General features: G+C 53.9%; 53 protein-coding genes, 1 tRNA gene and 1 other RNA gene. 36 read left to right on the plus strand and 19 right to left on the minus strand.

Going from position 1 to position 54998, the window contains the following annotated elements; all coding sequences use genetic code 11:
• The 3 genes from VNL73_01095 to VNL73_01105 form a co-directional block, all read left to right on the plus strand.
• Positions 1-836, plus strand: an 836-nt coding sequence (locus tag VNL73_01095) for a dihydrolipoamide acetyltransferase family protein (GenBank protein ID HXF48006.1), incomplete at its 5' end; no start/stop codon positions are given.
• A gap of 70 nt (positions 837-906) precedes the next feature.
• Positions 907-1608, plus strand: coding sequence for a lipoyl(octanoyl) transferase LipB (lipB, locus tag VNL73_01100; protein ID HXF48007.1), 702 nt, complete (start codon positions 907-909; stop codon positions 1606-1608).
• A gap of 86 nt (positions 1609-1694) precedes the next feature.
• Positions 1695-1771 (plus strand) — tRNA-Met (locus VNL73_01105).
• Positions 1772-1810: 39 nt separating this feature from the next.
• On the opposite strand, the gene VNL73_01110 is transcribed toward VNL73_01105, so the two are convergent.
• On the minus strand, positions 1811-2509 hold the full coding sequence (locus VNL73_01110) for a Crp/Fnr family transcriptional regulator (GenBank protein HXF48008.1): 699 nt from the start codon (positions 2507-2509) through the stop codon (positions 1811-1813).
• A 114-nt stretch (positions 2510-2623) separates the two neighbouring features.
• Between VNL73_01110 and VNL73_01115 the strand changes: the two genes are divergently transcribed.
• From VNL73_01115 to VNL73_01130, 4 genes are all read left to right on the plus strand, one after another.
• A complete protein-coding gene (locus tag VNL73_01115; protein HXF48009.1) occupies positions 2624-3619 on the plus strand; it encodes an alpha/beta fold hydrolase in 996 nt (331 codons plus the stop codon).
• A gap of 74 nt (positions 3620-3693) precedes the next feature.
• Positions 3694-5895 (plus strand): prolyl oligopeptidase family serine peptidase, encoded by a 2202-nt coding sequence (locus tag VNL73_01120; protein ID HXF48010.1) that lies wholly within the window; start codon positions 3694-3696, stop codon positions 5893-5895.
• A gap of 94 nt (positions 5896-5989) precedes the next feature.
• Entirely contained in the window at positions 5990-6715 is a 726-nt protein-coding gene (locus tag VNL73_01125; GenBank protein ID HXF48011.1) for an urease accessory protein UreH, read from the plus strand.
• 48 nt (positions 6716-6763) lie between these two features.
• Positions 6764-8266: a hypothetical protein gene (locus tag VNL73_01130; protein HXF48012.1), complete on the plus strand. Its 1503-nt coding sequence runs from the start codon at positions 6764-6766 to the stop codon at positions 8264-8266.
• 68 nt (positions 8267-8334) lie between these two features.
• Here the strand turns inward: VNL73_01130 and VNL73_01135 are convergent, their stop codons facing one another.
• The 6 genes from VNL73_01135 to VNL73_01160 form a co-directional block, all read right to left on the minus strand.
• Entirely contained in the window at positions 8335-8679 is a 345-nt protein-coding gene (locus tag VNL73_01135; GenBank protein HXF48013.1) for a DUF86 domain-containing protein, read from the minus strand.
• Positions 8676-9020, minus strand: a complete 345-nt coding sequence (locus tag VNL73_01140; protein ID HXF48014.1) for a nucleotidyltransferase family protein — start codon at positions 9018-9020, stop codon at positions 8676-8678. The genes VNL73_01135 and VNL73_01140 overlap by 4 nt, the downstream gene beginning before the upstream one ends.
• 5 nt (positions 9021-9025) lie before the next feature.
• Positions 9026-10942, minus strand: coding sequence for a DNA topoisomerase (ATP-hydrolyzing) subunit B (gyrB, locus tag VNL73_01145; GenBank protein ID HXF48015.1), 1917 nt, complete (start codon positions 10940-10942; stop codon positions 9026-9028).
• A gap of 29 nt (positions 10943-10971) precedes the next feature.
• Positions 10972-11256, minus strand: coding sequence for a DUF721 domain-containing protein (locus VNL73_01150; GenBank protein ID HXF48016.1), 285 nt, complete (start codon positions 11254-11256; stop codon positions 10972-10974).
• 248 nt (positions 11257-11504) lie between these two features.
• The gene (locus VNL73_01155) at positions 11505-12095 is read right to left on the minus strand and encodes a DUF5683 domain-containing protein (protein ID HXF48017.1); all 591 of its coding nucleotides are present in this window, start codon (positions 12093-12095) and stop codon (positions 11505-11507) included.
• Entirely contained in the window at positions 12092-12976 is an 885-nt protein-coding gene (locus VNL73_01160; GenBank protein HXF48018.1) for a diacylglycerol kinase family protein, read from the minus strand. The genes VNL73_01155 and VNL73_01160 overlap by 4 nt, the downstream gene beginning before the upstream one ends.
• Before the next feature lie 245 nt (positions 12977-13221).
• Between VNL73_01160 and VNL73_01165 the strand changes: the two genes are divergently transcribed.
• From VNL73_01165 to VNL73_01295, 27 genes are all read left to right on the plus strand, one after another.
• Positions 13222-14757 (plus strand): sialidase family protein, encoded by a 1536-nt coding sequence (locus VNL73_01165; GenBank protein HXF48019.1) that lies wholly within the window; start codon positions 13222-13224, stop codon positions 14755-14757.
• 141 nt (positions 14758-14898) lie between these two features.
• A complete protein-coding gene (locus VNL73_01170; GenBank protein ID HXF48020.1) occupies positions 14899-17880 on the plus strand; it encodes a S8 family serine peptidase in 2982 nt (993 codons plus the stop codon).
• Positions 17881-17969: 89 nt separating this feature from the next.
• Positions 17970-18497 (plus strand): hypothetical protein, encoded by a 528-nt coding sequence (locus VNL73_01175; protein ID HXF48021.1) that lies wholly within the window; start codon positions 17970-17972, stop codon positions 18495-18497.
• An 87-nt stretch (positions 18498-18584) separates the two neighbouring features.
• Positions 18585-18684, plus strand: an RNA gene (ffs, locus tag VNL73_01180) — signal recognition particle sRNA small type.
• Between the two features lie 81 nt (positions 18685-18765).
• Positions 18766-20526, plus strand: a complete 1761-nt coding sequence (gene dnaX, locus VNL73_01185; GenBank protein HXF48022.1) for a DNA polymerase III subunit gamma/tau — start codon at positions 18766-18768, stop codon at positions 20524-20526.
• 17 nt (positions 20527-20543) lie between these two features.
• Complete coding sequence (locus tag VNL73_01190) at positions 20544-20867, plus strand: YbaB/EbfC family nucleoid-associated protein (protein ID HXF48023.1); 324 nt, start codon at positions 20544-20546, stop codon at positions 20865-20867.
• A 207-nt stretch (positions 20868-21074) separates the two neighbouring features.
• Complete coding sequence (locus VNL73_01195; protein ID HXF48024.1) at positions 21075-25022, plus strand: clostripain-related cysteine peptidase; 3948 nt, start codon at positions 21075-21077, stop codon at positions 25020-25022.
• Positions 25023-25478: 456 nt separating this feature from the next.
• On the plus strand, positions 25479-26342 hold the full coding sequence (locus VNL73_01200) for a FlgD immunoglobulin-like domain containing protein (protein HXF48025.1): 864 nt from the start codon (positions 25479-25481) through the stop codon (positions 26340-26342).
• Between the two features lie 99 nt (positions 26343-26441).
• Positions 26442-26876, plus strand: a complete 435-nt coding sequence (locus VNL73_01205; protein ID HXF48026.1) for a PaaI family thioesterase — start codon at positions 26442-26444, stop codon at positions 26874-26876.
• 162 nt (positions 26877-27038) lie between these two features.
• Positions 27039-27587, plus strand: coding sequence for a hypothetical protein (locus VNL73_01210; GenBank protein ID HXF48027.1), 549 nt, complete (start codon positions 27039-27041; stop codon positions 27585-27587).
• Between the two features lie 47 nt (positions 27588-27634).
• Positions 27635-30031 (plus strand): S8 family serine peptidase, encoded by a 2397-nt coding sequence (locus VNL73_01215; GenBank protein HXF48028.1) that lies wholly within the window; start codon positions 27635-27637, stop codon positions 30029-30031.
• 76 nt (positions 30032-30107) lie between these two features.
• On the plus strand, positions 30108-30614 hold the full coding sequence (locus tag VNL73_01220; GenBank protein ID HXF48029.1) for a DUF177 domain-containing protein: 507 nt from the start codon (positions 30108-30110) through the stop codon (positions 30612-30614).
• Between the two features lie 50 nt (positions 30615-30664).
• Positions 30665-30847: a 50S ribosomal protein L32 gene (gene rpmF, locus VNL73_01225; GenBank protein ID HXF48030.1), complete on the plus strand. Its 183-nt coding sequence runs from the start codon at positions 30665-30667 to the stop codon at positions 30845-30847.
• A gap of 3 nt (positions 30848-30850) precedes the next feature.
• Positions 30851-31879 carry a phosphate acyltransferase PlsX gene (gene plsX / locus VNL73_01230; GenBank protein ID HXF48031.1) on the plus strand — a complete coding sequence of 343 codons (1029 nt, stop codon included), beginning with the start codon at positions 30851-30853 and terminating at the stop codon, positions 31877-31879.
• The gene (locus VNL73_01235; protein ID HXF48032.1) at positions 31861-32862 is read left to right on the plus strand and encodes a beta-ketoacyl-ACP synthase III; all 1002 of its coding nucleotides are present in this window, start codon (positions 31861-31863) and stop codon (positions 32860-32862) included. Before plsX ends, VNL73_01235 begins: the two co-directional genes overlap by 19 nt.
• A complete protein-coding gene (gene fabD / locus VNL73_01240; protein HXF48033.1) occupies positions 32859-33782 on the plus strand; it encodes an ACP S-malonyltransferase in 924 nt (307 codons plus the stop codon). Before VNL73_01235 ends, fabD begins: the two co-directional genes overlap by 4 nt.
• Before the next feature lie 5 nt (positions 33783-33787).
• The gene (gene fabG, locus VNL73_01245) at positions 33788-34567 is read left to right on the plus strand and encodes a 3-oxoacyl-[acyl-carrier-protein] reductase (GenBank protein ID HXF48034.1); all 780 of its coding nucleotides are present in this window, start codon (positions 33788-33790) and stop codon (positions 34565-34567) included.
• Positions 34568-34611: 44 nt separating this feature from the next.
• Positions 34612-34866: an acyl carrier protein gene (gene acpP / locus VNL73_01250; GenBank protein HXF48035.1), complete on the plus strand. Its 255-nt coding sequence runs from the start codon at positions 34612-34614 to the stop codon at positions 34864-34866.
• On the plus strand, positions 34863-36104 hold the full coding sequence (gene fabF, locus VNL73_01255) for a beta-ketoacyl-ACP synthase II (protein ID HXF48036.1): 1242 nt from the start codon (positions 34863-34865) through the stop codon (positions 36102-36104). The genes acpP and fabF overlap by 4 nt, the downstream gene beginning before the upstream one ends.
• Before the next feature lies 1 nt (position 36105).
• Positions 36106-36894, plus strand: coding sequence for a ribonuclease III (gene rnc / locus VNL73_01260; protein HXF48037.1), 789 nt, complete (start codon positions 36106-36108; stop codon positions 36892-36894).
• An 8-nt stretch (positions 36895-36902) separates the two neighbouring features.
• The gene (locus VNL73_01265) at positions 36903-37688 is read left to right on the plus strand and encodes an electron transfer flavoprotein subunit beta/FixA family protein (protein HXF48038.1); all 786 of its coding nucleotides are present in this window, start codon (positions 36903-36905) and stop codon (positions 37686-37688) included.
• Between the two features lie 110 nt (positions 37689-37798).
• The gene (locus VNL73_01270) at positions 37799-38569 is read left to right on the plus strand and encodes a PASTA domain-containing protein (protein HXF48039.1); all 771 of its coding nucleotides are present in this window, start codon (positions 37799-37801) and stop codon (positions 38567-38569) included.
• 2 nt (positions 38570-38571) lie between these two features.
• On the plus strand, positions 38572-39231 hold the full coding sequence (gene rpe / locus VNL73_01275) for a ribulose-phosphate 3-epimerase (GenBank protein ID HXF48040.1): 660 nt from the start codon (positions 38572-38574) through the stop codon (positions 39229-39231).
• Between the two features lie 93 nt (positions 39232-39324).
• Positions 39325-41670: a VCBS repeat-containing protein gene (locus tag VNL73_01280; protein HXF48041.1), complete on the plus strand. Its 2346-nt coding sequence runs from the start codon at positions 39325-39327 to the stop codon at positions 41668-41670.
• A 154-nt stretch (positions 41671-41824) separates the two neighbouring features.
• Positions 41825-42745 (plus strand): IS1595 family transposase, encoded by a 921-nt coding sequence (locus VNL73_01285; protein ID HXF48042.1) that lies wholly within the window; start codon positions 41825-41827, stop codon positions 42743-42745.
• Positions 42742-43704: a site-specific DNA-methyltransferase gene (locus tag VNL73_01290; GenBank protein ID HXF48043.1), complete on the plus strand. Its 963-nt coding sequence runs from the start codon at positions 42742-42744 to the stop codon at positions 43702-43704. The genes VNL73_01285 and VNL73_01290 overlap by 4 nt, the downstream gene beginning before the upstream one ends.
• A complete protein-coding gene (locus VNL73_01295) occupies positions 43697-43990 on the plus strand; it encodes a hypothetical protein (GenBank protein ID HXF48044.1) in 294 nt (97 codons plus the stop codon). The genes VNL73_01290 and VNL73_01295 overlap by 8 nt, the downstream gene beginning before the upstream one ends.
• 255 nt (positions 43991-44245) lie before the next feature.
• Here VNL73_01295 and VNL73_01300 read toward each other — a convergent pair whose 3' ends face one another.
• The 6 genes from VNL73_01300 to VNL73_01325 form a co-directional block, all read right to left on the minus strand.
• A complete protein-coding gene (locus VNL73_01300) occupies positions 44246-45442 on the minus strand; it encodes a TIGR00300 family protein (GenBank protein ID HXF48045.1) in 1197 nt (398 codons plus the stop codon).
• A gap of 6 nt (positions 45443-45448) precedes the next feature.
• Positions 45449-46744 carry a TolC family protein gene (locus VNL73_01305; protein ID HXF48046.1) on the minus strand — a complete coding sequence of 432 codons (1296 nt, stop codon included), beginning with the start codon at positions 46742-46744 and terminating at the stop codon, positions 45449-45451.
• A 66-nt stretch (positions 46745-46810) separates the two neighbouring features.
• Positions 46811-47443, minus strand: coding sequence for an OmpA family protein (locus VNL73_01310; protein ID HXF48047.1), 633 nt, complete (start codon positions 47441-47443; stop codon positions 46811-46813).
• 72 nt (positions 47444-47515) lie between these two features.
• Positions 47516-48070 (minus strand): NfeD family protein, encoded by a 555-nt coding sequence (locus VNL73_01315; protein HXF48048.1) that lies wholly within the window; start codon positions 48068-48070, stop codon positions 47516-47518.
• An 85-nt stretch (positions 48071-48155) separates the two neighbouring features.
• Entirely contained in the window at positions 48156-49265 is a 1110-nt protein-coding gene (gene ispG / locus VNL73_01320; GenBank protein ID HXF48049.1) for a flavodoxin-dependent (E)-4-hydroxy-3-methylbut-2-enyl-diphosphate synthase, read from the minus strand.
• Positions 49266-49314: 49 nt separating this feature from the next.
• Positions 49315-49827 (minus strand): DUF4396 domain-containing protein, encoded by a 513-nt coding sequence (locus tag VNL73_01325; protein ID HXF48050.1) that lies wholly within the window; start codon positions 49825-49827, stop codon positions 49315-49317.
• A 115-nt stretch (positions 49828-49942) separates the two neighbouring features.
• Here VNL73_01325 and VNL73_01330 point away from each other — a divergent pair, with 115 nt between their 5' ends.
• Positions 49943-50257 carry a hypothetical protein gene (locus VNL73_01330; protein ID HXF48051.1) on the plus strand — a complete coding sequence of 105 codons (315 nt, stop codon included), beginning with the start codon at positions 49943-49945 and terminating at the stop codon, positions 50255-50257.
• On the opposite strand, the gene VNL73_01335 is transcribed toward VNL73_01330, so the two are convergent.
• From VNL73_01335 to ffh, 6 genes are read right to left on the minus strand one after another with little or no spacing between them, the layout of a single operon-like run.
• Positions 50235-50594 carry a YraN family protein gene (locus VNL73_01335; protein ID HXF48052.1) on the minus strand — a complete coding sequence of 120 codons (360 nt, stop codon included), beginning with the start codon at positions 50592-50594 and terminating at the stop codon, positions 50235-50237. The two genes, VNL73_01330 and VNL73_01335, sit on opposite strands and share 23 nt — an antisense overlap.
• Positions 50591-51214 carry a ribonuclease HII gene (locus VNL73_01340; GenBank protein HXF48053.1) on the minus strand — a complete coding sequence of 208 codons (624 nt, stop codon included), beginning with the start codon at positions 51212-51214 and terminating at the stop codon, positions 50591-50593. Before VNL73_01340 ends, VNL73_01335 begins: the two co-directional genes overlap by 4 nt.
• 1 nt (position 51215) lies before the next feature.
• Positions 51216-51605: a 50S ribosomal protein L19 gene (gene rplS, locus VNL73_01345; GenBank protein ID HXF48054.1), complete on the minus strand. Its 390-nt coding sequence runs from the start codon at positions 51603-51605 to the stop codon at positions 51216-51218.
• Between the two features lie 9 nt (positions 51606-51614).
• A complete protein-coding gene (trmD, locus tag VNL73_01350) occupies positions 51615-52328 on the minus strand; it encodes a tRNA (guanosine(37)-N1)-methyltransferase TrmD (protein HXF48055.1) in 714 nt (237 codons plus the stop codon).
• Positions 52329-52353: 25 nt separating this feature from the next.
• Positions 52354-52737: a 30S ribosomal protein S16 gene (gene rpsP / locus VNL73_01355; GenBank protein ID HXF48056.1), complete on the minus strand. Its 384-nt coding sequence runs from the start codon at positions 52735-52737 to the stop codon at positions 52354-52356.
• Between the two features lie 33 nt (positions 52738-52770).
• The gene (ffh, locus tag VNL73_01360; GenBank protein HXF48057.1) at positions 52771-54096 is read right to left on the minus strand and encodes a signal recognition particle protein; all 1326 of its coding nucleotides are present in this window, start codon (positions 54094-54096) and stop codon (positions 52771-52773) included.
• Between the two features lie 267 nt (positions 54097-54363).
• Between ffh and VNL73_01365 the strand changes: the two genes are divergently transcribed.
• Positions 54364-54975 carry a thioredoxin family protein gene (locus VNL73_01365; GenBank protein HXF48058.1) on the plus strand — a complete coding sequence of 204 codons (612 nt, stop codon included), beginning with the start codon at positions 54364-54366 and terminating at the stop codon, positions 54973-54975.
• The last annotated feature ends 23 nt before the right edge of the window (positions 54976-54998 follow it).

Genomic DNA, 54998 nt, shown 5'->3' on the forward strand with positions numbered 1-54998 from the left:
AAGACGTCGAGGCCTTCCTCGCCTCCGGCAAGAACGCGCCGGCCATGGCGCCATCGACTCCCGGCAAGGCACCTGCCGCACCTTCCGGTCCCAGGCAGCCGATACCTTCCGCCCCGAGCGCCCATCCTTCCGGCCCCAGGGAGGAGGTTGTGCCGTATGCCGGCGTGCGCAAGGTTATCGGCGACCATATGGTAAAGTCCAAACAGACCGCGATGCACTACACCACCTTTGATGATTGCGATTTTACCTCGCTGGTGGAACTGCGCACCCGCCTCAAGGGACAAATTCAGGAGAAATACGGGGTCAATTTGACCTATTTGCCCTTCATCATCAAAGCGGCCTGCTTCGCCTTGAAGGATTTTCCGGTCATCAACGCCTCCCTTACGGGGGACAAAATCGTTTACAAGAAATACTACAACATCGGCGTCGCCGTGGGGCGGGATTCCGGCTTGATCGTGCCGGTCATCAAGGATGCCGATACCAAAAACGTTTTGCAACTGGCCGCCGAAATTGCCGAGCTTTCCAAAAAGGCCCACGCCGACAAGCTGACCTTGGGCGACATTCAAGGGGGCACTTTTTCGGTCACCAACGCCGGCATGTTCGGGGCTGTCGCCTCCACGCCGATAATCAATCATCCGGAGGTGGCCATTTTGGGGGTGCATATGATTCAAAAACGGCCGGTTGTGCGCAACGACCAGATTGTCATCCGGGACATGATGACCTTTTCACTCTCGCTCGATCACCGGCTGGTGGACGGCCACATCGGCGTCCGGTTTCTGCGCCGTCTCATCACCTACCTCGAAAGCCCCTGGGAATGGATGATGACGAATGTTTGAGGGGTCCGATTTAGTTTGACTTTGGGAGGGGCTGAACCTATTCGGCCCCTGCATTTTTCAATGCAGTTTTATGCCTAACGAATTAACCGTCATCGACTGGGGTCGTTTGGCCTACGGGGCCGCCCTCGCCCGGCAGGAAGAGGCGGTGCGGCTGCGCGCCGAAGGGAAAATCAGCGACCGTTTGTTTTTGGTTGAACATCCGCCGGTCATCACCTTCGGCCGCGGGGGGAAATCCGAACACCTTTTGGCCTCCGAGGAGGAACTGGCCCACCGGGGGGTCGAACTGTTCAACATCACACGCGGCGGGGACGTCACTTTTCACGGCCCGGGGCAGCTGGTGGCCTACTTGCTTGCCGATTTGACCGGGCGCGGGCGGGATTTGCACAAGTTTCTGCGCGAGCTTGAAGAGTCGGTCATCCATTTTCTGTCTAAATATCATTTGAAGGGTGAGCGGATTGCAGGGAAAACCGGCGTTTGGGTCGAAGGCCGGAAAATCTGCGCCCTGGGGGTGGCGGTGCGCAGCTGGGTCACCTTCCACGGGCTGGCCTTGAACGTTTCGACAACGCTTGATTATTTCTCCCTCATCGTTCCCTGCGGGCTTTCCGACCCGGTCACCAACATGGAGCTGGAGTTGAAGAAAAAGGTTGATTTTGAGAAAGCAAAGGAACATTTGGCTGCATCCATTGCGGCTGTTTTTGGGTACGAGACGGTTCAGAAAAAAGAGACGACCAATACCTCCCCGCTTTCCCGCCCGTTGATACCGGCAAAGTAGCCCGCTTTTTTCTTGACTTCATTTTGGTTATCTTTAAACTTGTTCGGTCGTTTGCAAAAAAATGTTTTTTGTGCGGCACGAAGTTTGGCGGAGTAGCTCAGTTGGTTAGAGCAGCGGAATCATAATCCGCGTGTCGGGGGTTCGAATCCCTCCTCCGCTACCAATACCGAAATTGGAGGCCGGAGATGAGAGATTGGTCAAACTACTCCGCCAATTTCTTCAGACGGGGCAAATCGGAAATCAGGATATGTTTGGATTCGGTGGAAAGAATTTTTTCCTTTTGAAAACGGGAAAGGGTCCGGATGGTGGTTTCCACCGTGGTGCCGACGGCGTCGGCGATGTCCCGGCGGGTCAGCGGAATGTTGATGCGGACCCCTTTCGGGTTCGGACTGCCGTGGTGCTCGGCCAGCTTTAAAAGTACGGAGGCGATGCGGGTTTCCACCTTGGAGGTCACCAGACTGGTTATCGTGTCGTGGGCCGATTTTAAGCGGTTCCCCAGGTATTCAATCACCGATCTGGCCACCTCCGGCGTGGAGTAAACGATTTTCTCCAGCTCCGCCCGGCGCAGGCCCAAAGCGGCGGTCGCCGTTTCCGCCACGGCGGAGGCCAGATGGGCGGGGGAGTAAATGACCGATGTGCCGCAAACCTGTCCCGGCGCCACCAGCTCGATGGCCGTTTCCTTCCCACGGGAGGAGGATTTGACCAGTTTCACCTTCCCCTCCGTGATTACATACAGCCACTCCGAGGGATCCCCTTCCCAGAACAAGTATTCCCCGCGGGCGATTTTCCGTTCCACCAAAAGCCCGGCGATTTTTTTTGCGTCCGGATCGGACAGGGCGGCAAAAAAGGGGATTTTGCGCACGAGGGCGACTTTATCCAGAACCGCGGCGGCCGCTTTCATAGACCGTTTAGATACCGAAAAAGGGTTCGGTTTGTCAATGGTTTGCCGCATATCCGGCCGATAAAGATAATGGCTGGAAAGACCGGCGGGCGAAGCTAATTTTGGGCGGAATCGGTGAGCGAAGAGAAAAGAAAAAAACATTGGTTGAAGCGGCCCTTTGGCCTCCTTCTCCGAATCGCCCTAATCTACTTCCTTTTGGGGTTGGTGCTGGCCGTCCCTTTTTCCAACCTTCTTTTCCATCCGCCCGCCCATCGAAAAATGATTGACTCCCTTACCCAGCCCGGCGCGGAGAAGATTCCTTCACTTTGGAAAGAGAGATACGGCGTCAACGTTGACGTTCTTTCCGTCACCTCCACGGCCGGGCCGAAGCCGGTTCAACTTTCCGCCTGGTGGGTCTGTCGGGATTCGACACGCAACAAGCCGACAGTCGCATTTCTGGCGGGCAATGCGGGTTTAAACCCGGCCGCCTTCGAGGATGAAATCCGGCTTTGCTGCGAAATGGGTTTCAACTGTCTGCTTATGGACTGGCGGGGCTACGGCGCTTCCGCCGGGGCACTTTTAACCTACGGCTGGTACGACCGCGGTGACTTTGACGCCGTCCTTGACACCTTGGTTGGCCGCTACGGCATCGACACGTTGCAAATCGGCATCTGGGGATACTCGATGGGGGCTTCCAACGTGGTGGCCATTGCCGCCGAACGGCCGGAAATAAAAGCCCTTTTGCTCTACGCCCCTTGGTCCGACCCCTTGCCGATGGCCGTGCATTATGTCTGGCGAAGCTATTCCGTCCCCAAGTTTCTGCTCTATTTTCCCGTCTGGACGGCCATCAAAATCGGCACCTGGCGCAATAAGGGAGGCGTTTTGGACCCGGCGGAAGAGGCCAAAAAAGTCCGCTGTCCCGTGATGGTCGTCCACGGCGACATCGATGACATCGTCCCGCCGGAGCTGACCCGCCGGCTTTTTAATTCCCTCTCCGGGCCGAAGGAACTGGTGGTCATCCCCGGCGCCCAGCACAACGATTTGTTCCAAGTCATCGGGCAGGAACGGTATTTGGGGCAAATGAAGAATTTCTTTCTGCCGCTGCTTGCAAACAAAAACCAGCCGCATTGACATAGACCCCAATGAAACCTAACTTTCGGGCTGATTTAGCCAGATTATCTGGCTGAAAAAAACCGGAGGTTGTCATGATTTCGCGGCATTTTAATTCCGGGAGCAAAGTTGTTCTTTTGGCTACCGGTTTATCTCTTTGTTCGATTCCCCTGTTGCATCCAGCCGAAGCGCCGGCCCCGCCTGCGACTCCCAAAAAGCCGGTGACGGACGAGTATCAAGACGTGAAGGTCACCGACGATTACCGCTGGCTGGAGGATTACAAAGATCCGGAAGTCCGTAAATGGAGCGAAGCGCAGAATGCGCGCACCCGGGCCTTTTTGGACCAGTTGCCCGGGCGGGAACAGATTCAAAAACGGCTGAAAGAGCTCTACGGCTCCCGTTCTTCCAGTTACTTTGGTTTGCAATATCGTGGGGGAACGCTTTTTGCCCTGAAATTTCAGCCCCCCAAAGAGCAGCCCTTTCTGGTCACTTTGAAATCAGCCGATGATCTGGGTTCCGAGCAGGTGGTGATTGATCCGAGCGTTCTGAATGCCAAAGGGACCACGTCGATTGATTTTTACTCCCCGTCCCTCGACGGGAAGCTTGTCGCCGTTTGCCTTTCCGAGGGAGGAAGCGAGGACGGCACCGTCCACATCTACGATGTAGCCGCGGGCAAGGAGCTCTCGGATGTAATTCCACGCGTCAATTATCCCACCGCCGGCGGGAGCGTTGCCTGGAAGGCGGACGGCAGTGGTTTTTACTACACCCGCTATCCGCAAGGAAGCGAGCGCCCAAAGGAAGACATAAATTTCTATCAACAGATATGGTACCACAAACTCGGTACCCCGGCTGGTGAGGACGTTTACGCCATCGGGAAAGAGTTCCCGCGCATTGCGGAAATCGAAATGGAAACCACAGACGACGGGCGTTTTCTTTTGGCCACGGTCTCCAATGGGGATGGCGGGGAGTATGCCCATTATCTTTTGGATCCCTCCGGCAAATGGACGCAGATAACCCGGTTCGAGGACCGGATTACCAAAGCGGAACTGGGACCGGATGGAGCACTGTATCTGCTTTCGCTTAAAAATTCCCTTCGCGGCAAAATTTTACGCCTGCCGCTGGAAAATCCGGTTCTGGAAAAGGCCGCCGTTTTTGTGCCGGAAGATGCCGAACTGGTCATCCAGAGTTTCGTTCCCACCGCCAGCCGGCTTTACCTTGTGGATCAAGTGGGCGGCCCTTCGCAAATGCGGGTTTTCGACCTAAAGGGAAAGCTTTTGCCTTCCGTGGAGTTGCCGCCGGTCTCTTCCGTCGGGCAGGTTGTGCGGGTGGAAGGGGATGAAGTTTTGTTTTCCAGTTCCAGCTATCTTACCCCGAACGCCTGGTATCGCTATGACCCCGCGGCGGGAACGACCGAGCGTACGGCCCTTTTTGAGACCTCCCCGGCCGATTTCTCCGACTGCGAGGTGGTGCGGGAGTTTGCCACCTCCAAGGACGGCACCAAAGTCCCGGTAAACATCATCCGTCTCAAGGGAACCAAGCTGAACGGCAAAAATCCCACCCTTTTGACCGGCTACGGCGGGTACGGCATCAGCCAGCGGCCGAACTTCAGCGATTCCCGGCGGGTCTGGTTGGAGCAGGGGGGAATCTGGGCGGTAGCCAACATACGCGGGGGAGGCGAATATGGCGAGGCGTGGCACCTGGCCGGCAATTTGACCAAGAAGCAGAACGTTTTCGATGATTTTGCCGCCTGCGCCCAGCATCTAATCAAGGCGGGCTACACCAATCCTTCCAAGCTGGTCATCGAAGGGGGGTCAAACGGCGGGCTTTTGATGGGGGCGGCGCTGACCCAGCACCCCGATTTATTTGCCGCCGTGGTGACCCACGTGGGGATTTACGATATGCTGCGGGTGGAACTGGACCCCAATGGGGCCTTCAATGTCACCGAGTTCGGCACGGTCAAAGACCCGGAGCAGTTTAAGGCACTTTATGCCTACTCCCCCTACCATCACGTAAAAGACAAAACGGCCTATCCGGCGGTTTTCATTTTGACCGGGGAGAACGACGGCCGGGTGAATCCTTTGCATTCCCGCAAAATGGCGGCCCGGTTGCAGGCGGCCAGCGGCTCAAAAAAGCCGGTTTTGCTCTGGACTTCCCGTTCCGGCCACGGTATCGGCAGTTCGTTATCGGAAAGGATTTCCCGCAGCGCGGACGTTTATACTTTTATGTTCGACCAGTTGGGCGTGCCGTATCTGGACAAGAAAACCCATCTCCAATCGACCGAAGTTGAAATAAAGTGAGCCGCTAAACCTGCGGCAGGCACCAAGGGCGGCCTTGGGCCGCCCTTTTGTTTTTCAGTGTTTATTTTTTTTTTGAATCAGTATCTTCCGCCCAATGTTTGACGGCGGAGCCATTTCCATCCTCGGCCTCGGATTCTTTTTGGGTTTAAAACATGCCCTCGATGCCGACCATCTGGTGGCCGTTTCCACCATCATCTCCGAACGGAAGGGTTTCTGGAATTCATCCCTTGTCGGCGCAATGTGGGGATTGGGGCACACCGCCTCGCTTCTTGCCGTCGGGCTTTTGGTCATCGCCTTCAATTTCCAAATACCACCCAAAATTGCTTTGGGAGTGGAATTCGCCGTCGCCATAATGCTCGTGGCTTTGGGCGGCAACGTTCTCTGGAAGATTTTCCGCGGTGCGACTTTTCATATCCATACCCACAGCCACGAAGGGCATCTGCATATCCATCCTCATTTTCATAAACCGGTGGAGCATCGGTCGGGCGAGCATACTGCTCACCACCATCCCGTCCCTATCGGCAAAACGCCCTTTTTCGTTGGAGCACTTCACGGCTTGGCAGGCAGCGCCGCTTTGATGCTTTTGGTTCTGGCCACCATCTCCTCCCGGCCGCTGGCCTTGGCCTATATAGGCATTTTCGGCATCGGCTCGGTCGGTGGAATGTTTTTAATGAGCGCCCTAATCGGCCTGCCCTTTTCTTTCACCTCAAAATATGAGCGGGCCAACAAAATCATCCGCACCACCGCCGGGGCGGTCAGCGTTTGCTTTGGCCTCTTTCTTGGCTATCAGATTTGGTTTGTGGAGGGGTTGTTTTTGTGATTCAAGAATTAATACTATCCGTTTTTTGAGAAAAAGTTTGTAAAAAGTATGACCTGGGAACAAATAGACCTAGATGAGGAGTCGTTAAATTCTTTTTTTAATGATTCTTTCTTGGGAATCAGTGATGTTTGGAGTAAAATACAATATCGAATACTCGCAGTACCTGACCCACTCACAAAACAGTTGACAGACAGTAAAGTATTGATTCCACTTGGTGTAGCTCTTTATCTACTTCCAGAAAATGAAAAAACTGTATTACCTTTGCCTAAGCCGCTGATTATTGAACCTTTTGAATTCTTAGATGGCCATATACCTTTCACCAAAGAAGCTTTTATGCAGCTTATTCACCAATTTGTGCAACCCCCTAATAATGAATTTCACCTCGATTCAGATTTTGTTCTTTGGGGAGAGCCATCTAATATTATTTACTATCAACATTTTTATGAACCAAACGAAAAGGGACCCTATCCTTTAGCTTTTCCGATTACGATCAAAAGGACGATTAAACGAACAGAGATCGACCTCTTCCGAATTTATTTTGATTCAGTTGAGAGTAGGATTAAGCGACAAATCGGGGACCGTTTGGAAAATATCGTTAGAAAATGGCTAGGGCCAACTACAAATTTTTACCAACCCAATGACCCACAAAATGAAGGAATTTTCTTAACAATTCACGCTCCTAGTTGGATAAAATTTTCGGATTTACTACTGTATGCAGATAATCTTGAGTTTTCGATTTTAGCACCTCCAAATTTAAGGCCAAAAAAAGTTAAGGTTGTCATTGATTCAAATGGGGGTGAACAATTGTTGGAACAAAGCGTTAAAGAAATTGAATTTCCAATAAAATCAAAATGGAAACTTCCAACGACCCCCAAAAAAATTGAGATTCGATTACTTTGCAATGATTTTATTTTAGAAAAAAGACAGATCCATAATAAAGGAGTATTGAATTCCCGCTTTAAGCTTTTGGAAAGAATGAGGAATTTGGATATTGATAAACAAATACTGAATATTCAGAAAAAAGTAAAGGAAAGAGAAAAAGTTAATTTGGGATCGCCAAATCATCTCGAACAATTGGTATTAGACCTGTTTACCACTTTGGGTTTCACCTGCTTTTTTACGGGAACACAAAATGACATGGCCGACTTAGTTGCTTTTAGAGAAAACGAAAAAGGAATAGCTGAATGTTACGTGATTGAATGTTCTGAAATACCCAAAGGAAGTAAAGAGCTCACCGCTTTTTTTGCGAGGACAAAAAGCTTGGGTCGAGAAATAGGGTGTGAGGTGCAGCCTATTTTCATTACAAGCGTGAAAAGGGAAGATATTAAAAACCAAAAAGATTTTGCCAAAATTGCGCTTCTAACAAGTGAAGATATTGTTGAACTGAATAACATGTCTAAGCGAAATGAACCTTTATCTAATACGATTAGATATATCGACCTTCAAATTGTACCACCCAGAGAGTACAGGATTGATCCAATTCTTGCTCAACACCCAGACATAGTGATATCAGTTTATTTAGAATATGAACGGCTTGTTGAGGATTCCTAAATATCCAAATTCCTCACGTACTTGGCGTTTTCTTCGATGAACTTGCGGCGGGGTTCCGCCGGGTTGTCTTATTTCCCGGTCTGCTTGAGAAGATTGTCGATTTGGCTCTGTAGGATTTTCAATTCCTTTTGTAGCAGATTCCACAGCAGGTTAAGGTCAACCGAAAAATACTTGTGAATCAAAACGTCCCTCATTCCGGCTATTTTCTTCCACGGAATTTCGGGATGGCGCGATTTGAATTCGTCCGGGATACTTTTCGCCGCCTCGCCAATAATCTCCAGCCGCCGGACTACGGCATCCTGCACTTGCGGCGATTGGTTGAACTCGTCCTGTGTCAGTTTGCCCGTGTATTGCTCAATTGCGCCAATGCTTTCGGCGATGTGCGTAAGGAAGATGCGCGGGTCTTTGGTCACAAGGAAACGGCTTCTTTAAGAACCCGCTCTTTGAGCAGGGGATGGAGCGAGCGGTACGTCACCACGTCCACTTTTCTTCGCAAGGCCTTGGCGAGTTCCTGCTCCAACCCCGCCAAATCCAGCAAGGTGCTTCCATCAGGAAACTCGACCAAGAAATCGATGTCGCTCGACCGCCTAACTTCGCCGCGAACGACGGAGCCGAACAGGGCTTTCCGGACTATACCGTAGCGCTCAAGAATAGGCGCGGCGGTTTTGCGGATTTGCTCCACGGTGACGCCCCCATTCCCCAATTTTTTTTGCCTGTGCCGCTTCGGCCTTGACGTCGATTTTCGCTTTACCATCCGCTTCAAATATCCAAATTCCTCACATACTTGGCGTTTTCTTCGATGAACTTGCGGCGGGGTTCCACCTGGTCGCCCATCAAAGTCGAAAAGATATGGTCGGCGGCGGCGGCGTCCTCCAAGGTCACCTGCAAAAGCGTCCGGGTCTCCGGGTCCATCGTGGTCTTCCAAAGCTGTTCGGGGTTCATCTCGCCAAGCCCCTTGTAGCGCTGGATGCCGATGCCGCTCTTTCCCATCCGCTCCAGCGTCCGGTCCCGCTCCTCGTCGGAATAAACGTAAATCTCCTGATTCCCCTTTTTCAGCCGGAAAAGGGGCGGTTGGGCAATAAAAACCTTTCCCATCTCAATCAGGGCCTTCATATAGCGGAAAAGGAAGGTCAAAATCAGCGTGCGGATGTGGGAGCCGTCCACGTCGGCATCGGTCATGATGATAATCTTGCCGTAGCGGGCCTTGGAGGCGTCGAATTCATCCGCCCCGATGCCGGTGCCCAAGGCGGTGATGAGCGTGCGGATTTCCTCGTTGGACAAAATTTTGTCCAGCCGGGCCTTTTCCACGTTCAAAATTTTCCCCCGCAAGGGTAAAATCGCCTGAAAGCGCCGGTCCCGTCCCTGCTTGGCGCTTCCTCCGGCGGAATCCCCTTCAACGATGAAAATCTCGGTTTGCTCCGGGTCGGTCAGGGAACAGTCCGCCAGCTTTCCCGGCAGGCCGGAATTTTCCAAAGCGGACTTGCGGCGGGTCAACTCCCGCGCTTTTCTGGCCGCCTCCCGGCTGCGGGCGGCGGCAATCGATTTCTCCACAATCTTCCGGGCGACGGAAGGGTTCTCTTCAAAATAGCCGCCGAGTTCCTCGCCCAAAATCGTCTCGACGATTCCTTTGACTTCCGAATTCCCCAGCTTGGTCTTGGTCTGCCCCTCGAACTGCGGGTCGGGAACCTTGACCGAAATCACGGCGGTCAGCCCTTCCCGCACATCCTCCCCCTGCAACGTCACCTCGCCGTTTTTCAAAAGCCCGTTTTTGGCGGCGTAGTTGTTAATCGTTCTCGTCAAGGCGGTCTTGAACCCGACCAGGTGCGAGCCCCCCTCCACCGTGTTGATGTTGTTCACGTAGGAAAAGATGTTTTCTACATAGGTGTCGTTGTACTGCAAGGCGATTTCAACGTCCACCCCCTCTTTGTCCTTGTGGATGTAAATCGGCTTGGGATGCAGCGCCTCGCGGTTTTCGTTCAGGTATTCGACGAACGAGGCGACGCCCCCTTTATACTTGAAGGTCTGGCTTTTTTTGGTTTTTTCCTCGGAAATTTCAATTTCAAGTCCGCGGTTCAAAAAGGCCAGCTCCCGCATCCGGGCGGCCAGAACGTCGAAGGCAAAATCGGTTTTGGGGAAAATCTCCGGATCCGGCTTGAAAGTCACCTTGGTGCCCGGTTTTTGGCGTTTGCCAATGACCTTTACCGGCGCAACCGGGTCCCCCTGTTTGTATTTCTGGTAATGCACTTGCCCGTCCCGCGCCACTTCCACTTCGCACCATTCCGCCAAAGCGTTCACCACCGAAACGCCGACGCCGTGCAGCCCGCCGGAGACCTTGTAGCTTTGATGGTCGAATTTTCCCCCGGCATGCAGGGTGGTCATCACCACTTCCAAGGCCGGCTTTTTCTGGGTTGGATGGATGTCCACCGGAATGCCCCGGCCGTTGTCCTCCACGGTTACGCTGCCGTCGGCGTTCAGCGCAACGGAAATATGATCGCAAAACCCGGCCAGGGCCTCGTCCACCGAATTGTCCACCACTTCGTAAACCAGATGGTGCAGCCCGCGCGGCCCGGTGTCGCCGATGTACATCGCCGGGCGCTTGCGCACCGCCTCCAGTCCCTTTAAAACGACGATGGTGGCGGCGTCGTAATGATGTCCGGTTGTGGTTTTATCGGTCATTTCAATTTCCGCATCCTGTGTCGGGGGGGTCATAAGAGAAACACCTGTTTTACCACCTCCGCTCCCAGTTCCTTGTTTATCTTTTCGGCAATCAAATGGCGGGTGAACATCAGCTCCTCCTTCCAGGTGGGGGAATGGACTTGCACGAAAAGCTTTCCTCCGCGCAAGTCCACCGCTTCCGATATCGCTGCAATCTTTGCACCCACAACGTTTTTATAAATCAGGACGGCCCGACTTTCCTTAATCCTTTTTTCCAGCCCCAGCTTTTGAATCTGTTCCTGCACCAGAGAACCGAGAAGAGCCGGCTCGTGCAATTTTTTCTTGTTGGGAGGTGGAGCGGCGGGCGTTTTAACACCCTTCCTGAACGTTAATTTTTGCCTCCTCTGTATATTCCGCACGCGTTTTTAAGTTAATAAATATCAATGAGTTTGGCAAGGAAAATGACTTAAAAACCAATTCCCAACAATTAATTTAACCCCTTGTGTTTTAACGGCTTGCAGGAAAGAGGGAGCGGGCCGGTCGGATTTTAAAAATTCTCACCGAAAAACGGGCAAATTTGTGTTCAAAAATCCACTTTTATTTTGACCAAAAGTGTTTGTTTTTCCGCATCCGGCTCCAAGAAAATATTGCCAAGTTGCGGCACCCCTACGCCCGTGTCCTGCGACAAATGGGCGTCCACGTAGGCATCCAATATCGAAACCACCGTGGCCGCGGCGTAAAGCCATAAAAGCATGTTTCGATTATTGGTATGGAGACGGTAATCTTCAAGCCGTTGGAAGGACGACAAGCTCGTGTCGTTTTTGGCGTCAGAGGCCCGCTTCCACTCCGCGATCGCCGACCCCAGCAAAACACCCTGCCCGCCGGCCACGATTATCGCCTTGAAATATTTTTTGTTGTACACCTGACCCCAGCCCGGAATCGCCAGCGAACGCAGAAGCGCGCCGGTGGGGGAGCGAAGATTGGATTTTTTCCCCGGCATTAAAGTGTCAGCTATCAGCGCGCGAGTGGGCGTGTCTGTTCCCTTGACGATGACGGTGTCGGTTTTCACCGGAGAATGCAGCGAATCGGTCAGAACGGTGTCCGGCTTGATCATCTGGGCGGAAGAGCCGGCGGCCAATCCGGAAAAAAGCAATAACAGAAACAGCCGGCTCATTGCCGCACCAAAAAGGGAAGTTTTTGCGGGGCGATGCAAATCGTTATCGGAAAGTTCATCTGCACCGGATCCCCGTCGATATGCAGAGGCGTTCCGGCGGGGGCCTTGATGGCGATGTTTTTGGCGCGGTAAATCTTGGTGAATTCCAGCCGGGTGTGTTTTCCCTTGAACAATTTGGGAAAATTCCAGAGTATCTGCTTTCTACTCACCCCTTCGACCAGGCAGAGGTCCAAAATCCCGTCATCCGGAACCGCATCCGGCGTCAGGAAAAACCCACCCCCTACGCGGGGCCCGTTTCCGACTGAAAGGGAAGTGGCCTTGACCGTGCGGGAGAGGGATTCGAATTTCAACTCGAGGTCAAAAGGGGTAAGCTGCTTGGATTCCGAAAGCAAAGCCCGCACATAGCGCAGTTTCCCCGGCCAGTTTTTGAACTTGTCGCTGGCGGCGGCCACCTGGGCGTCGAATCCCACGCCAAAGGAGTTGAAAAAGTACCGTCCGTCCGCCAGCCCCACATCCAGTTTGATTTCCCGCGCCCGGATGTATTCGGCGGCGAAGCTTTTCGGGTTGGTTGGAAATTTCGACAGATGACAGATGTCGTTCCCGGCGCCGGCGGGGTAGAGGTTCACCGGGATGTTTTTCCCCAAAAAATAGGGCGCGATTCTCGCAAATGTTCCGTCTCCCCCGACAATGAGAACCCGGCTCCAGCGCAGCTCGGCGCTTCTCCACCAGCGGTTCAAATCCTCCAAATTGGGGCACAGGTAGTTCCCCACTTCGAAATTTTCGGACAGGGCCTGGGTCAAAGCCGAAATCAGCTCCTTGGCCTTGCCGCTGCCGGCCTCCGGGTTGCCCCACAAAAGCAGTTTCGGTTTCAAAGCCGCCATAGCCGACTATAATATCCAAAAAAGCCAATGTCGCCAAGTTTTTTGTTGGCTTTGTCCCCTGCGGTCAAGGGGTATGGATAATGCCTTGCCCGTCAAATGGTTAACATATAAGTAAAAAATCCCTTGACAAGTTAAGGTCCGGTTGTTTTATTGCTAACAATACGAGTGGGGTGACTCACTCCACTAAGCTACTGTCTACTTAGCGAAGCAAGCCGCTCCCCCGAAGGAAGAGGACTTTTTGTTTTATGATTGGACTGTTGCAGCGTTTTTCCGAACCCCCGGTGCTTCGTTGTGAAGAGAAAAAAGCCAAAAATTCGGTTGACAATCCCCTGTTGTGCCTCATCTTACAGGCAGGACAAAACAGGGAGGTTGTTATGAATACATTGTCGATCTCTGCCGGGCTCTTCCTCTTCGCTTTTACATCCTTAGCTTTTTCTCAACCCGCCAATATCTATTATTTCTCCGGCGATGTGGACTTGGGGGTGGATTTTACCCTGTTTCAAAGTTCTGGCCAGCATTATATCGGGGCAAAGGGGGACACGGTTTACGTGGTAACTTCCAATGGCTGGACGTGGTGTTCAAAATCCACGGATGGGGGCCGAACCTTTGGCTGGCCACCGGTGCGGGTGAATTCCACTGCGGAGGCCTACAACCCCTCAATGCGGGTGGACACGGCGGGGGTTGTCTATGTGGCCTATCAGGATGAGTATGCGGACATCCGCTTTACCAAGTCGACCGACGGGGGGGTGAGTTTTACTCCGGGCATTAAAGTGAACGATGACACCATTCCCGAAACTGGCCAAGAAATGCCAGTTATTAATATAAACAATAAGGGACAGATATTTGTCGCATGGCAGGACCAGCGGAATATTCCTCGACCTGGGAGGACAGTTTTTACTGCAACAAGCTTTGATGGAGGACTAAGCTTCACGCCCAACGTTCAAGTGAGCGAGCCTGGTACAACCGCCGGCGGACCGGATATTGCCGCTGACGATAGCGGTAAAGTCTACGCCATCTATGTAGGAACTACCAGCGGGCAGCGAGGAATAGTCTTTGCTCGAAGTAACGATTCAGGGCAAAGTTATAGCCATTATACGCTAGCAAATGACCCGCCATGGTCAGGCGGTTCTCCCAGTTTGGCCATATTTCCTCCCCACATAGGCGTTGTTTGGCCGGCGAGTCGTGTGGTGGGTGACAGTCTCGAAATTACGATTCGTTTTTCTACGAGTGGCGATTACGGTCAAACTTTCTTCCCCAGCGTGCGGGTGGATGACGATACCACCGCTGATTTTAAGTTGTCGGTACTGCAAGCATCCCTCTTTATTCATAGGGATACTTTTTTTGTCAGTTGGACTGAAGAGCGTTTGGGCCGATTTCGTGACGTACTTTTTAGCTACAGCGCCGATACCGGGCGAACTTTCGCTCCCAGCAAGCAGGCCAATTCGGACACACTAACCGTTGCTGGTTCCCCGTCGCTGGCTTTAAACGAGGGAGGTAAGGCCTTTGTGGTGTGGCTTGACCCTCGGCGCGACCCCTTGTTCGGAGAGAATTGGCACCCTTTTGTGTCTGTCGGGTACCCGTTCCATTTGAAAGGGGACTTAAACTTGGACTGGCTGCTTTCGGCTACGGACGTTGTTACCCTAATAAACGCCGTTTTTCTGAACTTACCCTTTCCGGCTCCCTTTGAGAATGCGGACGCTAATTGCGACGGAATACTACGGCCCGCCGATGTGGTCTTGGAATTGCTGGCAGTATTTTTGTATGAACCTTTCCCTTGTTAAGAATGCCTGATTATGAGTCACTTTCCAAAGTGGCATCCGTTCAATTGTAGACCTCCTCCAATACGAGGCAGTCGTTCAGCTTTTTTGAAACCAGAAGTTACTTTGTTACGATTTTTGACCCAATTGCAAATGGGAGGATTTATGAAAGTGATAGGAATTATATTCGGAGCGCTGGTCCTGGCAATTGGCCTCTTTGCTCCGGGAAAGAGTCTGGAGCAAATTCCCGGTCGCCTCTATGTAATTTTCAAACCGGATAGGGCCACTCCCTATCGGCAGCCCAGCGGTTTCATTTCCAGCGGGATTTCCCGCATCGACTCAATCAACTTGGCCAATGGAATGCGGTCGTTCACGAGCATGGCGTCGGGCTGCGCACCTTGTTCTTCGCTTGTTCGAAACGACTACCTCGTGGTTTTTCCGGACACCGCCAACATTTCGGCCATAGCCAGCGCGTACTTGGCGGATACGAACGTCCGCTGGGCCAGCCCACGGTATTACACCGATTTTTCTTTTACTCCCAACGATTCGTTTTTCGCCAAGCCCTCTCCCTCCGCAACTTTTTCCAGCTACCAGTGGCCGCTGGATTCCACGCACTTGCAAATGGAAAAGGCCTGGGACATTACCAAAGGGGATACAAGCGTGGTTATCGCGATCTTGGACAGTTGGCATGCTTGGCGGCACCCGGATTTGGAGACGACCGCTTGGATAAACTCCGGCGAAGACAGGAACGGAAATGGCCGTTTCGACGCCGTTGCCTATCCAACCGGCGACTTGGACAACGTGGACAATGACACCGACGGCTATATTGACAACGTGCTTGGTTATCACTTTGATTATTACAGCGATGAGACGGGGGAGTGGATTGCGGGCAATCCCAATCCGGAACCGATGTTGAATTCCATCTGGGATACTATTAATTTTTGGGGTGGTAGCCCCCCTCCAAATTATTTCCTTTTTAACCATGGTTCCCGGACTTGGGGTAATGTCGCCGCAAAAGCCAACAACAATCGGGGAGTGGCCGGGTCCGCCTTCAACTGCCGCGCCATGCCAGTCGGATTCGACCGTGAGGTTTGGCCGGTCGTATCTCCTCTTTGTTTCACACTTCAGATGAAGCTTAAGCACGGAGTACCCCACGTCGTGAATATGAGTTTCGCCACGGACGCCACACCAACGGACAGCGTCATTCTGGACTCTCTTTATCGACTGGGAGTCGTCTTGGTAGCGGCCGCAGGTAATGGCTTACCAGTCACAGATACCGCAAAGTATCCAGCCCGTCATCCTAAAGTGCTCTCCGTAGCAGCCACAGACAGCAACGACTACCGGGCAGATTTCTCGAACGTCAATTCCACCGTTGACCTCTCAGCTCCCGGATTCAATTATATGGTCTTCCACGGCTTTGATGCGGATAGCAACAAATCGGTGGGGTATCGATACGCCTCTGTAGATAGTATCAGCTCGTATACTCCGTATGTTATGTCGGGTACCTCCTTTTCTTCACCGCAAACTGCGGGAGTGGCTGTCTTGTTGCGCTCACTTTTCCCCTCTTGGGGACCAGACCAGATTATAGCCAAGTTGAGAAGCTCAACGGACACGATCCGATGTTGTCGGGCGGGCTCAAACCCACAACAGGAATCTACATTCATTACTTCTGGAAAACTTGGTACCGGGCGGCTGAATGCCTTTAAAGCGGTGACGTTTTACGACACCATCCCCAAAGCTCAAACGGATACAACTCTCTCTGGAACAATCTATGTTTCCGGTGACCTTCTAATTCCGGCAGGAAAGACGGTAACGTTGAATCCGGGGACGGTTTTGAAATTCTACCCGGGTGATATTTTTAACAAAGGTTCGGCTGCCAAACGGGGAGAAATAATCGTGAAGGGGACGTTGGTGGCGATCGGGAATCAAAACGATTCAATAAAATTCATCTCCTACCGTGCTACCCCGCAGGATACGGACTGGTACGCGGTGCGGGTTGACTCCGGCGGTTCTTTCAATGCGGTATACTGCCAGTTCAAGAACGCATATGCGGGAATCGATTATAAAAATTCGGCCTCCGATTCGGTAAAGTACTGTCTGTTCGAGAAAAACTATATGTACGGGATTATAAGTAAAAATCCCAAGCTGAAAATTCTCAACAGCAGCTTTATTGACCAGCGCAACTATGCCGTCTATTTGGATCAAGCCGATGACACAGTGAGCGGCTGTTATTTCAAGAATAATCAGTACGGCATCAATGCCTACAAATCCTACGGCAAGGTTTCCAACAACACCATCATCGCCAAGGATTACACCGGCACGTTCGGTTTTCGGGCCGAAGGGTACCAAGCCGGGGAGACCCGGATATTGGACTTTACCAACAATCTGGACAGCGGGCAATTCTTCGATGCGGCAGTAGTGGCCAACAATCGGGTGAAAGTGCAGTGCTCCCGCATACGCATCGTCCGGCAGGCGATTTTCCCGGTGCCCGACCCGCCGCCTTCAAATATTGGTATTCTCAATGAAGCTGAACACCCCGTTACCGTGCGAACCACCGTGATGCGGGTGGGGGGCTACACCAGCAATGCCGCCCCCAACGTGCAGGTGGACGGGGGAACGCCCATCGATTTGGGACAAACCGGCGCAGATGCCGGAAACAACTCCATAGTGCCGGGAACGGGAGGAAAAGCCGTTTTGAATAACACCGGCAATATGGTCTTGGCGCAAAATAACTGGTGGGGAACGGCCAGTCCCCCTCCTTCATATTTCTCCGGATCGGTCACTCATTCCCCCGACCTCGGTTCGGAACCGACCCCTTGTTCCCCCGTTCCACGGATTACGCCCGGCGGTGAAACCGGGAATTTGCCCTTGGCCTTTTCGCTGGGGCAAAATTATCCCAACCCATTCAATCCCACCACGACCATAAGTTTCTCGCTACCCTTGGCCGAAAAGGTAGTTCTGACGATTTACAACATCTTGGGACAAAAAGTCAGAACGCTCGCGGATGGTGAAAAACCGGCAGGCACGCATCGACTGATTTGGGACGGCAAGGATGGGAGCGGAAGGGTTGTTTCGAGTGGGCTTTACCTTTACAAGCTTGAGACGGTTAGTTTCAGAGAAGTAAAACGGATGATATTCCTGAAGTGATGGTTCGAAAACTCAAATTCGGTCTTGCCCTGCTCCCCTCTCCATTCTATGGAGAGGGGCCGGGGGTGAGGTGAAAATAGGAGGAAAAAATGAAAAAATTATATCTGGCATTCGCGATAGCCCTGATGTTTTCAGGTTCGGTCTGGGCGGACAGTATAAAATTGACCACCACCACCTCGGCCTCGGCCGATAAAGTGGGGGATGTGACAAGACCGGGGCTGCTTTTCAAATTTGAACTTCCTGCTGAATTGGAAAACGCCCGGATTGACTTGGCCTATCTGCGATTCAAAGTCGAAGCGGATACGGCCGGGCAGGCCATCGGCTTGCTCGTCCGGCCAATGCTGGAATCCTGGACTTCCGGCTCGAAGCTATTTGCCCTTTCCGATTCCACCGCTTCCCCCTACCATGTCAATTATGGCCGGCTTTCGCTCAAGAACGGCTCGGGAAAAATAGAAATGACCCAGACGGTGAAGGCATGGCAAACCGGCGAACTAAGCAATCTTGGGCTCTTGGTTTACCCGGATGAGGCAAAGGAGGGCTCTTTCCAGTTGCAAAATCTGCCCGGTGGTGGCGTGGCGGAATTGGAAATCTTCTACACGGCTCCGGCGAAAGAGTAACGGAGAAACTCCGAAGAAAAGCCCCCGACAAAAATCGGGGGCTTTTTGTTTGTTGCTAAGTTTCTGCTTTCGGGCTATCTTCCTTTCGGCCAGGTCCGGCGCACAGAAGGAGTGTCAAACCCCGCCAGGGCCGGAAGGCAGCAACGGTAGATAACGACTTTTGGTGCCGCCGGGCCACCTGGCCTTTCTTAAAACAGGGATTAGGGATCAGGGATTAGTGATTAGTAAAGACGCAAAGAGCGCTTATCTCATTTTCGGAAGACGGTAAATGTCCTATTTGGTTTTAGCGCGGAAGTACCGGCCGGCGACCTTTGACGAGGTCGCGGCGCAGGATTTGGTCGTCTCCACCCTTAAATCTGCCATTGAAAAGGGGAAGGTCTCCCACGCCTATTTGTTCACCGGCCCGCGCGGCTCGGGAAAAACCACCGTCGCCCGCATCCTTGCCAAAGCGTTGAATTGCGAAAAAGGGCCGACTGCCAAACCCTGCAACGTTTGCCCCCGCTGCAAGGATATCACCGCCGGGGTCAGTTTGGATGTGATTGAAATCGACGGGGCCTCGCACAATTCGGTCGATGACGTCCGGGAACTGAACGAAAACGTCCGCTACGCCACGGCCGGCGGGCATCGCATCTACATCATCGATGAAGTGCACATGCTTTCCGGGGCGGCCTTCAACGCCCTTTTGAAAACGCTCGAAGAGCCGCCATCCCACGCCGCTTTCGTTCTGGCCACCACCGAGGTCTCAAAAATTCCCGCTACCATCCTTTCCCGCTGCCAGCGCTTCGATTTTCGCCGCATTCCGCCGCCGGCTTTGTCAACCACCCTGCAAAACATCTGCAACAAGGAGGGAATCGAAATCGAGCCGGAGGCCCTGGCCATCCTCGTGCGCAAGGCGGACGGGTCACTCCGGGATGGACTTTCACTTCTGGATCAAGTTTGGACGCTCTCCGGCGGAAAAATCTCCAAGGATTCGGTGGAACAGGCCCTCGGACTAATCGGGCTGGAGATATTTTTTGATTTGACGGATGCCTTTGCCCAAAAAGACGCCGCCAAAACACTCTCTGTTTTCGACCGTGTGGTTGAAAAGGGGGCGGATATCGAGGATTTTTTGGACCAACTGCTTTACCACTTACGCAATCTGTTGATTGCCCGGTTAAAGTCACATTCCGAGGAACTCTTGGGGCTTTCAGAAACGGAAAGACAGGAATACTCAAAGCGGGCCGGGCAGTTGTCGGAAGGGGATCTCCTGAGGATGATGAAGGTAGTTTCCGATTTGAAACTGAATTTGAGCCGGCTGGCCGACCCGAAAATTCTGGTTGAGGCCGAGCTGGTCAAGCTCGCCTGGCTTGATTCCACCGTCGATTTGAAAGAGGTTTTGGAAAATCTGGAAAGCGGGGGGAGCGGTTCGGCTTCGTTAAGCCACGGCTCAAAGGCCGGTTCTTCAACCGGCATTTCCGGCTCGTATTCCGCCGCCGGCGTTGCACCTACGGGGACACCCGTGCGCACCTCCAATTTTGCCTCCAGTCCATCGAACGCCCAAAGGCCGCAGAATCTTGGAGATCTCCCGCCCGCTGCAGTGGCTTCCGTTCCCCCAACGGTTTCGATTGCTTCCGGCAAGGAAGTAGATGGCGCCGTCTGGAAACAAGTTTTGGACCGGTTGCGCAAAGAAAACCAGAACCCGGTCGCCGTCTCGCTGCTGGAACAGTGTCAGCCTTACTTTGTAAAGGAGAACGAATTAGTATTGCCCTTCGGCCGCTCGTATGAAGGAATGGCCAAGCTGAAATTCGGCGGGCGGGGCAACGGACGGACAATTTTAGACGAAGTATTGGCGGAGATTTTCGGCCGCAAAGTAGCTCTGAAACTCGAATTCGTCGCCAACGGCCCTACTGCTCCTCCAATTGCCCCGGTTCCGGCCTCAACCCGCATTTCCGTTGATGACTTTCTTGAAAAATATCCGGATTGGAAGGAAATCCGGGAGAAATTACAATTGGAAGCCATCGAGCGAAAACCCAACCCCCCTTCAAGCTGATTCACCCGGGAGAATAAATGAAAGGTTTTGGGGACATTTTCAAGCAGGCCCAGCAGTTTCAGGAAAAACTGGCCAAAATTCAAGCCGAACTGGAGCAGGCCCGGGTGGAAGGCAGCTCCGGCGGGGGAATGGTTCGCGTCATCGCCAACGGCAAGCAGGAAATCATCGAGCTTAAAATCGAAAAAGAGGTGGTCAACCCCGAAGAGGTCGAGATGCTCCAGGACTTGATTCTGGCGGCCTTGGCTCAAGCCCGCGAGAAGGCCTCCACGCTTCAGCAGGAAAAGATGGCGGCCCTGACCGGCGGGCTCAAAATCCCCGGCCTGTCGGGGCTTGGAATGTAGCCGGCCGATTTGATCGGCAACCCAAGTATTTGCCCTGCTTAAACTTGCGTTTTCCCTTTGTATCCGTAAAATTTTCCTTGACACGCCCCCCGTCAAAATGCTATTTTTTGTTTGCGTTTAAGTCGCCGACACAGCTTTTGGGCAGGTTTATTGGAGGCTTGAGAAAGCTTTTTAACTCTTAACACATAACTTTTTTGGGGAGGCTTTATGAAGCGGTTTTCGCTTTGGTTTGCCGTTGCGTTCGTTCTGTTTTCCTTTCAAGGGGGATTTTCCAGACCAACTAAGTCGCAGCTCGATTCCCTAAATCAGATCTTGGCACCATCCATTCCGGTAAAGGACACTATAAACTACGACTCTGTGGACGTTTCACCTTATCATGGAGAGCCAGGTTATGATGCAACTAATTATTTGGTAGCCCAACGATTCGTTCCTGCACGCTCTTTTACTCTTAAGTCAATCTATTTTCAAGTGGATAATTCACTGGTCAACACTGATTCCTCCTGTTACATTCGGGTTTTTCCCAACGCGGGAGGTTATCCTGATACTCTTTCTCTCATTACCCAAGATACGGTACCCGCCCCTCTTCCAAGTGTACTCTGGGCACATCGTTTTTCAGACAGCACCAAACAATTTGCTGCAGGCGATACGTTCTGGATTGTGCTTGGTCCGGTTCCCGGAGGACCCCACCCAGATAGTGCAGATATTGGCGATGGTTGGTGGATGGTTCACTCGACGAACAACCCTCAATCACACAGTTACATTTTGAACCCTACGGATACGCTTTGGGTGGGTCCGATGAGCATTAATTGGGTCTTGCGGGCAGGCGGGGAGTATAGGACTGTCAACGTGGTTGTTAACGAAGTAATGTTCAATGCTGATACCTTATCCAGTGATTCCTCACGAAACCATGAGTGGGTAGAACTTTACAATAAAGGGAGTGTGCAAACCACCGCCGGGTGGAGATTGATGAGGGACACATCGGACAATGATCCGCTTGTATTGGAAACCGTTACATTTCCAACAAATACTTATCTTGTTGTACATATCACTCGTGACACAAGCTTCGTTGACGCCGATTTTGGCGACGGACGAGGCGATATTTATATTAAAAGAAGTTCAAAATTTTTTAACAATCGAAAAGGGCTGTGCCTTCTTTCAGCACCTCCAGATGCGCCTACTGCAGACCAAGTAGGCTGGAATTTTAAGAACTTAAGCTTGGATGAAGATAGCGCTAATCAGGATAATCCGAGTGAACTTATCCGGATTCAGCCGCAAGATGGGCTCGGCCCCCTTTTGACGGCCACGGCGGGTATTTCCCTGGGGCGGGATAAGGTCGGTTGTGACAGCGCTTCCTGTCAAACGGGTAAACTCGTTCATTTCGTCGGCGGGCCCGATGCAGCCGGTCCCACGATGGGAAGAAGCAATGATCTGCCTATGACCTTCAATACTTCAAGCATACTGCCTTCTCCTTCAGGCCTCGCCGACTGGACCTTGATGCTTTATATGGCCGCCGATTATGGGGACGTATTGACATCTCCCGATAAGTGGTATTACGACTTGTTGAACCAAATCGAGCGGGTAATGCCGGTGGGTGCGGATAGCGCAAATGCCAATGTGGACAGCGTGAACGTAGTAGTGCTCATTGATTCTCGCCGTACCCGTTTGACGGGAGAGACAGTATCACAACCGAACAGTCAAACGTTTGAGGGTGCCCTGCGGTGGGATACATCGGGAGTTGTTCGCAATCTCGTGCTTAGTCCGACCAGTGTGAACACAGGCTTAGACACAACCTTATCAGGTTTTATATCTCGGGCAAAGACCAATTATCCAGCCGCTCGCTATGCGTTGGCGTTGAAGGGAGACGGAGCGGGTTGGCAGGGAATCTGTGGCGATGCCACGAGCGGTGACCGGTTGGAAATGGGAGAATTAAAATCGGGTTTGCAGACGGGATTAGGTGCTACGAAATTGGATCTCCTGATATTTGACGCGCCCTTGATGAGTCAACTTGAAGTTGCCGCGCAGATAAAGGATTTTGCCAAAGTTATGGTCGCTTCGCCGGAAATGACTGGACCGGCCGATTTTAATTACGCACGGCTCGTAAAATCTCTCAAGGGCGGTCCGGATCTGCCCGCCTTGGTCGATACGCTCGATGAACGTACCTTGGATTCACTTTTAAGGGAACGTGTTGCGGAAGATCCGCATGCGGTTTGGGCGGCTGTCAAATTGGATGGCTTGGATACATTATTGGCATTGGTGGACACCTTGGCCGTCAACTTGAAAAAGGGGGTGGAAGACCGTTGCGCTTTTGGTGTATCAAGTGATAATTATCAGCTAAAAATTCGTTCGGCTCTGCGGGGATTTACGACTGAACATTACGGCACACAAGCCCAAGGAATGGCGGATTTTGTTGATTTGAGACGCTTGACGCTTATCGTAGATCAGATAACGGATGTACCCTGTCAAACGGGTCATGATAGCTGTGCTGCTAGAATTGCAAGCCGTTTGGTCAAAAAAGGCCCGGTGATTGTTGGGTTAGAGGGTGGTGGGTTAAGCCTTTCCATTCCCGGCAGACATCGCAACAATCCTGCCGGGCTTTCAATCTATTTTCCTTCAGCAAGGCAGCGGGAAATACCGCTCACGGGAACGGGGAAGCTTTTTAGAGCTTATGCTAACCGAAGCGATCATCCTTTCGACAGCACTGGACTCGAATCGGAAGGAGGAGTTTCTCAAAGCAGGCGGGTTTATGCTCCAGATTTGACAGCGTGCTATCCTCACGCAGGCGTAGGGTGTTCGACAAGTGATTCCAACATGGCTCGAAATTATCCTTATCCTCCAGTTGCCGATTTTAATTTTGTTGATAGTACCCACTGGGATGAATTTTTATTCCGCTATTACAAGCCTGTCGCTGACGTGGAAAGCACTTTTTATATCAAAAACATAAATCAACCCTTCTTTTTGAAGGGAACGGGAACTTCCGATCCGGACTCGGATTCACTCACATACTTTTGGGACCTTGATACCCTTCGAGATTCCAATTGGCCCTGCGACAGTATTTACCTGGAAGACGTGGACAAGAACTGCTATGACGACAGCACCGATGACGGGGATATACGGGGCGGCCAAAATATTAATTTTGTTGGTTTTTCAATCGCCGGCGACCACATCCTTTGGCTCAACGTGTGGGATGATTACCACTTGTACTCGGCCAATTCCCGCTTCCAAACCGACAGGATAAAGGACAGCGTGACCGTGCAGATTGAGTTTGAAGGCGTAAAACTAGCCTATGAGGACGATAACTTGGACGAAACCTATCGCAACATAATAAACGCGCTCAATCCGGCGCCTTCCATTGACAACGTGGACTTGAGACAAGTGGGTGCGCGGACGGGAATGGCTCCTAACCGGCTTACCGAGGATTATCAGGGTGAGCCGCACGTGCTATGGACAACCGGAGCAATATCCAGCAATACCTTCCCAACCGCCTGTCAGACGGCCTTGAACAACGCTATGGCCAATGACAGTCAGGGTGTCTGGATATGCGGGCCACTTGTGGGGTTGGATAACACGGCCAAAACGTACTTTGGAACGACATGGGGTTTTGCCATAGATACAACCCGTGACACGACGAGCTACGTAGTGCCGTATCCCGGCTTGGAACATTTCCTGAGTGACTTAGATACTTTGCTGCTGGTTCCTGGCTCCAGCTTGGAACGGCTGAATCCTTTGACCTGCCCCTCATTTCCACTTTTAATTAACAGTAGTGGCGATATAGTAGCAGCCGCTCGAGTTTTGGGAGGTCAGCGGGGCATCATATTCTCCACTTTTGGTTTGGAACACGTAGCGAATTTTAACAGAGGAAAAGAACTTCTGACCCAGGTTCTAAGCTGGATGTCTCTTCCGCAAACATCCGATAGCTGTTCGATATGCCCAGCTGCAAAAGGAGATTTGAATGGAGATGGTAACTGGTCTCCAGCCGATGTTACCTTGATGCTCAACTGCGTCTTTCTTGCAAATGGAGCGGGCACAGTGGGAGGAGATTGCAACCTTTGTTATTCTGACGTTAACTGTAGCGGAGGGCTGTCTCCTATTGACGTAACACTTGAACTTTTTAAGGTTTATAGTGGCCTGACTGATCCGCCTTGGTGTGGGCCGTAAGGACTGCCATTGGATCGCGCAGTTTGAGGGCGGGTATAACCCGCCCTCTTTTTTTGTCCAAAGCAAGCACTTCTCCTTGCAAAGAAACTAAAAAACCGGCTTTTAAACGCCGATACCTCTGAATAGAGGGTGTGAAGGAGTGGTTGCGGTGCGGCACCAGGCCGGTTTTGGAGCTTTTTTCCGGCTGGCTTCCAAGGGGTTAGCCGGGGGAGGGGTGGGGCAAAAAAAAGACTTGACAAATCGACTTTTGGGTGCGTATTTATATGTGGAAAAACGGAGTTCCCCACACTGAGCCGTAAGGAACACCGACTACCAACTGGAGGTATTTTAGGGCGGGGGGAGGATGAACAAAAAAGTTGTTAGGAAGCGCCCGGACCAACCTTTTGCGAAAAAGGGGATGGGTCATAAAATGTCAGGTTTAGTAAAATGTATAACCCAAACGATGGGAGGTTTAGAATGAAGCGCACACTGACGCTTGCCGTCTTGGTGGCCTTCTTAGTGCCGGCCCTTGCTTTGGCGGCCCGCGATCCGGGGAATGTCGATAAAATTTATTTCGGCACCCACGAATACGATGCGGCCACGGGCAAGTTGGTCGTGCCCATCATGATTAAAAATGATGAGCCGATTACGGCCATCGACATTCCCTTGAAATTCGGGAATGCCGGTGATGGTATCGTATTAGACCAAGTGCAGTTCATAGAAGACAGCCGGATTGGCGGGTTTGATTTTCAGTTCAAGAAAATCGACAACCAGGCCAAAACGGTCTTAATCGGGCTCGTTTCCTCCGCCTATGATCTAAAAGCCGATATGGCGCCGGGAGACGAAAAGATCGCCTATCTGCACTTCACGGTAACCGACGCCAACCTGAATAAGGTGGTGTTGGATGAGGATAAGTCCCGCGCCCCCCAGCACACGATGCTTCTAATTGAGAATCGGGTGGTGGATGAGGGTCAGGGCCGCGAGGTCATCGACTTCGTGCCGTATTTCGACAAGAAGAGCGGAATCATTGCTCTTAACGCGGCCGGCGCAAGCCAGCTGCCCAAGGAATACGCCCTTCGGGGGAACTACCCGAACCCGTTCAACGCCAAAACCATCATCTCCTTCGCCCTTCCGCAGGAATCCAAGGTCACCCTGGACATTTACAACATCCTGGGCCAGAAGGTGAAGACCCTGGTGGATGGCGCCATGCCGGCCGGGTATCACAACCTCGAATGGAACGGCACGGACCACAACGGTCTGGGAGTTTCTTCCGGCGTTTATCTCTACAAGCTGAAAGCCGACAACTTCACCCGGGTCAACAGAATGACCTTCTTGAAGTAGCCGGGCCAGCCTTGGAAAAAAGCCCCCGTACGGGGGCTTTTTTTTTGCCCAAAAAACCCGCCGTTTGACTTTTCCGCCGGATTTCGGGATTTTGGACCCGTGAAGGAAATCGTCAAATACGCCGGCTGTTTTGTCTGCGGAGACGAAAACCCTATCGGCTTGGGGGTGAAATTTTACGAAAAAGAGGGGGGCGCGGCGGCCGAATTTGTTCCCCGCGAGGTTTTGGAAGGGTACAAGGGGCTTTTGCACGGCGGGATTCTTTGCTCCTTGATGGACGAGGTGATGATCAAGGCGGTTTTGGTCAAAAACGTCTACTGCGTTACGGCGGAACTGTCGGTACGCTACAAAAAACCGGTCGAAATTGCCGATAAACTTTCCCTTTTCGGTTACATCGAAAAGGAGAACGGCCGGGTCTATATCACCAAGGGCTGGGCCAAAAACCAGAGAGGGGAAACGGTGGCGGAGGCGGAGGGGAAATTCTTTGTCCCCAGGCCTTCCGAAATCGACAAGCTGAAAGAAAGCCTGGCCATATAACTTTTTTTCCGGCAGGATGCTGCTGAATTCCACTGCCTAAAATTTATTTTAGAAAGCAACATTTAGTAATTTCTTTCTATAAACCTCATTCCCCGTTACGGCATTTTGTTGTCCCACAATGAATTATGAGCGGTTGAATGTGATATCCAAAAGGCATGAGGATTGCTGGGTAAGTCCGAGGTGAAATTGTATTTTTACGGCTCCAACCGACTGGAGCGGCGGGAAGAAAGCGGGGTTGGAATCATCGCTTTTGCCGTGCCGGATTTTGGGTTTCTTTTTCGTTCCGCTCACCGCGGAAGTGCCTTGGAATGCGAGCTTTATGCCCTTTTGACTTTGTGCCAGTTCGTAGAGGCCAATTCGGAACTGCTCAAGGGACAGAAATTGGAGTTTCTGGGGGATTCCGCCGCCGCGATCTATCAGGCCAGCCAGCCGGAGGGGTCGTTTCATTCCGTTGACCATTCCCTTCGGTCCGCCTCCGTCAGTCCGGCTCACGCCTCCGGCAACCCCTCCGCCCGGCTTTTTGAGCGGCTGCGGGCTTTCCGAAAAAAACTTGGTTTTTCACTTCTCTGGGTGCCGGTTTCCGAGAACCGGGCGGCAACGGAAGCCGTCTCTCATCCCACCATCAAAAACTCTCCCCTCGTTGGAAAACTGAACACTTCTTTTTTAGAATCTTTCAAAAGGAATCCCGGCCCGGGTCCTTCCACCTTTTGATTGATTTTTTCTCGGCGCGGTGGTATAATGCCATTGTCATGCGGGGTTTGACCGGATTTCTTGCCTTTTTTCTGGCCCTTGGGAGTATATCCTCTTTTGCCGCGCCGCGTCCCAAGTTTCTACCGGCCGCTCAATTGGCTCAATCCGGCCGCGACAGCATAAAAGCGTGGGTTTTTTTCCGGGATAAAGGCTCCTTCGGTTTTGAGGCCGTTGCCCAGCGGGCCGCTTTGCGCATCGCCCGCAAGGGAAATTCGGCCATTTCCACGGAAGCGGAAAGGCCGGTTTCCGCCGACTATGTCCGACGGCTCGAAGATCTTGGGGCCCGGGTCTGGCAGACCAGCCGCTGGCTGAACGCCGTTTCGGTTTGGATTTCACCCCAAAAACTACAAGCCATTGAACGGTTGCCTTTTGTGGCCGGTTTGCGGCCGGTAGCCAAGTTTAAGCGAAAGCCGCTTCCGGAGCCGCTGGAATCTGCGGTCGAACTTCCCCCCCAACAAGTAACGGAAACCGCCTACGCCGATTCCTACGGCCCGGCAATTACACAGTTGGACTCCCTCAACATCCCGCTCGTGCACACTCTGGGTCGCCGGGGAGATAGTGTTTTAGTGGCAATGCTGGATGACGGCTATAGGAAAAATCATTCCACCTTCAGTACTCTTTACGCGAATGGTCAAGTTTTGGCTGAATATGACTTTATTCAAAAGGATTTCGATACGGCTCCGGATGCCGGAGAACTCGCGATTGGTCAGGGGTTTCACGGAACGTCCACTTGGTCGGTCGTGGGGGGAACGGCCCCCGGTAGCTTTCTGGGAGGGGCTTACAAGGCCCATTTCATATTGGCAAAAACGGAGTATATACCTGCCGAAAACCAGTGGGAGGAAGATAACTGGGTGGCGGCCTTGGAATGGGCCGACAGCATCGGCGCTGATGTGGTTTCCAGTTCTTTGGCTTACCTCGACTTTGACGATAGTTGTATGTGTGATTATTCCTTTGCTGACTTGGATGGAATGTCTACCATCGTTTCGACCGCCGCTTCCATGGCCGCCGACATGGGAATTTTGGTCTGCAACGCCGCCGGCAACAACGGCCCTCCCGACAGTTCGATTTGGGCCCCGGCGGATGCCTTCGACGTTCTGGCCTGCGGTTCGGTGGACAGTTTTGGCGTATTAAGTTCCTTTTCTTCCCAAGGACCGATTGCCGACAGTCGGATTAAACCGGAACTGGTAGCACAGGGGTCACGGACGTACTTGGCGGACCCAGCAAATCTGGCGGGCTACAGGCGCTCCAACGGGACCTCCTTTTCCACCCCTTTAATTGCATCCGCCACCGCCGTTTTGATGTCCGTGCACCCGGACTGGGCGCCGCGGCAGATTCGGGAGGCGTTGATGCTTACTGCCAACAATGCCGCTTCCCCCAACATGCAGAAAGGATGGGGGGTGCCGGACGTCTACAAAGCGGCCCTCTTCCGTCCGGACAGCACGGTCACGCTGGAAATCGTTAATGAGGGAACCATTGCCAATGTTCCCATCGGAGTCTCATCCCATCCCGTGAAGGTGGTGGTGCACAATCCCCGCGGTTTCCCGGTAAATTCGCCGCAATTGTTCTTTAAGGAAATTTCCGCGTCGGGTTTTTCTTCCGTGGCTTTGACGCCGGCCGCCGGCGACACCCTTTCGGCTTCCATACCTATTGCTTCCTCCGATTTGGAAATCGTTTATTATGCATCCGCCAACGGCGGCGTGGTGAAAGACCCGGTGTTTGCCCCCATCTGGCTCCGTCATTTGATTCTTCGTCCCTGGTTCAAAGATCATGCGGATTCGGGGAGTTATGACTGGCGGGCCTCGGGCACGAATCAAAGCTGGGGGCCTTCCGGGCGCCAGGCCAATTCCGGTTATTTTTCTTTTGCCGACTCCCCGCGGGGAAATTACCGCAACAGCGTGGACGAGCGCTGGGAAATGAACCGGGGGATACGTTTGGATACCACCACCAACTACTTTCTGCGCTATTTAGAGCGGTATGCCTTGGTGCCGGGGGATTCCATCATGGTGCAAATCTCCACGGATGGCGGGGTCAACTGGTCCACGCTGGCCGGAACGGTAAAAACCACCGGCACGCTTTCAACCTGGACGGAACGAATCGTCACCTTGGGAGCGTACTACCAATCCCCCGATTTCCGGGTGCGTTTCCGGTTGAAAAGCGACCTTTCCGGCACTGCGGACGGCTGGTTCGTAGACGACGTTTCCCTGTTGCTCCGGGGGGACTTGAACGGGGACGGGGTTTTGACCCCGGCGGACATCGTGCTTGAACTTCTCTTCCTGTTTTCCGGTTCGCTCCCGCCGATGCCCCTGGCGGCCGCCGATTTGAACGGTGATTTGGCCTACCTGCCGTCCGATGCGGTTTGTCTTTTGAGCACGGTGTTCAGCTCTACTCCCTGTTCGACTCCCTGATTTTGGTTTAACTCGGTATTCCTTTTCCCTATTATTGCTTGACATTTTCAGGCCGCCAGAATAGCTTACTGTTCCTATGAAAATCGAGCTTTTTCCCGGACGCAAGGAAATATCCGAGCAGGATTGGAAGTTCGAATTCGGCGAACTGGATTTGAAAAATTTTTTAGTCGGGTTCTACGAGTCGGGCCGTCTGCGCCTCACCGCGCAGGCATCCGGCAGGGATTACCAGATGTCCGGCGAACTGTTTGCCCCGGCGGTGCTGGAGTGCAGCCGCTGCCTGGAGCCCTTCCGGCTGCCCCTGCTTTTGCCTTTGGGCTGGTTTGTGCGCCGGGTGGAGGCGTTAACCCCCGAGGATGAGCTGCCGGACGGGGAGTTTGAAATCCTGCCGGAAACCCAGGAGTTGGATTTTACCGGCCGCGTTCGGGAAACCATCATTTTCAACCTCCCGGCCAAGCCCCTCTGCCGTTCCGACTGCCGGGGGCTTTGTCCGGTATGCGGGCAGAATTTGAACAACCGGGAATGCGACTGCCGGCGCGAGGCGGCCGATCCCCGTTGGGACGGTTTGCGCCGGCTTATGCAGTAAGCCCGGCGGGCCGGTTTACTTGTTAAACGTATAAGAAAAGCGAGGTATTTGTGCCGTTACCGAAACGAAGACATTCCAAAACCCGCGGCAAAAAACGCCGCACCCACTGGAAACTTTCCGCGCCGGCCTTGGTGGAATGCCGCCAGTGCCATCAAAAGCACCGGGCCCACCACGTCTGCCCCCACTGCGGGTACTACGCCGGAAAGCCGGTTACCGAGCCCGAGGAAGTTTAAGGTTTGAACGAAACGAAAGCTCCGATCCGGGTGGCCGTCGATGCCATGGGATCGGATTTCGGCCCCCGGCCCGTGGTGGCCGGCGCCTTGGAGCTTTTGGCCGAAGATGCCGGGAAGGAGTACCGGCTTCTTTTGGTCGGGGACCCAAAAAAAATCGAGGCCGAACTGGCCCGGCACCGGGCGCACAACGGGGAGCTGGAAATTGTCGCCGCTTCCGAGAAAGTGGAAATGGGGGAACCCCCCAGCGAGGCGGTCAAGAAGAAGGATTCCTCGATTGCCGTCGCCGCCCGTCTGGTCAAAGAAGGCCGGGCGGATGCCTGGCTTTCGGGCGGCAACACGGGCGCGGTCATGGCTTCCGCCCTTTTAACACTCGGGCGGCTGGAGGGGGTTTCCCGTCCGGCCATTGCCATTGTTTTTCCCACCGTAAAAGCGCCGGCCATGCTTCTGGATGTCGGGGCGAACGCCGAATGCAAACCCCTCCACCTCGAGCAGTTCGCCTTGATGGGGTCCATTTATTACAGCTACGTTTTCAACCATACCGAACCCAAAGTGGGGCTTCTGTCCATCGGGGAGGAGCCGACCAAGGGGAACGAGCTGGTCTTGGCCAGCCACCGGCTTCTGGCCGAAAGCGGGCTGAACTTTCAAGGCAACGTGGAGGGGCGGGACGTGATGGAAGGGGGCTGCCAGGTGATCGTCACGGACGGGTTTACCGGCAACGTGATTTTGAAGTTTGCCGAGGGGCTCTACGGATTTTTGGGCAAAAAATTCCGCCACCAAATCTCCACCAACATCTTTTCCCGCTTTGCCGTTTTTCTCTTGGCCCCGTTTCTGCGCCGCTTGAAGAAAAGCCTGGACTACGCCGAGTACGGCGGCGCCCCGCTTCTGGGGGTGAATGGCGTCACGATTATCTGCCACGGCGGCTCGTCGGCGCGGGCCATCAAAAACGGCATCAAGGCGGCCGCCGGAATGTTCCGGGCGCGGGTCAACGAGCATATTCAGGAGAAGCTGGCTGGATGGAAGGAAACCGATTGAAGAAGGCCGTTCTTGTCGGCGTGGGGGCCGCCACGCCGGAGCGGGTTTTGACCAACTACGATTTCGAAAAGATGGTCGAGACCTCGGATGAGTGGATTGTCACCCGCACCGGCATCCGGGAGCGGCACGTGGTGGAAAACGGGACGGTTGGAACGGATTTGGCCCTGGAGGCCTCCCGGAAGGCCTTGCAGGAAGCGGGGCTTTCCCCCGAAGAAGTGGATTTGATTCTTTTGGGGACGGTTACGCCGGACTACCTCGTTCCCTCCTCCGCCTGCATTTTGCAGCAAAAGCTGGGGGCCGCGAAAGCGGCGGCGATGGACGTGGTGGCGGGCTGCACCGGATTTATTTACGGCCTGGCCACCGCCAACGCCTTCGTTCAATCCGGCATGTACAAAAACGTTCTGGTCATCGGCGTGGAGGTGCTTTCCAAACTCACCAACTATAAAGACCGGAACACCTGTGTTTTGTTTGGCGATGCCGCGGGAGCAGTAGTCGTACAGGCGGCCCCCCCGGACGAACGGCGCGGCATCTTATCCACCTTCCTGGCCGCTGACGGCGGTCTGGCCGATTTGTTGTACGTCCCAATCGGGGGGACGGTGGAGCCCTTGACGCCGGAAAACTATGAGAAGCGGGGGCACTACATCAAAATGGCGGGCAACGAGGTCTTCAAGTCGGCCGTGCGGGAAATGGGGGAGGCAGCCGCCATCGCTTTGGAAAAAGCGGGCTGTTCTTCCGACGAACTCTCATTATTAATCCCCCACCAGGCCAACATCCGCATCATCGAGGCGACCGCCAAGCGGGTGGGGCTGCCGATGGAAAAAGTGTACGTAAACATTGACCGCTACGGAAACACCTCGTCCGCCTCCGTCCCGCTGGCGCTCTGGGAGGCGCGCCAAAACGGCAGGGTTAAGAAGGGGGACTTGGTGCTCATGGTCGCCTTCGGCGCCGGGTTCACCTGGGGCTCCGTTTTGGTGCGGTTATGAAGCGCGCCCTGCTCTTTCCCGGACAAGGGTCGCAAAAAGTGGGGATGGGAAAAGAGCTGTACCACACGTTCTCCGAGGCACGCGAGGTTTTCGACCGGGCGGACGGGGTGTTGAAGTATTCGCTGTCGGGCATCTGCTTTGACGGGCCGGAGGAGAAACTGGTACAGACGGCGTACACCCAGCCGGCGGTTTTCGTCACCTCCATCGCGGCTTGGAGGATTTTGCAAAAGCAGAACGAAAAGTTTGACTTCACGGCCGGGCACTCGCTCGGCGAATACACGGCCCTGGCGGCCGCCGGGGTTTTGAAATTTGAAGAGGCGCTTTTGGCCGTGGCCGCCCGGGCGCGATTCATGCAGGAGGCCTGCGACCAAAACCCGGGGACAATGGCGGCCCTGATAGGCGTTACGCCCGCGGAGGCGGAAGAAATTTGCCGAGAAGCCTCTTCGGCAGGCGTGGTCGTGCCGGCCAATTTCAATTCCCCCGGGCAGGTGGCCGTTTCGGGAGAGCGCGCGGCTGTGGAAAAGGCGGTTGAAACGGCGAAGGCGGGCGGCAAAAAGGGGATGCTTTTGCCCGTGGGGGGGGCCTTCCATTCCCCCCTGATGGAACCGGCAAAAAAGAAACTTGCGGAATTTCTGGATTCGATTACTTTTTCCCCCGCTCAAATCCCGGTGGTGGCCAATGTCACCGCGCGGGAGGAGACCCGGCCGGAGGAGTTTCGCCGGCTGTTGAAGGAGCAAATCACATCCCCCGTGCGCTGGGAGGAAACGCTCATCCGGCTTGCAAGCCTGGGGGTGGAGGAGTTCGTGGAAGCGGGGCCGGGGAAGGTATTGGCCGGATTGGTCAAAAGAACCTTGAAGGGCGCACAGACCCGAAATTTCGAAACACCGGCGGACTTTGCGGCCCGCCCGGCGGCGGTTTGATTTCGATGCAAACGGAGACCGGCGTTTTGGATGAAACGATTCACAAAGATTTGACCGGCCGTGCGGCGTTGGTCACCGGGGCGGCCCGGGGCATCGGCCGGTCCATTGCCCGCAGATTGGCGGCGCGCGGCGCTTCGGTGGTCATCTCCGATTTACTGGCAGATGCCGCAGGGACCACGGCGGAAGAGTTCAAATCGGCCGGATTTACGGCTCTCGCTTTGGCCGGCGACGTTTCCTCCGCCGGCTCGGTCGAGGAAACGGTAGCCAAAACGGTGGAGGCGTTCGGCTCGCTGGATATTTTGGTCAACAATGCGGGTATCACCAAAGACGGGCTTTTGTTCCGGATGAACGAAACGGACTGGGACAAGGTTATGGCGGTGAATTTAAAAGGGGTTTTTCTGGTCACCAAGGCGGCCTCCCGGGTGATGGCCCAAAAGCGCTGGGGACGGATTGTCAACATCAGCTCGGTGGTCGGCTTGATGGGGAACGCCGGACAGGCCAACTACGCCGCCTCCAAGGCGGGTGTGGTCGGATTCACCAAGGCCTGTGCCAAGGAGCTGGCGGGGCGGAACATAACCGTCAACGCCGTAGCCCCCGGCTACATCCAGACCGAAATGACCGAAAAGCTGCCGGAACGGGCCAAAGAGGCGTTTCTGGCGGCGATTCCCCTGGGGCGGGCCGGCACGGCGGAGGAGGTGGCCGCGGCGGTCGGTTTTTTGGTTTCGGAGGAGGCCGGATACATCACCGGCCAGGTTTTGCAAATAGACGGCGGACTGTTAATGTAACAACTTGCCCCGGAGATGGGGAGAGAACAAAAGGAGGAGAATACATGGCATCGCAAATCGAGCAAAAAGTGCGTGAAATCATCGTCGAGCAGCTGGGGGTCGACCCCGAGCAGGTGACCCAGGAAGCATCCTTCGTGGATGATCTGGGGGCCGACTCGCTGGACACCGTCGAACTGGTGATGGCCTTGGAAGAGGAATTCGATCTGGAAATCCCGGACGAGGACGCCGAGAAAATCACCACCGTCGGGGAGGCGATTGAGTACATCGAGAGGAACATGGAAAAAGAAGAAGCGGAATGAAGCGCGTAGTGGTGACCGGTCTGGGGGTTTTGACTCCCGTCGGTCACACCATAAAAGAGTTCTGGGATAATCTCACCGCCGGTCGCTCCGGCGTGGGGAGAATCAGCCGCTTCGACGTTTCCGCCTACGACTGCCAGATTGCCGGGGAGGTAAAGGGGTTCGATCCCTCCAAGGTGCTGGACAAAAAGGAGGCCCGGCGGGCGGACCTTTTTGAGCAGTATGCCCTGGCGGCCACCAGCCAGGCCTTGGCGGAAGCCGGTCTCGATTCCACAAAAATAAATCCGGAACGGGTTGGAGTCGTGCTGGGTTCCGGCATCGGCGGCATCGACACCTTCGAACGGCAGCATCAGGCCCTGCTTTCCGGCGGGCCGGGCCGGGTTTCCCCCTTCTTTATCCCGATGATGATTATCGATATGGGCCCCGGGTTGGTTTCCATGCGCTACGGGTTGAAGGGCCCCAACTACGCCACGGTATCGGCCTGCGCCTCCTCGGCGCATGCCATCGGCGATGCTTTTCACATCATCCAGCGCGGGGAAGCGGAGGCGATGGTCACCGGCGGTTGCGAAGCGACCATCACCCCCACCTCCCTAGCCGGATTCTGCTCCGCCCGGGCGCTCTCCACCCGGAACGACGAGCCGGAGCGGGCCTCCCGCCCTTTCGACAAGGACCGGGACGGATTCGTGATGGGGGAAGGAGGAGGGATTCTCGTTCTGGAAGAGCTGGAGCATGCCAAAAAAAGGGGCGCCAAGATTTACGCCGAGCTTTTGGGTTTTGGTATGACCGGCGACGCCTACCATATGACCTCCCCGGCCCCCAAAGGGGAAGGAGCGGCCCGTGCGATGCGCGAGGCATTGCGTTCCGCCCGATTAAACCCCGAGCAGATTGATTACATCAACGCCCATGGCACCTCCACCGATTTGGGGGATGTGGCCGAAACGGAGGCGGTCAAGACGGTTTTTGGAGAATACGCCTACAAAGTTCCGATTTCCTCCACCAAATCAATGACCGGCCACCTTCTGGGGGCGGCGGGGGCGACCGAACTGATCGCTTCCATACTCACCATAGATTCCGGCGTTATGCATCCCACTATTAATTTGGACGAGCCGGACCCGGCCTGCGACTTGGACTACATTCCGAAACAGGCCCGCGAAAAAAAGGTGAATCATGTTCTATCCAACTCCTTCGGCTTTGGCGGGCACAACGTTTCCATCTTAGCCGGCCGCTTTAACGGGAGGTAATGTGCCCCGCCGGGCGGTCTCCCAGCTTCGCAAACTGCTTCAGGGGCTTTTCGGCGCCCATCCGTATGAGGAGCGGGAGCTCGCGGAGCTCTTGGACTACCGTTTTCACGACCGGGAGCTTTTGGAGCAAGCGTTGACCCACCGCTCGGCGGCCCGGCTTTCCGGAAAAAAGACCGCCTACTTTTCGGCCAACGAGCGGCTGGAGTTTTTGGGGGACGCCGTCTTGGGCCTGATCACCAGCCGGTTTCTTTTTGAGCATTTTCCGGAAAAAGACGAAGGGGAGCTTTCCAAACTGAAGGCCGCCCTGGTCAACAAGGTCACCCTCTCCCGCGTGGCCCGGGAAATCGGGCTGGGAAAATTCTTAAAACTCTCCCCGGAGGAGGAACGGATGGGGGGGCGCCACCGCCATTCCATCATCGCCGACGCCTACGAAGCGCTTCTGGGAGCCGTTTACCTGGACGGCGGGCTGGAGGCCGCCGCGGAGATGATCGAAACGCAGGTGCTTTCGCGGATGGGGGAGTTGGTTTCGGACCGGGCCCACTACAATTACAAAGGGGAATTGCTGGAATATTTGCAGGGTCGCGGCATGGGGGCGCCGCGCTACGTTCTGGAAACGGAGGAGGGGCCGGATCACAGCAAAAACTTCACCATGGCGGTGATGATTTTGGGAACCAAGCTCGCCGTGGGGGCGGGTCCCTCCAAAAAAGAGGCGGAGCAAAAAGCGGCCCGGCTTGCGCTTTTGGCCCTGCGCCAAAAAGAAAACCAGCTTCCAAAACCGGTGGAAAGTTAGGAGGAAATTTGCATACCATTGTTTGCGTAAAACAGGTGCCGGAAATCGCGGGCATAAAAGTTTCCCCCGACGGAAGCGGCGTCGTTCCCCCTCCCGGAGCGGGGATGGTCAACCCGTTCGATGTCTACGCCGTTGAAGAGGGAATTCGCATCAAGGAAAAAACTTCCGGCAAACTCTCCGTAGTCACTTCCGGCGGCCCTGCCGCGGAGGGGGCTTTGCGCGAAGCTTTGGCTCTCGGCGCCGACGAGGCGTATCTGCTCTCCGACCCGTTGTTTGCCACCGCCGATCCCTTGCATACGGCTCTCATTCTTTCGGCCGGCATCAAAAAAATAGGCGCCTTTGATTTGGTGCTCTGCGGCAAGCAGGCCGTGGATGACGACAGTTCCGCCGTTCCCGCCGCCCTGGCCGCTTACCTTGAACTGCCGCAGGTGATTTTCGTGAAAAAATTCGAGCAGTTGGAACCGGGAAAAGCGAAAGTTTTCCGGATGGCGGATGACGGCTACGAAGTGATCGAAACGCCCCTGCCCGCGGTGGTGGGGGTGGTGAAAGAAATAAACGAGCCGCGGCTCCCCTCGCTCAAGGGAAAAATGCGGGCCAAATCGGCCAAAATCACCACCTGGAGCGCCGCCGATTTGGGGCTGGACGCTTCGGCTCTGAACCCCGCCAATTTCGGCTACAAAGTGGAACAGTTTTCCCCGCCGTCGCCCCGTCCCAAAGGGGAGATGCTCTCCGGCACGCCGGAGGAAATCGCCGAAAAGCTTTTCCAAAAACTGCGCGAAGCGCAGGTGATTTGAATCGGGTTGTTGGCAAGCAGAGCGGGGACGGTTCAAGCTGCTCCTCTTTGCTGCTTTGGCGCTGCGATATTCCTTTGCTTCCCAAAAACCGCTGATGTATTTTCCAACCCGTGGATAGACCCACCGTAACGATCCACCCGCAGGCCGCCGGCCGGGCGCGCAAATTCTTCTTTCTGCTCGTGGCCCTCGGCATGGCCTTCATGATTTCCATTGTCCTCTTCGACAAAATCTTCATGCCCGCGGCCGTGCGCCACGACGACGACCGGCTGGTCCCCTCCGTGGTCGGTTTTTCGGTCGATTCGGCCGGCGCCGTTCTGCAGTCGGTCGATTTGGGGATCGCCGTGGTCGGCGAGGAATTCTCTTCGGCCTATCCGGCCGGCATCATCATCTCCCAGCTTCCGCCGCCGGGGATGCGGGTGCGGGAGGGGCGCTTGATAAAGGTCTCCGTCTCCAAGGGGAACCAGCGTCTGGTCGTTCCCAACGTGGTCGGCATGGGGCGGCGGCAGGCAGAGCTTCTGCTTTTGGATTACGGCCTCTACGTCGGCGAAATCGTGGAGGTGGATACCTCCGGCGTGGAAAAGGGGATGGTTCTGGCCAGTTTTCCCTCTCCCGGGGCCGGGGTTGCCCCGCAGAGCCGGGTCACTTTGACCATCGCCGCCGGCGGGGTGGAGCCGGATTCCACCTGGGTGCCGAACTTGGTGGGGCGCAGCTTGGAAGAGGCCAAAAAGCGGATTGCCGCCTCCGGCTTGGAATTGAAGGACTTGGACTACGAAGACAACGAGCTGGTGCTCCCCGGAACGGTTTTGAAGCAGGAGCCGCCCGGCGGGCTGGCCGTGCGCCGCGGCGAAAAAGTCAAGCTTTGGGTGGCCCGCTCGGAGTGAGAATGGCCGCCAAGTCACCGCTCATCTCCGCTTCGATTATCGCCGCCGGTTTTCATCAACTGGAAAAAGAAATTTCCCGCGTCACGGCCGCCGGGGCGGACTGGCTGCATGTGGACGTGATGGACGGGCATTTCGTTCCCAATCTCACCTTCGGCCCTATGATTACGGCCGCCTTGAACAAGCTCTGGAAGAAAACCTTGGACGTGCATTTGATGATTTCCAACCCGGAAAAATATCTGGAAGCGTACCGCAAATCCGGCGCGGATATCATCTCCATCCACTACGAAGTCATCGGTCCCTCCCCCACGCTATTGGATGAAATCCGCCGTTTGGGGGCCAAGGCCGGGCTGGCCATCAATCCCTCCACCCCCTTGGACGTGGTCGACTCGCTGCTCGGCCATTTCGATTTGCTTTTGATAATGTCGGTCGTTCCCGGGTTTGCCGGGCAAAAGTTCATCCCGGAGGTCTCGGCCAAAATCAAGGAAGCTGCCGCAATGAAAAAACGTCTTGGCGCCAAATTTTTGATAGAAGTGGATGGCGGCATCTCCAAGCAAAATTCCGCCGCCATCAGCCGCTCCGGTGCCGAGGTCTTGGTCGCCGGCAAGGGCATCTTCGGCGAGCGGGATTACCGCGTGGCGGTTAAACGGCTGAAACGCTCCTAATCCGACCAGCCTACCTGCCAAATCTATTGCTCCAAAAAGGACTTGCTATCCCCATTTTAGCGTATTAGCTTTCTTTTAAAGCCAGGAGGCGGTATGGCTAAAAAGCTTTGGTTTTCGGCGCTCTTCATCCTTCTAATCCCCACCCTTCTTTTTGCCTTTCAGCCGCTTTTTGATACGTGGCTAAGCCATGACGTTGGGTGGCTGCCGAATTCGGTGATTGCTGCGGATTTGGACGGGGATGGAAAACTTGATTTGATTGCTGTCAACGGTCCAAACAACACCGTTTCGGTTTTGAAAAACGGCGGGGATGGAGCTTTTGCCGCCAGGGTTGACTACACTGCTGGCAACTATCCTTATTCTGTTTTTGCCGCTGATTTGGACGGCGATGGAAAGCCGGATCTGGCAGTGGCCAATCTCTTTGGCCCCACCGTTTCGGTCTTGAAGAACAACGGTGATGGCACTTTTGCCACCCACATTGAATACGTAACAGGAAGTCGTCCTTACTCAGTTTTTGCCGCGGATTTTGACGGGGATGGAAAATCGGATCTGGCGGTGGCGAATTTTTCTGATACCACGGTTTCGGTGTTGAAGAACAACGGGGATGGGACTTTTGCCGCCAAGGTGGATTACGAAACAGGAGCCTATCCTCGCTCCGTTTTTGCCGCCGATTTGGATGGGGATGGAAAGCCGGATCTGGCCGTAGCCAATAGTTACGACTCCAGCATTTCGATTTTAAAGAACAACGGGGATGGGACTTTTGCCGCCAAGGTGGACTACGAAACAGGAGCCTATCCTCACTCCGTTTTTGCCGCCGATGTGGATGGCGATGGGAAGTCAGATTTAGCCGTGGCAAATTTTATAGCCAAAACCGTCTCAATCTTGAAGAACAACGGGGACGGAACCTTTGCGGCCAAGATTGACTACGCTACAGAGGGCAATCCTTACGCTGTTTTTGTCGCTGATTTGGATGGGGATGGAAAGCCCGATTTGGCAGCGGTCAATGACTATCACAATAGCGTTTCGGTTTTGAAGAACAACGGAGATGGAACTTTTGCCGCTAAAATTGACTATCCAACTGGTTCTCGCCCCTGGTCTGTGTATGCCGCTGATTTGGACGGGGATGGGAAACCGGATTTAGCCATAGGTAGTGTTCTTGCCCACGCTGTTTCGCTTCTGATAAACAAGGGAGATGGAACCTTTCCGGCTATCACTAAGGTTGACTACGCCGCCGGATACCGTCCCTACTCTGTTTTTGCCGCCGATTTTGATGGAGATGGGAAGCCGGATGTGGTTACAGCTAATGTTGATAGCCACACCGTATCGGTCTTGAAAAACAATGGAGATGGCACTCTTGCCGCCAAGATGGACTACGCAACTGGAAGCAGTCCTTACTCAGTATTTGCCGCCGATTTCGACGGGAATGGAAAACCGGATCTGGCGGTGGCCAATTATTATGGCTACTCCGTTTCGGTCTTTAAGAACAATGGAGACGGGACTTTTGCTACCAGAGTTGACTATGGCGCGGGACGTCATCCTTGTTCTGTATTTGCGGGCGATTTGGACGGGGATGGCGATCCGGATTTGGCTGTGGCTAATGACGGTAGCAACGCCGTTTCGATTTTAAAAAATAATGGGGACGGAACATTTGCTGCCAAAGTGGACTACGCGACCGGAATCTACCCTCGCTCAGTTTTTGCCGCCGATTTGGATGGGGATGGGAAGCCGGATTTAGCGGTGGCCAATGGTCAAAGCAACACCGTTTCGGTCTTGAAAAACAACGGGGACGGAACCTTCGCCCCCAAGGTGGACTATGGTACGGGGAGCTTTCCCCTCTCGGTTTTTGCCGCTGATTTGAACGAAGATGGGATACCGGATTTGGCCGTGGCGAATGACAGCAGCAACACTGTTTCGGTCTTGAAGAACAATGGGGACGGCACTTTTGCCGCCAAAGTGGACTACAGTACGGGAGTTTATCCTCACTCTGTTTTTTCCGCAGATTTGGATGGAGATGGAAAGCCGGATTTAGTGTTGGCCAATGCTTATGGCAATGCCGTTTCGTTCTTAAAGAACAATGGAGATGACACTTTTGCCCCCAAGGTGAACTACGGTACAGGAGGTTTTCCTTCCTCTGTGGTTGTCGCGGATTTTGACGGGGATGGGGATAAGGATTTGGCCACGGCCAATTATGGGGACAACACCGTCTCAATATTGAGAAATTTGTCAATTCCTCTGAATTGTGCCGCCGTCAAAGGAGATTTAAATGGTGATGGAATCATAACGGTTTTTGACGTTGTATTGATATTGAACTGCACTTTCTTAAATGAAGGGAGTTGTAGCGACTGTTTCGCTGATGTGAATTGCAGCGGCAGTTTAACCCCTGTCGATGTAGTCCTCGAACTTTTTGCGGTTTATTTGAATCAACCTTTTCCCTGCTCGTAAATAAAAAGAGCGAAAAAGATTTTTTGTAGAGGCGGGGTCACCCCGCCCGCTCTTATCTTTGATTCCCAACAACTTAAAAAATTTGGTAATTATATACTTGACACACCCGTTTTTATGTATTATATTGGGTGCGTAGAGTAAATAAGGAGGATTGATGACATACAATAGTTTGTTGGAATTAACCGAGGCGTTTCCGACCGAACAAAGCTGTATCCGGCATCTTGAAAAACTACGCTGGCCAGAAGGGGTAGTTTGTCCGAATTGCCAAGCCAGTCGGAAAATCGGCGAAATTAAAACCCGGAACCTTTACAAGTGTGGCGATTGCAAAAAGCAGTTTAGCGTTCGCATCGGAACGATTTTCGAGGAAAGCCGTATTTCCTTGCGAAAATGGTTTATGGCCATTTGGCTAATTAGCTCTCATAAAAAGGGAATTTCGAGTTGCCAGCTTGCCAAAGATATTCGGGTTACGCAAAAAACCGCTTGGTTTATGTTGCATCGCATTCGAGAAATTTCCAGCAAGATAAATGGCGGCACTTCGCACTTGACAGGGTTGGTAGAAATTGATGATACTTACATCGGCGGAAAGGAGCGAAACAAGCATAAGGACAAACGCCTCACCGGAACGCAAGGCCGGAGTATAAAAGGCAAAACTCCCGTTTTCGGAATGATGCAAAGAGGCGGCAATATCAAAACCTTCAAAGTGAAAAACCTACAGGGAGTAACGGTTAATGTCATTGTGCGGGAAAATGTCGCTCCCAAAGCGAGGGTCATCACCGATGAATATACCGGCTATCAATTTGAACCGCTCGGCCTTGACCAACAACGGGTAAATCATTCCCGGCGGGAGTATGTAATCGGCCAACTCCATACCAACAACATTGAGGGGGCTTGGTCTTTGCTGAAACGTGGCATTTTGGGCATCTATCACCACGTCAGCGATAAGCACCTGCAACGCTACCTTGACGAATTTGTTTCCAAGTTTAATAGCCGGAAAACAAAAGACCCAATCCGGGTTGACAATTTTTTGGCCGGTTCGGAGGGTTTGCGCCTCACCTATGAGGGGTTGACTTCGTGAAAAATTCTTTCAATGATTTACTTGGTCAATTAGTTCGCCCGAAATCGGCAAAACCGGAACCGTTTGTCGAACTTATTCACGGCGATTGCCTGGTCAAAATGAAGGACATTCCCAACAACTCCATTCACTTGGTTTTGACCGACCCGCCTTATTTCCTCGATTGTTTAAGTGATGAATGGGATACGGAGAAAATCAACAAAAGGAAAAAGCGGGCGGGAATTGTAGGTGGTTTGCCCGTTGGAATGAAGTTTGACCCTCAACAAGGAGTGGAACTGCAAAAATTTTTCGAGTCAGTATCGAAAGAAGTTTTACGCATCCTTGTTCCCGGTGCATTTTTTATTTCGTTTAGCCAGCCCCGTCTTTCCCATAGAATGATTATCGGAGCGGAAAATTCCGGTTTTGAAATTCGGGATTTGCTGGCGTGGCACTATCGAAACAAGGCACAATTTAAGGCGTTTTCTCAAGACCATTTTGTCAGGAAAATGAACATTTCCAATCTTGAGAAAAAAGACCTTATTCGGCAAATGCAGGGAAGAAAAACGCCTCAATTAAGACCGCAGTTTGAAACAATGATGTTGGCACAAAAACCGAAAGAGGGAACTTTCGTTGAAAATTGGAAAAAGTGGAAAGCTGGCCTTATAGATGCGACCCGCACTTTGAACGGAACAAAAAGTCCCTCCACTTTGATGACTGTCGATAAGCCCATCCGGGAAAAATATAATTTGCATTTAACCGTAAAGCCGGTTCATCTTCTAAAACATTTGATTGAACTTTTTACAATCGGCGGCCAAGTTGTATGCGACCCCTTCCTCGGAAGCGGTTCAACTGCTCTTGCCGCAATTCAGGCGGAACCGGAACCGAGAAGCTGTATCGGTATTGAAATCAACAAGGAATTTTTGAAAATAGCGCAAGAAAGGTTACGGGACTTTAACGTCATACAAGGAGCGAAAAATGCTTAGACCAAGACAACTTGCCCGCATCGGCACGTTCCATATGCACGAGGCCATTTTGGATGTGCTGGAAGAACATTATGAGGAAGGACACGGACTCGGAGCCGCCGAAATTAGCAGGCGATTAGGCGTTTGGCGCATAGGCCCGCCCTTAAATGACGCAATCGTAACGGGCTACTTGCTTGAACTCGAATCGCAAAAAAGAGCTGAGCGGGTTCCCCAGGCCGATAATAGGGGCGGCTGGCGTTTGACTGCCGAAGAACACGAGCGCAGACGGGATGATATTGCGGGGTGAGTTAAATATATAATTACCAAAAATTTTTAGAAAATTTTTTTCTTCTTAAGATCGCAGGTTTTATCAAAATTCCCATCTTTTTCGCCTCCAACCTGCTCTCGGCCAACGGCTTCGCAAAATCACAACAACTTCGGAGTGAATAATGGGTGGTGGGCCTATAGTAGAGGGACGTGGTGCGGGGTTTTTGGATTTTCACTAATCCCTAATCCCCAATCCCTGCTCCCTGTTTTATTTCCCCGCCCTTGCAAAATCGATTTACAATTCATTCGCCAATAAATGCAAAAACAGCCCCACGTCCGTCACCACCCCCCAGGCCTGGGAGGAGCCGCGGTCGGAGAGCTTGGTGACCACCGCCGGGTTGATGTCCACGCAGATGGTCTTGACCCAGGAAGGGAGCATGTTGCCTGTGGCGATGGAATGGAGCATCGAGGAGAGCATCAAAACCACGGTGGCGTTCTTCAAATATTTCCCATAGGCCGCTTGCGCTTCGATAAAGTCGGTAATCACCTCCGGCAGGGGGCCGTCGTCCCGCAGCGAACCGGCCAAAACAAACGGGATTTTCGATTTCACGCATTGATGCATTATCCCCGATTTCAAAACCCCCTTGCGCACGGCTGAAGGAATATCCCCCGCCAAACGAATGGCGTTGATGGCCCGCATATGGTGCTGGTGGCCGTGCTCAATCGGCTGGCCGGTTTTGGTGTCCACCCCCAGTGAAGTGCCGTAAAGCGCCTCTTCAATGTCGTGAACCGCCAGCGCGTTGCCGGCCAAAAGGGCTTTTACGTATCCCTTCCGCAGTAATTTGCACAAAGCCGGCCCGCCGCCGGTATGCACCACCACCGGCCCGGCCACAACTACGAGCCGCTCGTTTTTATCCTTCAGCAGTTTGGCGATTTTCTTGACCGCCAGCTCCACTTTCCGTTCGGAGGAGACCTCGTTGGACATAAAGGAAAACTCCGATCGGTCGCGCGACTTGGCTTCCGGCACAATGCGGATTCCTTCGTGCCCCATTACGACTAAATCTCCTTTTCTCAAATCCCGCAGCTTGCAGCAGAATGCTTTCTTGCCTTTCACCACGATGCTGGCATCCATCCGTTGCTCGCCCACTTTAGTCCAGTTGCCGTCCAGCCGCACCCAGGTTTCGTGGTTGGTGGTGGAGTAAAATCCCTCCGGCGCCGCCCCATCCTTGGGGGCCTTTTTCAGAATAATGGAGGCCTCTTCCGCCGGGCGGCAGCCCAAATCGGAAAGTTCGGAGAGAATAAATTCCAGTTTTTTCTCATTTGGGGCGAAAACCTTCAGCCGGGCGGTGCTCTCCTCCTCGTTGGTTTTTCCCATCCGGAAGGAAAGGATTTCAAAATTCCCGCCGGAGGTGACGATGCGGTCCAAAATCGTTGACATTATTCCTGAATCGACCAGATGCCCCTTGGCAATTATCTCTTTTTGCGTTCGCATACGCTCCTATTCAATTTTCTGCCCGGCCGCTTTTTCCAGGCGGGCCTTGGCGATAAGATAGTTGGAAACGGCGGCAAAGTAAGCGGTCTGGGCGGAGAGGGCCGAAAGCTCGGCATCCAGTTCTTCCAGATTGGTTATTACTCCCGCTTCGTACTGCACCTTGGCAATCTCGAGCGCTTTTTGCGCCAGCGCAATGTTGGCCTTCAAGGCGACAGAATTTTCCAGGGCCACCCCCAGTTCATAATACGCCTGACGAACTTCCTGCTCGATTTGCGCCTCGGTTTCCTTGATGGTCAAGTCCAAGGCCTTTTTCTGATTTTCTATTTCTTCCACTTTGTAGCGGGAATGAAAGCCGGAAAAGAGGGGGAAGATGATTCCCGCGCCGGCGTTCCAGTCCAGCTTCCAGACCTGCCGGGCGTTGAAGGGGTTTTTGTATTCGAGGTTGGAAAAAACCGAAAGGGAGGGGCGGTTTTCCACGGCCGCCAGCGCCAGCGCCCGGCGCAAAACCTGTTTTTCAACCGCCAGCGATTTCAATTCGGGGCGGTTGATTTTAGCTCTCGCAGTTGCTTCGTCAAGGTTTATCTCGACCGATTTAAATTCGAGTCCGCCCCCGAGTTCCAATGGATCGTCAATTGAAAGACCCAACAGATTGCGCAGCCGGTCATAAAGCGTCTTCAACCGCGCTTCGGCTTCCTTGATGGGCACTCTGGCGTTGGCCAGCTCTACTTTGGCGCGGAGCTCTTCAAAATTGGTCGCCTGCCCCACGGCCAGTTTGTTTTCCACCGTTTTCAAATGCCGTTCCAAGCTCTCCGCCGATTTTTTGCGGACCTCCAGATTCTTTTCCAAAGCCAAAGCCGACCAGAAAAGCTCGGTTGTTGCCAGCTTGATTTCCTCCTCCGACTGGGCCAGTTTCAAGCTTTCGGCAATAACCCGTTCCTTTTCGATGCGATACGGCTGGGCAATTTTTCCCCAAGTGAAAAGCGGGGCGTTTGCCGAAAGCCGGGCCAGATAATTATCCTCAAAGCCGGTGGTGATTTGCCGCTCGGCAGGAATTAGGGGAGGCATCGCCGGAATGAGGGCGCCCGGCGCATTGCCGAGCCGTGTGTAGGTGGCGGAGAGGCCGAGCGTCGGGTAAAAGGCCGAACGGGCCTGCCCGGCCTTGGAACGTTGCGCTTTCACCCGGCTTTTGGCCGCCTGCAAGAGCCGGTTTTGGGAAAGCGCCTGTTGGATGCATTCTTCCAGCGTAAGGGCGTGGGAATCGGCCGTCCAGAGAAGAATTGCGAAAGTCCAGAATTTTTTCATCCGTTCACCAATAAAAAAAGCCCCGAAAAATAACTTTCGGGGCTCAAAAAAGCTACTGCGCGAAAATTACGGGTAAACCTGCTGGGTCTGTTCCGGGGCGGAAGCGGTCGGAGGCCCCAAAACGCGCAAAACCACCCGCCGGTTGGCGGCGTTCCCCCCGCCCGTTTCGGAAGCGGTTTTCAAATTGCTTTCCCCAAAACTTATCGAATACATCCGGAAGGCGGGGATCTGATAATTGGCCATCAAATACAACTGCACAGCCTGGGCGCGGTGCTGCCCCAAGGTCAAATTGTACTTTTCCGAGCCGATCGGATCGCAGTACCCCTCCACTTCCATGATGAGACTTTTGTCTTCCTTCATCCGCGGGCCGATTTCGTCCAGCACGTTTTTGGTGATGTCGGAGAGGGCGAAGCTGTCAAAGCGGAAATTCACTTCCTTTTCCATAATCACGGTGTAATCGGCAAAGGCGGCCCGCATCGCGGCGGCCCGGCTGGCCTCGTCCTTGGCCTCGGAGGCCACCCGCATCGCCTCCGCCAGCCGCGCCTCGTGGGACGATTCCACCGAGGAAATTTTTTCGGCGTTGGCCCGGTCGGCCTCCTCCAGCACTTTCACCTTTTTGTTTACGTAGCCGGTGGTGGCGCAGCCGAAAACAAAAAGCGTTACCCCCAGCGCTCCGGCGGTTGTTTTTATAACACCCATAAAACCTCCTTTCATTGATGCCATTTATACCACCAAGCATCAAAAAAAGATGACTTTGCGGCTGAAAATTTTTTAGCGCCGGGAGGGTTTTACGTAGAAGGTGTTGCCGACAACCCGCACGATTTCCACGGGGGTGTTCTTGGCCAGTTCCAGATTGTCCAGCGAGCGGGCCGGGGCGGTAAAGCGGCTCCCCTTGGAGACGTACACGATTTCCCCCACGACATCCTTGCCGATGGGGGTAATCACTTCCGCTTGCGTGCCGACCAGAGTGGCAACTTCCACTTCGGAGGAGGATTGCGTGGCGGAATACACTTTGCGAAAAATCAAAAAAGCGAGCGCCCCGAAACCGAGGCCGGAGGCGGTCGCCACCGTCACGGCCGGGATTACCGTCATTCCCATCCCCTTGGCGGCGGCCAGGCCGCCGGCGCCGAAGGTGGTTACGAACGTGGCGATGATCATCGGGCTCATCGGGGAAAAATGCACTTCCCCGGAAACGCCGTGGCCGGTGCCGCCGGCGTCCGTGGCGGAAGTGTCATGTCCGCCGGTAAACGAACCCAAAAAAACGGTAATGATGGCGTAGAAAAGCCCGGCCAGAAGACAGAGCAGAAAGAACCCGGACAGCGCCATGGCTATCATTAAGCGGGGAAGTTAGGGGGTCAAAAGAGAAGTGTCAAACGGTTCAATAAGAAAAACGTGTCCTGTAGAAGAAGATCTATACGGGAATCGACTCCGGGACGGCGGCGGGCTTCCCTTCCGCCAAAAAGGAATGCACCTCTTGCATCAAGGCGTCGAAAATCTCCTCCTCCTTCACCTTTTTAACCACCTTGTCCCCGCGGTAAATAAGCCCGATACCCCTGCCGCCCGCCACCCCCACGTCCGCCACGGCCGCCTCGCCGGGGCCGTTCACCACGCACCCCATCACGGAGACGCGGATGGGTGCCGAGATTTTGGCCATTTCGACCTCCACCCGTTTCAACAGCGAAAACATGTCGATTTCGCACCGCCCGCAGGTGGGGCAGGCGATGATAACCGGGCCGCGCTGGCGCAGGCCCAACGATTTCAAAATTTCGAAGGCCACTTTGACCTCCTCGGTGGGGTCGTCCGCCAGCGAAACCCGTATCGTGTCGCCGATTCCTTCCGCCAAGAGCGTTCCAATTCCCACCGCTGACTTGATGGAGCCGGCAAAGGCCGAGCCGGCCTCGGTGATGCCCAAATGCAAAGGATAAATCGATTTTTCAGCAAAGAGCCGGTAGGCCGCCAACGCCTCGTTCACATCCGAGGATTTGAGCGAAACGACCACTGAATTGTATCCCATATCTTCGAGAATCCCGCAGTGGCGTAGCGCGGCCTCCACAATCGCTTCCGGTTTGGGGCCGCCGTGTTTTTCCCACAAATCCTTGGGGAGCGAGCCGGTGTTGACGCCGATTCTGATGGGGATGTTTCTTTCCGCCGCCGCCTTCACCACCTCGCGGGTTTTCCATTCCGCGCCGATGTTGCCGGGATTGATGCGCAGCTTGTCGGCTCCGCCCTGAATGGCCAGAAGGGCCAGCTTGTAATCAAAATGAATGTCGCAGACCAGCGGCAGGTTTATCCTCTTTTTGATTTCCGGCACCGCCAAGGCGGCTTTTTCGTCCAGAACCGCCACCCGCACGATTTCGCAGCCGACCTCCTCCAACCGCTTAATCTGCGCGACGGTGGCTTCAATGTCCCGGGTGTCGGTTGTGGTCATCGACTGCACCACAATCGGCGCCCCGCCGCCAATGATAACCTTCCCGGCCACCGTAACCGGCCGGGATTTGCGCCTTGGAAAAGTTGGATTCATAGCCCGTTAATTATACCATTTGAGAGGTCATTTGCAAGGGAAGTTTTGCTTAGTGCCTATGCTCGTGATGGCCGCGATGGGATGGTTCGTCCTCTTGCGATGGGGATGCGCCGTGGTGATGGTGGTGCAAAACGGCGTGTCCCCGCCCGCGGACAATCAGCCAGCGGTTGGCGGGAAAAGCGGCCAGTCCGGCCAGAATAAGGGAGAAGAGCAAACTGCCCCAGAAAAGCGGCTGGTCAAGCCCCGCTTCCATCGCCCCCGGTATAACTAACATCACGGTGTTGTCTACGATTTCCATTATGGTGATGGAAAGGGTATCGGAGGCGAAAGCCAGCCCCAAGGCAGTTAAAGGCGGCAGCTTGGCACGGAAAAGGGGGAGGAGGGTCAGCGAGTAGCCGAAAATGAAGGCCAGAATGATTGAAAGAACAACCGTAGCCCAATTACCCCAACCGAACGCCGTACCCAGCACCATCCCCAAAACCTCCCCGATGGAACAGCCGGTAAGACAGTGCACTGTGGCGCTGAAAGCGAGACGATTTATGGATTGGTTTTTATGTTCCATTTTGCTTGCTTTAAATTCGCATATACCATGAACTATGGCAAGGGGCTTTCTTCTTGACAGCCCCCCTTTAAATCTTTACGCTTGCCCCGTGCCGGAAAATGCGTCCCGCCGAAGATTGTACCTGCTTGTTGCGCTGCTTGCCATTGTCTCGGTCTTTTTCCTGCGGGATACGTACCGGCAGACCGCCTTGACGGAAGGGGATTTTGTCCGGTTGTACGTGGAGGTGGTCAATTTGCAAACCCGACTGGCGGATCAGCCGCTGAAAGCCCGGATGGAAACGGAACAAATTTTGGACAGCGCGGGGGTTACAGAAGAACAGTTGAACCGATTCATTGCGGAAATCAATAAAAAGCCGGAAAAGTGGGTCGGGATTTGGGAAAAAATCAATAAAGAGCTGGAAAAGGACTCTATTCTTCCAAAAAATCGGTGATGTAGATGAATTCCGGCGGCTTTTGGGAAAAATCGATGCCGACAAAATCCCAGCGGAAGGAGGCCTCCGGCATTTTGGCACGCTCCAGATAATCGTAAGCCGCCTCAATTAATTTTTTCTTTTTGGCCGCCGTCACCCGCTCCTCCGGATGCCCGAAGGAGCGTTCCCAGATTGCCTTGACCTCCACAAACACCAGTTGTTCGCCATCTTTGGCCAATAAATCAATTTCCTTGTGCCCCGCGCGCAGGCGGCGGCCGATGATTTGAAATCCCTTTTGAATTAAAAACCTCTCCGCCGCCTTCTCGCCGGCTTCCCCTTTTTTGGCGATGGAGCTCACTTGCTAAAGAGAGTGGGGGCGGTGATATGGTCGCAGAAAGTTTTGCGGTGGATTTCGGAAACCCCTTTTTCGACCACAAACGCTTTATGTTCCGGCGTGGGGTACCCCTTGTTTTGGGCCAGATTCCAGCCGGGATACTGTTCATCCAATTCCTGCATCATCCGGTCGCGGGTGACTTTGGCCACAATGGAAGCGGCCGCCACCGAGGCGGAAAGCCGGTCACCTTTTACTATTGCCTTTTGAGGGAAGGTCATCCTGGGGATTTCGAATTTGCCGTCCACCAAGACAATTTCCGGCATAATCTTGAGTTTCTCAATGGCGCGGCGCATCGCCAGAAAAGAGGCGTGATGAATGTTGAATTCGTCGATTTCGGTATGGGAAGCGACTCCGGTTGCAACATCCAGCGCCTTTTCAAAAATAAGGCCGAAAAGCTCTTCGCGCTTTTCGGCCGTCAACAGTTTGCAATCGTTGACCGGCAGGCCGGTGAATCCGGCGGGGAAAATCACCGCTCCTGCCACCACCGGCCCGGCCAAGGGGCCGCGGCCGGCCTCATCCACGCCGCAAATCAGGGAAAGCCCGTTCTTCCATAGTCCCCGCTCGGTGGCGTAGATTTTGGCCAAGTTATTCGTTCTCGGCGGTTGCTCCCGGACCGGAGGCCTCTTCCAGTTCCTTCATCTTTTCCTCAATCCGGGCCGATTTTCCTTTCAGGTTGCGCAAATAGTACAGCTTTCCGCGGCGAACATCGCCGGTTTTGACCAGTTCAATTTTGGCCACGGACGGGGAGAAAAGGGGAAAAACCCGCTCCACCCCCACGCCACTGGAGATTTTGCGCACGGTGAAGCTTTCGCGGGCGCCGCGCCCGCCGCGGGCAATCACGGTTCCCTGAAAGATCTGAATCCGCTCCTTGTCCCCTTCTTTTATTTTGACGTGCACTTTCACCGTGTCGCCGGGGCCGAAATCGGGCCGTTTGGCCTTCATCTGGCGGGCTTCAATCATCTGTATCAAGTTCATACGGCCTCCTTAGCTTTCCAGCAATTTTTGATCTTCTTTGGTCAGTTTAAATCTTTCAAACAAATCGGGACGCAAAGTTTTTGTGCGTAAAAGCGACTCCCGCCTTCGCCAGCGCTCCACTTCGGCATGGTTGCCGGAGGTCAAGACTTTGGGGACGGAAAGCCCCATAAACTCCTCCGGGCGGGTGTAGTTGGGATATTCCAAAAGCCCGGAAGTAAAGGAATCGGCCCGCACACAATCCTCGTTTCCCACCACGCCGGGAATCAATCGCACCACCGCTTCCGTTATCACCATCGCCGGAACTTCGCCGCCGCCCAGAACATAATCCCCGATGGAGACGCAGTCCGTGACTACAAGCTGCCGGACGCGCTCATCCACGCCCCGATAGCGCCCGCAGATGATAATCAACTGGTCTTCGTTCGCAAACTCTTGCGCCAGCTTTTGGTTGAACAGCTTTCCCTGCGGGGTGGTCAGAATCACGCGCGGGTGGCGGCCATTTTTCAAACTTTCCACGGCCTTCACCAAAGGGGCCGGCAGCATCACCATCCCGCCCCCGCCGCCGTACGGGGTGTCGTCTGTGGTTGAGTGTTTGTCCTCCGCAAAGCGGCGCAGGTCGGTCACAGAAATATCGACCAACTTGCGCGCGACCGCTTTGCCGAGCACGGATTCGGACAAAAACGGCTCAAAAAGGCGCGGAAAAATGGAAATAATGTCGATTTTCATCGATGCTTAAATCCCAAACCGATTGTTATTCGGCTTTTTTCTCTTCCCCTTTGGGGGTTTCTTCTTTTTTGCCCTTCTTGCCGATTTTTTTGGCTTTGGCGGCTTCCTTGATGGTGCTTTTCAAAACCACGCCGGAGACATCCTTGCCGGCCTTTTTAAACGACAATTTCTGGGTTAAACCGGTGTGTTTAAAGAGGGCTTTGACCGTATCAGAGGGCTGGGCGCCCACCGCCAACCAGTAGCCAATCCGCTCCTCGTTCAAATCCACCACGGCCGGTTTAACCTTCGGGTTATAGGTGCCCAAAGTTTCCAAAAAGCGCCCATCCGTGGGCCGGCGGGAATCCGCGGCCACCAGCCGGAAGAACGGTTTTTTCTTGGCCCCTACGCGGCGCAGACGCAAAACTACCATAAATCCTCCATCGTTTCTGTTTTCATCCGTTTGTTAAAATCTACCCAACCGGCCCAGCAGGTCGGCTTTGAATTTACCCATTTTTGAAACCGATTTCATCATTTTGGCCACCTGCTCGAACTGCCTAAGCAATTGGTTCACCTCCTGCACGGTCGTTCCCGAACCCCGGGCAATACGCCTGCGGCGGGAGCCGTCGAGTATCTGCGGGCGCTCCCGCTCCAGGGGGGTCATGGAAGATAAGATCGCCTCCGTATGTTTCAAACCGTTTTCATCGAAGCCGGCTTCCATTCCCCTGCTCAAGGCGGCCGGGAGCTTGCCGGCCAGGGTATCGAGGGGGCCCATTTTTTTCACTTCCAAAAGCTGCTGGCGGAAATCCTCCAGCGTGAAACTTTTTTTCCGCAGCCGCTCGGCCAGTTCATCGGCCCCCTTCTGGGAGAAGGCCTCCTGGGCCTTTTCCACCAGCCCGACGATATCCCCCATTCCCAGAATGCGGGAGGCCATCCGGTCGGGATAAAACGGCTCCAGGTCGGCCAGTTTTTCGCCGACGCCGACCAGCTTGATGGGAATACCGGTCACTTTTCTGACGGAAAGGGCGGCGCCGCCGCGGGCGTCGCCATCCAGCTTGGTCAGAATCAACCCATCCAAGCCCAATTTTTGGTGAAATTGCTCAGCCACGTTGACAGCGTCCTGACCGGTCATGGCATCCAGTACCAGCAAAATTTCGGTCGGCTTGAGCTTGGGCTTCATTTTGGCCAGCTCGTTCATCAGCTCCTCGTCGATATGCAGGCGGCCGGCGGTGTCCACAATCAAAAAGTCGGCGCCGTCTTCCAGCGCATTCTGGCGGGCTTCCAAGGCCCCGGCGACGGCATCGTCCCCCGCCAAATGAGTTTTGACCCCAATCGAATCCCCCAAGACCTTCAACTGCTCGCGGGCGGCCGGGCGCTGGGTGTCGCAGGCCGCCAGCCAGACCCGCTTCCCTTTGTTTTTGTATTGAAGCGCCAATTTGCCGCAGAAAGTGGTTTTGCCGGAGCCCTGCAGGCCGACGGCCATAATCACGGTCGGCGGGGCGCCGGCCGTCTTGACGAGTTCGGCTTTCCTGCCTAAAAGCTCGACTAACGAATCGTAAACGATTTTGACAAAAAGCTGACCCGGTTGAATGGAGGAAAGCACTTCCGCGCCAAGGGCTTTGGCCTCCACTTCGGCCAGAAACTCCTTGACTACTTTGTAATTTACGTCCGCTTCCAAAAGGGCCCGGCGGACTTCGGAAAGCGCTTCGCGGACGTTTTCCTCCGACAGTTTTCCCTTGCCGGAAAGCTTTTTGAAAATCGCGCCGAATTTTTCAGTCAGCTGATTGAACATAATTTTACCGTTTTTGCGAAATTTCAGTCTTTACGCAAACCCAAATTATACCAAATTTTTCCCCAAAAACCAATGGTTTTTTGGGGCGGTTTCGCAGGGGCGAGGTTCCCTCGCCCGGGCGGGGAGACCCCGCCCCTACAAGGACAAAATTCCTTTTCTTTTTTGAAATTTGGTTGTATAAACCTGTGTTAACGAAAGCGGCCTTGGGCCGGTGGGAGGGTTGAATGTATTCAACCCCTGCAAAAAACGAATAGAAAGGAGCGGGAAATGCGTTTGCGTCATTTCGGGATGGTACTGGCTTCGATATTGGCCTTGGGCGCTTTTGTACAGGCGGATGAATTGCCCATCGGCGAGACGGGGCCGGCGTTTTCGCTTTTGGGAACGGACGGCAAGACCCATTCCTTGGCCGATTACAAGGATAAAAAAGGGGTGGCGGTGATTTTCACCTGCAACGCCTGCCCCTACGCCAAGGCGTTTGAGGACCGCATCAACAAACTGGCCAAGGAATTTTCGCCGAAGGGAATCGCCTTCGTGGCCATCAACCCGAACGACCCGGGGCGGGTGCCGGAGGACAGCTATGACAACATGGTGAAGCGGGCCAAGGAGAAGGGATTCGTTTTCCCGTACGTTTACGATTCCACTTCCGAAGTGGCGGCGGCCTACGGCGCGAAGGTGACGCCGCATGTCTTTCTTTTGGATGCCGATTCCAAGCTGGTGTATCGGGGACGGATTGAGGACGAGACGGACGCCAAAAAGGTGAAAAGCCGGGATTTGAAGGAGGCCTTGAACGCGCTTTTGGCGGGGAAGCCGATAAAAATGGCCGAAACCAAGGCGTTCGGCTGTTCCATCAAGTGGCGCAAGCCGGCGTCCACCAATTAATTCCTTAGCTTATCTGTTTGCGG

This window comes from Verrucomicrobiia bacterium (assembly GCA_035574275.1).
Taxonomy (GTDB): domain Bacteria; phylum Zixibacteria; class MSB-5A5; order DSPP01; family DSPP01; genus DSPP01.

What these genes read in the sequence shown, in the direction of transcription:
- lipB (HXF48007.1), top strand. Translation starts at nt 907, where the DNA reads ATGCCTAACGAATTAACCGTCATCGACTGGGGTCGTTTGGCCTACGGG.
- VNL73_01110 (HXF48008.1), bottom strand. Translation starts at nt 2,509, where the DNA reads ATGAAAGCGGCCGCCGCGGTTCTGGATAAAGTCGCCCTCGTGCGCAAA.
- VNL73_01120 (HXF48010.1), top strand. Translation starts at nt 3,694, where the DNA reads ATGATTTCGCGGCATTTTAATTCCGGGAGCAAAGTTGTTCTTTTGGCT.
- VNL73_01125 (HXF48011.1), top strand. Translation starts at nt 5,990, where the DNA reads ATGTTTGACGGCGGAGCCATTTCCATCCTCGGCCTCGGATTCTTTTTG.
- VNL73_01130 (HXF48012.1), top strand. Translation starts at nt 6,764, where the DNA reads ATGACCTGGGAACAAATAGACCTAGATGAGGAGTCGTTAAATTCTTTT.
- VNL73_01140 (HXF48014.1), bottom strand. Translation starts at nt 9,020, where the DNA reads ATGGTAAAGCGAAAATCGACGTCAAGGCCGAAGCGGCACAGGCAAAAA.
- gyrB (HXF48015.1), bottom strand. Translation starts at nt 10,942, where the DNA reads ATGACCGATAAAACCACAACCGGACATCATTACGACGCCGCCACCATC.
- VNL73_01155 (HXF48017.1), bottom strand. Translation starts at nt 12,095, where the DNA reads ATGAGCCGGCTGTTTCTGTTATTGCTTTTTTCCGGATTGGCCGCCGGC.
- VNL73_01160 (HXF48018.1), bottom strand. Translation starts at nt 12,976, where the DNA reads ATGGCGGCTTTGAAACCGAAACTGCTTTTGTGGGGCAACCCGGAGGCC.
- VNL73_01165 (HXF48019.1), top strand. Translation starts at nt 13,222, where the DNA reads ATGATTGGACTGTTGCAGCGTTTTTCCGAACCCCCGGTGCTTCGTTGT.
- VNL73_01170 (HXF48020.1), top strand. Translation starts at nt 14,899, where the DNA reads ATGAAAGTGATAGGAATTATATTCGGAGCGCTGGTCCTGGCAATTGGC.
- VNL73_01175 (HXF48021.1), top strand. Translation starts at nt 17,970, where the DNA reads ATGAAAAAATTATATCTGGCATTCGCGATAGCCCTGATGTTTTCAGGT.
- dnaX (HXF48022.1), top strand. Translation starts at nt 18,766, where the DNA reads ATGTCCTATTTGGTTTTAGCGCGGAAGTACCGGCCGGCGACCTTTGAC.
- VNL73_01190 (HXF48023.1), top strand. Translation starts at nt 20,544, where the DNA reads ATGAAAGGTTTTGGGGACATTTTCAAGCAGGCCCAGCAGTTTCAGGAA.
- VNL73_01195 (HXF48024.1), top strand. Translation starts at nt 21,075, where the DNA reads ATGAAGCGGTTTTCGCTTTGGTTTGCCGTTGCGTTCGTTCTGTTTTCC.
- VNL73_01200 (HXF48025.1), top strand. Translation starts at nt 25,479, where the DNA reads ATGAAGCGCACACTGACGCTTGCCGTCTTGGTGGCCTTCTTAGTGCCG.
- VNL73_01220 (HXF48029.1), top strand. Translation starts at nt 30,108, where the DNA reads ATGAAAATCGAGCTTTTTCCCGGACGCAAGGAAATATCCGAGCAGGAT.
- VNL73_01235 (HXF48032.1), top strand. Translation starts at nt 31,861, where the DNA reads ATGGAAGGAAACCGATTGAAGAAGGCCGTTCTTGTCGGCGTGGGGGCC.
- fabD (HXF48033.1), top strand. Translation starts at nt 32,859, where the DNA reads ATGAAGCGCGCCCTGCTCTTTCCCGGACAAGGGTCGCAAAAAGTGGGG.
- fabG (HXF48034.1), top strand. Translation starts at nt 33,788, where the DNA reads ATGCAAACGGAGACCGGCGTTTTGGATGAAACGATTCACAAAGATTTG.
- acpP (HXF48035.1), top strand. Translation starts at nt 34,612, where the DNA reads ATGGCATCGCAAATCGAGCAAAAAGTGCGTGAAATCATCGTCGAGCAG.
- fabF (HXF48036.1), top strand. Translation starts at nt 34,863, where the DNA reads ATGAAGCGCGTAGTGGTGACCGGTCTGGGGGTTTTGACTCCCGTCGGT.
- rpe (HXF48040.1), top strand. Translation starts at nt 38,572, where the DNA reads ATGGCCGCCAAGTCACCGCTCATCTCCGCTTCGATTATCGCCGCCGGT.
- VNL73_01280 (HXF48041.1), top strand. Translation starts at nt 39,325, where the DNA reads ATGGCTAAAAAGCTTTGGTTTTCGGCGCTCTTCATCCTTCTAATCCCC.
- VNL73_01285 (HXF48042.1), top strand. Translation starts at nt 41,825, where the DNA reads ATGACATACAATAGTTTGTTGGAATTAACCGAGGCGTTTCCGACCGAA.
- VNL73_01295 (HXF48044.1), top strand. Translation starts at nt 43,697, where the DNA reads ATGCTTAGACCAAGACAACTTGCCCGCATCGGCACGTTCCATATGCAC.
- VNL73_01300 (HXF48045.1), bottom strand. Translation starts at nt 45,442, where the DNA reads ATGCGAACGCAAAAAGAGATAATTGCCAAGGGGCATCTGGTCGATTCA.
- VNL73_01305 (HXF48046.1), bottom strand. Translation starts at nt 46,744, where the DNA reads ATGAAAAAATTCTGGACTTTCGCAATTCTTCTCTGGACGGCCGATTCC.
- VNL73_01310 (HXF48047.1), bottom strand. Translation starts at nt 47,443, where the DNA reads ATGGGTGTTATAAAAACAACCGCCGGAGCGCTGGGGGTAACGCTTTTT.
- VNL73_01315 (HXF48048.1), bottom strand. Translation starts at nt 48,070, where the DNA reads ATGGCGCTGTCCGGGTTCTTTCTGCTCTGTCTTCTGGCCGGGCTTTTC.
- ispG (HXF48049.1), bottom strand. Translation starts at nt 49,265, where the DNA reads ATGAATCCAACTTTTCCAAGGCGCAAATCCCGGCCGGTTACGGTGGCC.
- VNL73_01325 (HXF48050.1), bottom strand. Translation starts at nt 49,827, where the DNA reads ATGGAACATAAAAACCAATCCATAAATCGTCTCGCTTTCAGCGCCACA.
- rplS (HXF48054.1), bottom strand. Translation starts at nt 51,605, where the DNA reads ATGAACTTGATACAGATGATTGAAGCCCGCCAGATGAAGGCCAAACGG.
- trmD (HXF48055.1), bottom strand. Translation starts at nt 52,328, where the DNA reads ATGAAAATCGACATTATTTCCATTTTTCCGCGCCTTTTTGAGCCGTTT.
- rpsP (HXF48056.1), bottom strand. Translation starts at nt 52,737, where the DNA reads ATGGTAGTTTTGCGTCTGCGCCGCGTAGGGGCCAAGAAAAAACCGTTC.
- ffh (HXF48057.1), bottom strand. Translation starts at nt 54,096, where the DNA reads ATGTTCAATCAGCTGACTGAAAAATTCGGCGCGATTTTCAAAAAGCTT.
- VNL73_01365 (HXF48058.1), top strand. Translation starts at nt 54,364, where the DNA reads ATGCGTTTGCGTCATTTCGGGATGGTACTGGCTTCGATATTGGCCTTG.